51 protein-coding genes (2 of these 51 only partly in view) are annotated in these 57,671 nt (G+C 71.9%); 38 read left to right on the forward strand and 13 right to left on the reverse strand.

The genetic code is table 11. The features are described 5' to 3' along the window. The 5 genes from BUB75_RS01975 to BUB75_RS01995 form a co-directional block, all read left to right on the forward strand. A protein-coding gene (locus BUB75_RS01975; protein WP_073250804.1) for an RluA family pseudouridine synthase crosses the window boundary here: on the forward strand, positions 1-808 show its 3' portion. Its footprint begins 137 nt before the window's first position; the window shows 808 of its 945 coding nt (coding positions 138-945); its start codon lies off the left edge, out of view; its stop codon occupies positions 806-808. Beyond that, a complete protein-coding gene (locus BUB75_RS01980; protein ID WP_143174988.1) occupies positions 805-1,593 on the forward strand; it encodes a hypothetical protein in 789 nt (262 codons plus the stop codon). The genes BUB75_RS01975 and BUB75_RS01980 overlap by 4 nt, the downstream gene beginning before the upstream one ends. Positions 1,594-1,648: 55 nt before the next feature. After that, entirely contained in the window at positions 1,649-2,614 is a 966-nt protein-coding gene (locus BUB75_RS01985; RefSeq protein WP_084740129.1) for a GNAT family N-acetyltransferase, read from the forward strand. A 139-nt stretch (positions 2,615-2,753) separates the two neighbouring features. Further along, positions 2,754-3,857 carry a MinD/ParA family ATP-binding protein gene (locus tag BUB75_RS01990; protein WP_143174989.1) on the forward strand — a complete coding sequence of 368 codons (1,104 nt, stop codon included), beginning with the start codon at positions 2,754-2,756 and terminating at the stop codon, positions 3,855-3,857. A 16-nt stretch (positions 3,858-3,873) separates the two neighbouring features. Next, on the forward strand, positions 3,874-4,728 hold the full coding sequence (locus BUB75_RS01995) for a DUF2567 domain-containing protein (RefSeq protein WP_143174990.1): 855 nt from the start codon (positions 3,874-3,876) through the stop codon (positions 4,726-4,728). Between the two features lie 34 nt (positions 4,729-4,762). On the opposite strand, the gene BUB75_RS02000 is transcribed toward BUB75_RS01995, so the two are convergent. Further along, positions 4,763-5,491: an LON peptidase substrate-binding domain-containing protein gene (locus tag BUB75_RS02000; protein WP_073250812.1), complete on the reverse strand. Its 729-nt coding sequence runs from the start codon at positions 5,489-5,491 to the stop codon at positions 4,763-4,765. Positions 5,492-5,651: 160 nt separating this feature from the next. Here BUB75_RS02000 and hisD point away from each other — a divergent pair, with 160 nt between their 5' ends. From hisD to hisF, 7 genes are read left to right on the forward strand one after another with little or no spacing between them, the layout of a single operon-like run. Next, positions 5,652-6,977, forward strand: a complete 1,326-nt coding sequence (hisD, locus tag BUB75_RS02005) for a histidinol dehydrogenase (RefSeq protein WP_073250814.1) — start codon at positions 5,652-5,654, stop codon at positions 6,975-6,977. Next, complete coding sequence (locus BUB75_RS02010) at positions 6,974-8,137, forward strand: histidinol-phosphate transaminase (protein ID WP_073250816.1); 1,164 nt, start codon at positions 6,974-6,976, stop codon at positions 8,135-8,137. The genes hisD and BUB75_RS02010 overlap by 4 nt, the downstream gene beginning before the upstream one ends. Then, on the forward strand, positions 8,134-8,736 hold the full coding sequence (gene hisB / locus BUB75_RS02015; protein ID WP_073250819.1) for an imidazoleglycerol-phosphate dehydratase HisB: 603 nt from the start codon (positions 8,134-8,136) through the stop codon (positions 8,734-8,736). The genes BUB75_RS02010 and hisB overlap by 4 nt, the downstream gene beginning before the upstream one ends. Next, positions 8,733-9,344, forward strand: a complete 612-nt coding sequence (hisH, locus tag BUB75_RS02020) for an imidazole glycerol phosphate synthase subunit HisH (protein ID WP_073250821.1) — start codon at positions 8,733-8,735, stop codon at positions 9,342-9,344. Before hisB ends, hisH begins: the two co-directional genes overlap by 4 nt. 16 nt (positions 9,345-9,360) lie before the next feature. Next, positions 9,361-9,750: a hypothetical protein gene (locus tag BUB75_RS02025; RefSeq protein WP_073250823.1), complete on the forward strand. Its 390-nt coding sequence runs from the start codon at positions 9,361-9,363 to the stop codon at positions 9,748-9,750. Then, on the forward strand, positions 9,747-10,472 hold the full coding sequence (priA, locus tag BUB75_RS02030; RefSeq protein WP_073250825.1) for a bifunctional 1-(5-phosphoribosyl)-5-((5-phosphoribosylamino)methylideneamino)imidazole-4-carboxamide isomerase/phosphoribosylanthranilate isomerase PriA: 726 nt from the start codon (positions 9,747-9,749) through the stop codon (positions 10,470-10,472). Before BUB75_RS02025 ends, priA begins: the two co-directional genes overlap by 4 nt. Continuing rightward, positions 10,469-11,239: an imidazole glycerol phosphate synthase subunit HisF gene (hisF, locus tag BUB75_RS02035; protein WP_073250827.1), complete on the forward strand. Its 771-nt coding sequence runs from the start codon at positions 10,469-10,471 to the stop codon at positions 11,237-11,239. The genes priA and hisF overlap by 4 nt, the downstream gene beginning before the upstream one ends. 184 nt (positions 11,240-11,423) lie before the next feature. On the opposite strand, the gene BUB75_RS02040 is transcribed toward hisF, so the two are convergent. The 5 genes from BUB75_RS02040 to BUB75_RS02060 form a co-directional block, all read right to left on the reverse strand. Continuing rightward, complete coding sequence (locus BUB75_RS02040) at positions 11,424-12,053, reverse strand: hypothetical protein (RefSeq protein WP_073250829.1); 630 nt, start codon at positions 12,051-12,053, stop codon at positions 11,424-11,426. A gap of 530 nt (positions 12,054-12,583) precedes the next feature. Then, positions 12,584-13,216, reverse strand: coding sequence for a TIGR03085 family metal-binding protein (locus tag BUB75_RS02045; RefSeq protein WP_073252611.1), 633 nt, complete (start codon positions 13,214-13,216; stop codon positions 12,584-12,586). 20 nt (positions 13,217-13,236) lie between these two features. Continuing rightward, positions 13,237-13,839 carry a TetR/AcrR family transcriptional regulator gene (locus tag BUB75_RS02050; RefSeq protein ID WP_073250831.1) on the reverse strand — a complete coding sequence of 201 codons (603 nt, stop codon included), beginning with the start codon at positions 13,837-13,839 and terminating at the stop codon, positions 13,237-13,239. A 1-nt stretch (position 13,840) separates the two neighbouring features. Then, positions 13,841-14,617, reverse strand: coding sequence for an ABC transporter permease (locus BUB75_RS02055; protein WP_073250833.1), 777 nt, complete (start codon positions 14,615-14,617; stop codon positions 13,841-13,843). Then, positions 14,617-15,351 (reverse strand): ABC transporter ATP-binding protein, encoded by a 735-nt coding sequence (locus BUB75_RS02060; RefSeq protein ID WP_073250835.1) that lies wholly within the window; start codon positions 15,349-15,351, stop codon positions 14,617-14,619. Before BUB75_RS02060 ends, BUB75_RS02055 begins: the two co-directional genes overlap by 1 nt. An 85-nt stretch (positions 15,352-15,436) precedes the next feature. Between BUB75_RS02060 and hisI the strand changes: the two genes are divergently transcribed. Further along, entirely contained in the window at positions 15,437-15,811 is a 375-nt protein-coding gene (hisI, locus tag BUB75_RS02065) for a phosphoribosyl-AMP cyclohydrolase (RefSeq protein WP_073250837.1), read from the forward strand. Here hisI and BUB75_RS02070 read toward each other — a convergent pair. After that, entirely contained in the window at positions 15,788-16,978 is a 1,191-nt protein-coding gene (locus BUB75_RS02070; protein WP_218617235.1) for a PP2C family protein-serine/threonine phosphatase, read from the reverse strand. The genes hisI and BUB75_RS02070 overlap by 24 nt on opposite strands. A 74-nt stretch (positions 16,979-17,052) precedes the next feature. On the opposite strand from BUB75_RS02070, the gene BUB75_RS02075 reads away from it, so the two are divergent. Both BUB75_RS02075 and BUB75_RS02080 read left to right on the forward strand, forming a co-directional pair. Next, a complete protein-coding gene (locus BUB75_RS02075; protein ID WP_073250839.1) occupies positions 17,053-18,567 on the forward strand; it encodes an anthranilate synthase component I in 1,515 nt (504 codons plus the stop codon). Continuing rightward, a complete protein-coding gene (locus BUB75_RS02080) occupies positions 18,564-19,124 on the forward strand; it encodes a Trp biosynthesis-associated membrane protein (protein WP_073250841.1) in 561 nt (186 codons plus the stop codon). Before BUB75_RS02075 ends, BUB75_RS02080 begins: the two co-directional genes overlap by 4 nt. Before the next feature lie 98 nt (positions 19,125-19,222). On the opposite strand, the gene BUB75_RS02085 is transcribed toward BUB75_RS02080, so the two are convergent. After that, positions 19,223-19,957 carry an NYN domain-containing protein gene (locus BUB75_RS02085; protein ID WP_073250842.1) on the reverse strand — a complete coding sequence of 245 codons (735 nt, stop codon included), beginning with the start codon at positions 19,955-19,957 and terminating at the stop codon, positions 19,223-19,225. A 185-nt stretch (positions 19,958-20,142) separates the two neighbouring features. Between BUB75_RS02085 and BUB75_RS02090 the strand changes: the two genes are divergently transcribed. From BUB75_RS02090 to trpA, 5 genes are all read left to right on the forward strand, one after another. Further along, positions 20,143-20,331 carry a hypothetical protein gene (locus tag BUB75_RS02090; RefSeq protein ID WP_073250844.1) on the forward strand — a complete coding sequence of 63 codons (189 nt, stop codon included), beginning with the start codon at positions 20,143-20,145 and terminating at the stop codon, positions 20,329-20,331. A 120-nt stretch (positions 20,332-20,451) separates the two neighbouring features. Further along, positions 20,452-20,649 carry a hypothetical protein gene (locus BUB75_RS02095; RefSeq protein ID WP_143174991.1) on the forward strand — a complete coding sequence of 66 codons (198 nt, stop codon included), beginning with the start codon at positions 20,452-20,454 and terminating at the stop codon, positions 20,647-20,649. 263 nt (positions 20,650-20,912) lie between these two features. Beyond that, positions 20,913-21,725, forward strand: coding sequence for an indole-3-glycerol phosphate synthase TrpC (gene trpC, locus BUB75_RS02100; RefSeq protein WP_073250848.1), 813 nt, complete (start codon positions 20,913-20,915; stop codon positions 21,723-21,725). A gap of 105 nt (positions 21,726-21,830) precedes the next feature. After that, entirely contained in the window at positions 21,831-23,051 is a 1,221-nt protein-coding gene (gene trpB / locus BUB75_RS02105) for a tryptophan synthase subunit beta (RefSeq protein WP_073250850.1), read from the forward strand. 1 nt (position 23,052) lies between these two features. Next, the gene (gene trpA / locus BUB75_RS02110) at positions 23,053-23,847 is read left to right on the forward strand and encodes a tryptophan synthase subunit alpha (protein WP_073250852.1); all 795 of its coding nucleotides are present in this window, start codon (positions 23,053-23,055) and stop codon (positions 23,845-23,847) included. A 71-nt stretch (positions 23,848-23,918) separates the two neighbouring features. Here the strand turns inward: trpA and BUB75_RS02115 are convergent, their stop codons facing one another. Then, positions 23,919-24,353, reverse strand: a complete 435-nt coding sequence (locus BUB75_RS02115; RefSeq protein ID WP_073250855.1) for a hypothetical protein — start codon at positions 24,351-24,353, stop codon at positions 23,919-23,921. 140 nt (positions 24,354-24,493) lie between these two features. Here BUB75_RS02115 and BUB75_RS02120 point away from each other — a divergent pair, with 140 nt between their 5' ends. From BUB75_RS02120 to BUB75_RS02130, 3 genes are read left to right on the forward strand one after another with little or no spacing between them, the layout of a single operon-like run. Continuing rightward, positions 24,494-26,743 carry a hypothetical protein gene (locus BUB75_RS02120; protein WP_073250856.1) on the forward strand — a complete coding sequence of 750 codons (2,250 nt, stop codon included), beginning with the start codon at positions 24,494-24,496 and terminating at the stop codon, positions 26,741-26,743. Beyond that, complete coding sequence (locus tag BUB75_RS02125; RefSeq protein WP_073250858.1) at positions 26,740-27,897, forward strand: GTPase; 1,158 nt, start codon at positions 26,740-26,742, stop codon at positions 27,895-27,897. Before BUB75_RS02120 ends, BUB75_RS02125 begins: the two co-directional genes overlap by 4 nt. Positions 27,898-27,914: 17 nt before the next feature. Continuing rightward, positions 27,915-28,748 carry a hypothetical protein gene (locus tag BUB75_RS02130; protein ID WP_073250860.1) on the forward strand — a complete coding sequence of 278 codons (834 nt, stop codon included), beginning with the start codon at positions 27,915-27,917 and terminating at the stop codon, positions 28,746-28,748. A gap of 96 nt (positions 28,749-28,844) precedes the next feature. Here BUB75_RS02130 and BUB75_RS02135 read toward each other — a convergent pair whose 3' ends face one another. Further along, the gene (locus tag BUB75_RS02135; protein ID WP_073250862.1) at positions 28,845-29,117 is read right to left on the reverse strand and encodes a response regulator transcription factor; all 273 of its coding nucleotides are present in this window, start codon (positions 29,115-29,117) and stop codon (positions 28,845-28,847) included. Between the two features lie 162 nt (positions 29,118-29,279). Here BUB75_RS02135 and BUB75_RS02140 point away from each other — a divergent pair, with 162 nt between their 5' ends. From BUB75_RS02140 to BUB75_RS02180, 9 genes are all read left to right on the forward strand, one after another. Then, entirely contained in the window at positions 29,280-31,670 is a 2,391-nt protein-coding gene (locus BUB75_RS02140; protein ID WP_281248268.1) for a caspase family protein, read from the forward strand. A gap of 110 nt (positions 31,671-31,780) precedes the next feature. After that, a complete protein-coding gene (locus BUB75_RS02145; protein WP_178379740.1) occupies positions 31,781-34,831 on the forward strand; it encodes a helix-turn-helix transcriptional regulator in 3,051 nt (1,016 codons plus the stop codon). A 92-nt stretch (positions 34,832-34,923) separates the two neighbouring features. Beyond that, entirely contained in the window at positions 34,924-35,241 is a 318-nt protein-coding gene (locus tag BUB75_RS02150; protein ID WP_073250868.1) for a hypothetical protein, read from the forward strand. A gap of 24 nt (positions 35,242-35,265) precedes the next feature. Beyond that, complete coding sequence (locus BUB75_RS02155; protein WP_073250870.1) at positions 35,266-38,685, forward strand: CHAT domain-containing protein; 3,420 nt, start codon at positions 35,266-35,268, stop codon at positions 38,683-38,685. A 43-nt stretch (positions 38,686-38,728) separates the two neighbouring features. Next, positions 38,729-39,295, forward strand: coding sequence for a VanZ family protein (locus tag BUB75_RS02160; RefSeq protein ID WP_084740132.1), 567 nt, complete (start codon positions 38,729-38,731; stop codon positions 39,293-39,295). A gap of 53 nt (positions 39,296-39,348) precedes the next feature. Beyond that, the gene (gene lgt, locus BUB75_RS02165) at positions 39,349-40,368 is read left to right on the forward strand and encodes a prolipoprotein diacylglyceryl transferase (RefSeq protein ID WP_073250872.1); all 1,020 of its coding nucleotides are present in this window, start codon (positions 39,349-39,351) and stop codon (positions 40,366-40,368) included. Between the two features lie 460 nt (positions 40,369-40,828). Continuing rightward, positions 40,829-45,394 carry a glutamate synthase large subunit gene (gene gltB, locus BUB75_RS02170; protein ID WP_073250874.1) on the forward strand — a complete coding sequence of 1,522 codons (4,566 nt, stop codon included), beginning with the start codon at positions 40,829-40,831 and terminating at the stop codon, positions 45,392-45,394. Next, positions 45,387-46,841, forward strand: coding sequence for a glutamate synthase subunit beta (locus tag BUB75_RS02175; RefSeq protein WP_073250877.1), 1,455 nt, complete (start codon positions 45,387-45,389; stop codon positions 46,839-46,841). The genes gltB and BUB75_RS02175 overlap by 8 nt, the downstream gene beginning before the upstream one ends. Before the next feature lie 90 nt (positions 46,842-46,931). After that, positions 46,932-48,401, forward strand: a complete 1,470-nt coding sequence (locus BUB75_RS02180; protein ID WP_073250879.1) for a sensor histidine kinase — start codon at positions 46,932-46,934, stop codon at positions 48,399-48,401. A 51-nt stretch (positions 48,402-48,452) separates the two neighbouring features. Here BUB75_RS02180 and BUB75_RS02185 read toward each other — a convergent pair whose 3' ends face one another. Beyond that, entirely contained in the window at positions 48,453-48,866 is a 414-nt protein-coding gene (locus BUB75_RS02185; protein WP_084740133.1) for a hypothetical protein, read from the reverse strand. A 246-nt stretch (positions 48,867-49,112) separates the two neighbouring features. Here BUB75_RS02185 and BUB75_RS02190 point away from each other — a divergent pair, with 246 nt between their 5' ends. The 3 genes from BUB75_RS02190 to BUB75_RS02200 all read left to right on the forward strand — a co-directional run bounded on the left by BUB75_RS02190 (position 49,113) and on the right by BUB75_RS02200 (position 52,399). Continuing rightward, a complete protein-coding gene (locus tag BUB75_RS02190; protein ID WP_073250881.1) occupies positions 49,113-49,769 on the forward strand; it encodes a response regulator in 657 nt (218 codons plus the stop codon). A gap of 129 nt (positions 49,770-49,898) precedes the next feature. Further along, on the forward strand, positions 49,899-51,221 hold the full coding sequence (locus BUB75_RS02195; protein WP_073250883.1) for an alpha/beta hydrolase: 1,323 nt from the start codon (positions 49,899-49,901) through the stop codon (positions 51,219-51,221). Further along, the gene (locus BUB75_RS02200; RefSeq protein WP_073250885.1) at positions 51,218-52,399 is read left to right on the forward strand and encodes an acyltransferase family protein; all 1,182 of its coding nucleotides are present in this window, start codon (positions 51,218-51,220) and stop codon (positions 52,397-52,399) included. The genes BUB75_RS02195 and BUB75_RS02200 overlap by 4 nt, the downstream gene beginning before the upstream one ends. A 186-nt stretch (positions 52,400-52,585) precedes the next feature. Here BUB75_RS02200 and BUB75_RS02205 read toward each other — a convergent pair whose 3' ends face one another. Next, a complete protein-coding gene (locus BUB75_RS02205; RefSeq protein WP_073250887.1) occupies positions 52,586-53,026 on the reverse strand; it encodes a winged helix-turn-helix transcriptional regulator in 441 nt (146 codons plus the stop codon). Positions 53,027-53,104: 78 nt separating this feature from the next. Between BUB75_RS02205 and BUB75_RS02210 the strand changes: the two genes are divergently transcribed. Together BUB75_RS02210 and BUB75_RS02215 are read left to right on the forward strand one after the other, a co-directional pair. After that, a complete protein-coding gene (locus BUB75_RS02210; protein ID WP_073250890.1) occupies positions 53,105-53,596 on the forward strand; it encodes a PaaI family thioesterase in 492 nt (163 codons plus the stop codon). A gap of 179 nt (positions 53,597-53,775) precedes the next feature. Further along, on the forward strand, positions 53,776-55,965 hold the full coding sequence (locus tag BUB75_RS02215) for a glycosyltransferase family 39 protein (RefSeq protein ID WP_218617237.1): 2,190 nt from the start codon (positions 53,776-53,778) through the stop codon (positions 55,963-55,965). Between the two features lie 63 nt (positions 55,966-56,028). On the opposite strand, the gene BUB75_RS02220 is transcribed toward BUB75_RS02215, so the two are convergent. After that, a complete protein-coding gene (locus tag BUB75_RS02220) occupies positions 56,029-56,247 on the reverse strand; it encodes an FmdB family zinc ribbon protein (RefSeq protein ID WP_073250892.1) in 219 nt (72 codons plus the stop codon). Positions 56,248-56,445: 198 nt separating this feature from the next. Here BUB75_RS02220 and pyk point away from each other — a divergent pair, with 198 nt between their 5' ends. Continuing rightward, on the forward strand, positions 56,446-57,671 hold the 5' portion of the coding sequence (pyk, locus tag BUB75_RS02225) for a pyruvate kinase (protein WP_073250895.1). It continues 193 nt past the right edge of the window; only the first 1,226 of its 1,419 coding nucleotides appear in the window; the start codon lies at positions 56,446-56,448; its stop codon lies off the right edge, out of view.

Here is a 57,671-nt window from a genome sequence, read left to right on the forward strand (position 1 = left end):
CGCGTACCTCGACGGTGCCCCGGCGGGTAAGTCGGACAGGGTGTCCGGCGGCGCGTGGCTCGAGGTGACGCTGCCCGCGCCTGCCGCGCCACCGTCGGCCGCGCCCGAGCCGGTTCCCGGCCTGCGGGTCGTGTACGCCGACGACCACATCGTCGTCGTCGACAAGCCGGTCGGCGTCGCCGCGCACCCGAGCCCGGGCTGGACCGGCCCGACCGTGGTCGGCGGCGTCGCGGCGATGGGCTACCGGATCTCGACGTCCGGCGCCGCGGAGCGGCAGGGCGTCGTGCACCGGCTCGACGCCGGAACCACCGGCCTGATGGTGCTCGCCACCAGCGAGCGGGCCTACACGCTGCTGAAACGCGCCTTCAAGGAGCGCGAGGTCAGCAAGGTCTACCACACGCTGATCCAGGGCCACCCCGATCCGAGCCGCGGGACGATCGACGCGCCGATCGACCGGCACCCGTCCTCGGACTGGCGGTTCGCGGTCGTGGCAGGCGGCAAGCCGAGCATCACCCACTACGACACGCTGGAGGCGTTCCGGGCGGCGTCGCTGCTGGAGGTGACGCTGGAGACCGGCCGCACGCACCAGATCCGGGTCCACTTCTCCGCGCTGCGCCATCCCTGCGTCGGTGACCTGACCTACGGTGCCGACCCCACGCTCGCCGCCCGCCTCGGGCTGACCAGGCAGTGGCTGCACGCGATGCGACTCGGTTTCGCCCACCCCGACACCGGCGAGTGGGTCGAGTTCACCAGCGAGTACCCGACGGACCTGCAGACCGCGCTGGACCGGGTCCGCGCCGAGTCGTGAGGTTCTTCCGCGACCGCGTGCTGGCCCGGCTGGGGCGGGGCGCACGGCGTCTGACCCGGTCGTGGACCGCGCTGGTCACGCTGGTGCTCGTCGTCGGCCTGATCGTCGTCGCCTACCGGGCCGGTACCCGGACGGCGCCCGTCGACGACACGGTCGGCAACGTGCCGCGGGTCGGCCCGGTCGACGGCCAACGTATCGACGCCTACCGCGCGGACGCCTCGCGCGAGCTCGCCGGGCTGCCCGCCGGAACCGCGGTCTGGGCGCTCGTCGGGCTGACCGAGTACCAGCGCCCGGGCTCCCTTCCGGCGCTCTTCGCCGGCTACCCGGTGAACCGGGTGGTGATGCGGGTCCCGCTGCCGGACGCCCAGACCCAGCTGGTGACGCTGGTCGTCGACCGTCTGGACGTGGACGTGGCGGCAGGCATGCACCGGACCGCGGCGGCGAAGGACCGGGCGGCGTCGGAGGCGGCGAGCGCGGCAGCGACCGCGGACGCCGAGCTGGCGCGGGTCTACACGGCGGACGCAGCGATGGAGCGGCAGGAGGCGGCGGCCTACCGGGCGCTGTGCGCGTGCGTGTACGCCGCGGTCGTCCGGGCGACGCCGGAGCAGCTCCGGACGCTCGCCCAGCGTCCGGGGATCCGGGTGATCGACCCGGCGCCCGAGGTGAACCGGCTGGACCGAGCCACGTTCGTACCGTTGCTGCCGGAGCAATCCGGAACTGTCGGTCCGCCGTCGGATACTGCTGTCGGCCCGAGCGCGACGCCGTCTCCATCGGCTGCCGGCTGAGGCCCTGTCCCAAACGGCTGAATTCCGTCCGAACGAAAGGCTGTACGTAATGCACATGAAGACGCGTGCGGGCTCACTCTGGGTGACCGAAGTGAGCCACGCCGAGCTATCGGCCGTGTTCGCGTTGCGTCACGACGTCTTCGTGGTCGGCCAGGGCGTTCCTGCCGAGCTGGAGCGAGACGCGGACGACGAGACCGCGGTGCACGTCGGGGCCTGGGAGCACGACCTGAACACCCCGGCCTGTGCGCCGCTGCGGCTGGTCGGCACCGGTCGGCTGGTGGGCCGGCCACCGGCACCCGGCCGGATCGGCCGGATGGCGGTCCGGTCCGACGTCCGGGGCGGCGGCGTCGGCACCGTGGTGCTGCGCGGGCTGGAGCGGGCAGCGCTCCGGCGGGGCCATCCGGAGCTGGTGCTGCACGCCCAGCTCCACGCTCGAGGCTTCTACGAGCGGGCCGGGTACACCGCGGTCGGGCCGCAGTTCGAGGAGGCGGGGATCGAGCACGTCGAGATGCGCAAGGCGCTTCCGGTCATCCGGCCGGTCACCGACGCCGACTCCGCCGGACTGATCGCGCTGATCGGCACGGTCTGGGGCGAGTACCCGGGCTGCGTTCTCGACGTGGACGCCGAGGAGCCCTGGCTGCGAGCGCCCGGCTCGTACTACGCGGCCAACGGTGGCCGCATGTGGGTGGCCGAGCTGGACGGGGTCCTCGTGGGCTCGGTCGGGATCCGCCCGAACGCCGGGGCCGACACCGCCGAGCTGAAGAGCCTGTACGTCGGTGCCGCCGCGCGCAAGCACGGCTTGGGCGAGGTGCTGACGTCGCTGGTCGAGGACGAGGCCGTGCGCCTCGGCCTCCGGCAGCTGGAGCTGTGGACCGATACGCGGTTCGCCGACGCCCACCGCTTCTACGCCCGGCTCGGCTACACCCAGTTGCCGGGTTCGCGCGAGCTGCACGACCTGTCGAACACCGTCGAGTACCCGTTCGTGAAAGCGTTCCCGTACACGGCCGATCTGGCCGGGTAGCGGATCCGGATTCCGACCGCCGAGCACAACGGGGCAGAAGATACGTAGGCTGGCGATGACCTGGCCGACGGCGCGGGCGATCATGGACGCGCGCCGGGTGACCTGACCGCAGGGGCGTCCAGACGGGTGGGAGGTGCCGGTGGGGCCGAGCGAGCCCGCCGACCGGGGCGAAGCGGTCAGACGCTGGCGCGCGTTACTCGGTCGGCAGCGGAGCCGTCCGCGTCCGATGGGCGTCGCGCAGCCGTTGGCGCCGCCGCTGACCCCGCCACCGGCTCAACCGGCGGTGGCCCCGCCGACGACCCAGCCGATGACCCAGCACCCCCTGGCGCCACCGCCGGTGGTCGCACCACCGCAGCGGGCCGGTGACAACTTCGACTTCCGACCGGCCCCGCCCGACCCCGGCCCCCCTCCGCCGCTGGTCGGCACCGTGCCGATCCCGCAAGCCGTCGAGATCATCCGCGCCGACGTGGGTGTGCCGAAGGCGGTTGCGTTCATCAACCCGAAGGGCGGCGTCCACAAGACGACGGCCACCGTGCTCGCCGCCGCGACGCTCGGCAGCGTGCGGGGCGGCGGCGTGCTGGCGTGGGACGACAACGAGCTCCGTGGCACGCTCGGGCTTCGCGCGGGCACCGCACGGCACGCCCGGACCGTCAAGCACCTGATCGGCGACCTCACCGGCGTCGAAACCGCGATCAACGCGGGTCAGAACCTCCACGAGGTGCTGGAAAACTACCTCCGGCACGCGTCCGACGGTTCGTTCGACGTGCTGGCCGGCGACGAGGACCCGCGCATCGCCCGGCACCTCGACCCGGACACGGTCCGGCGGCTGATGAGGCTGCTGACCGCCGCGTACGACATCGTCTGTGTGGACACCGGCAACAACGTCGAGAGCCCGAACTGGAAGACCGTGATCGAGCAGAGCGACCGGCTGGTGGTGACGACGCTGCCGCGGGAAGACGCGGCGTTCACCGCCGACTGGATGCTCGACCTGCTGGAGGAGGACGGGCACGCCGACCTGGTCGCGGACGCCGTCACGATCCTGAGCTGCCCCAGCCCGATCCGCTCACCGCTCCTGGAAGAGCTGGTCGAACACTTCTCGCACCGCACCCGTGCGGTCGCCGTGATCCCGTACGACCCGGCGCTGGAATCCGGGTCGACGATCGTGTTCTCACAGATCGCCGATGCCACCCGCCGGGCGTGGCTGGATGCGTGTGCTGCCCTCGTCCAGGGGTGGGGGCGGTGAGCACTATGGTTGAGCGGTGCGCCAGGATTCGCCGAGCTCGTCGGACGGCGTGACGACACCGCCGCCCGCGAGTGGGCCGCCCGAGACGCCTGGTACGTCGCCCGGTACCGCGGCGCAGCCCTCGCCGCTTCCGTCCGCGCCGCCGGTGGCGCCGCTTCCGTCCGCGCCGCCGGTGGCGCCGCTTCCCCCGGTACCGGAGACGCTCGGCTCCGCGCCGGGCACCGACCTGGTGCCGGTTCCGCGTCGGCGGCACGCGGGCGACGAGCCGGAGGACCCGGTCGCGCTCACGCCCGCCGCGCTCTGGACCGGGCTGCGCGCGTCGGTGAGTCTGCGGGATCTGGTCGCGGCCGTCGTGCTGGCGCTGCTCGTCGCCGCGCTGGGCGCAGTGACCGGGGTGCTCTGGGCCTGGATCGGGCCGCACGTCCCGGTGTTGATGACCGCGAACGGGCCGATCCTCGCTGAGTACTACGGCGAGTCGGCGTTCGGGCAGCAGGCCACGTTCGGCGGGCTCGCCCTGGCGACGGGGCTGCTACTCGGGCCGATCGCCTACCTCGCCCGCCGCTGGCGAGGGCCGATCCTCCTGCTGGGGCTGGCCGTCGGCTGCCTGGCCGGAGCGTGGGTCAGCTGGAAGGTCGGCATCTGGGTGGGGCGTGATGAGTACGAGTCGCTGCTCCAGCACGCCGCGCCCGGCCGGACGTTCTCGATGCCGGTGAAGCTCAACGCGTTCGGCCTGTTGTTCCTGGAGCCGCTGGTGGCGGTGCTCGGGTACGTCGTCGTCGCAGCGTGGTCGCGTTACCCGGACCTGAAGGTCGACCCCGCGCTGAACCGCGCGCCCGGACGCCACTGGGGAGAACGCCCGCCGGACCAGTGAACCCGGGGGCGGGGCGACCGAGTCACCGAGCCGATCAGTTCGGCGACTGACCGACCCGCAGCTCGGCGAGCGGCACCGGCACCGCGTGCAGCCGGGAGAGCATCGTGGCCTCGCGCTTCAGCAGCCGCAGCTGCCGGCGCAGGCGTCCGACCGGGTCGTCGATCGCCAGCAGGCTCTGCTGATCGTCGAGCGTGAGCGGCGCCGCCGACCCCACCAGATAGGAGAGCATCGCCGGGTCGCTGGGCAGCGGTAGCGCCGGGAGGATCGGCTGCCCCGTCTCGTCGTCCCCGGTCTGTTCGCCGGCCCGGAGCGTGGCGTGGAGCAGCGTCCGGCAGCGCGCGAACACCTCGCGGACGCCCGCGGCCAGCACCTCGGCCTCTTCGCCCGCTCTGGCGTCCGCGTCCGCCTCCGGGAGCCGTTCGATCCGGCCGCGCAGATACGGCACGTCCCCGTCGGCCGGGACGACGTCCAGCAGCCGGAACCGGTCGCGGCCGGCCGTCACCACGTCGAACCGGCCGTCCCGATAGGGATGCACCTGCCGGAGTTCGGCGGTGCACCCGATCTCGTAGAGCGCGGTCACGGCGCCCTCGCCGACCTCCCAGCCCTGCCGGATCGCGCACACGCCGAACTGGCGGGCAGCCGGCCCGGCCGTCATCAGGTCGCGCACCAGTGCCCGGTACCGCGGCTCGAAGATGTGCAGCGGGAGCACCACTCCCGGAAACAGGACGGTGCCGAGCGGAAACAGCGGGATGGTCTCGGCCACGGGTCCAGCGTAGGAGTGGAGCCGCCGCCCTGCTCGGTGAACTCGTACGCTGCGTCGGTTACCACACTGTGGCGTCGCAAGGCAGCAGAAAGTGGCGATTGGGCGAGAGCTGCGCAACCATCGCGGGAATCCGGTCGGCGCGCTCCGTAGACTCGTAGCCGTGCTGACCCGAATCGACCTCCGCGGGACGGCTGCCACGCGCAGCGCCGCCGACTTGCGGGGCGTACTGCCCCGCGCCGCCCTCGACGTGGACTCCGCGGTTGCGCAGGTCCGTCCGGTGGTGGAGGCCGTGCATAGCCAGGGTCTACCTGCGGTGTTGGACGCTTCCCGGCGCTTCGACGGCGTCGAGGCGACCGGCGTCCGGGTGCCGGCCGAGGCCCTCGCGGCCGCCGAGACCGGGCTCGACGACGCGGTCCGGGCCGCGCTGCTGGAGTCGATCCGCCGCGCCCGTCTCGTCCACGCCGACCAGCGCCGCACCGACGTCACGACCCGGGTCGTGCCCGGTGGCACCGTCACCGAGCGGTTCGTCCCGGTCGGCCGGGTCGGGCTCTACGTCCCCGGTGGGCTCGCGGTTTATCCGTCCAGCGTGATCATGAACGTCGTCCCGGCGCAGGAGGCGGGCGTGCCGGCGCTGGCCGTCGCGTCCCCGCCGCAGAAGGAGTTCGGCGGCCTGCCGCACCCGACGATCCTCGCGGCCTGTGCGCTGCTCGGCGTCGAGGAGGTGTACGCGGTCGGCGGCGCCCAGGCGATCGCGGTGTTCGCGTACGGGCTGGCCGACGCCGGGAACGACGCCGGGCCGGTGGAGCCGGTCGACATCGTCACCGGCCCCGGCAACATCTGGGTCACCGCCGCGAAGCGACTGCTGCGTGGCGTCATCGGCATCGACTCCGAGGCGGGCACCACCGAGATCGCGGTGCTGGCGGACGACACCGCTGACCCGGTGCACGTCGCCGCCGACCTGATCAGCCAGGCCGAACACGACCCGGCCGCCGCGTCGGTGCTGGTCACCGCGTCCACGGCGCTGGCGGACGCGGTCGACGCCGAGGTGGTCCGCCAGGTCGCGGCCACCAAGCACGTCGAGCGCGTCCAGGCGGCGCTGTCCGGTCCGCAGTCCGGCATCGTGCTGGTCGACGACCTGGAGCAGGGGCTGCGGGTGGTGGACGCGTACGCGGCCGAGCACCTGGAGATCCAGACCGCGGACGCCCGTGCGGTGGCCGCGCGGGTCCGCAACGCCGGCGCGATCTTCGTCGGTGCCTGGTCGCCGGTCTCGCTCGGCGACTACTGCGCGGGCTCGAACCACGTGCTGCCCACCGGTGGGTGCGCGCGCCACTCGTCGGGCCTGTCGGTACAGACGTTCCTGCGCGGCATCCACGTTGTGGAGTACACCGAGGAGGCGCTCCGCGAGGTGGCCGATCACGTCACGACGCTGGCCGACGCCGAGGACCTCCCCGCGCACGGCGCCGCCGTTCGAGCGCGGTTCCGATGAGCGCGCCGACGCTGCCCGCGCCCGGGCCGGACGGGCGTTGGGCCGACCGCACCGTGACCCTCGCTGATCTCCCGATCCGGGACGAGCTGCGGGGCTCCGAACCGTACGGCGCACCGCAGCTCGACGTCCCCGTGGCGTTGAACACGAACGAGAACTCGTACCCGGTGCCCGCGGACGTCGTCGAGGCGATCGTGGACGCGGTCCGCACCGAGGCGGCCGGGCTCAACCGGTACCCCGACCGCGAAGCGGTCGCGCTCCGCGAGGACCTGGCCCGCTACATCGCGCACGGGCTCACCGTGCACAACCTCTGGGCCGCGAACGGCTCCAACGAGGTACTGCAGCAGCTGCTGCAGGTGTTCGGCGGCCCCGGACGCACCGCGCTCGGCTTCACCCCCGCGTACTCGATGCACCCGATCCTGAGCACCGGCACCGGCACCGCCTGGATCGACGGCAGGCGCAACGCCGACTTCTCGGTCGACGCCGAGAACGCCGCCGCCGACGTGCGGAAACACGACCCCGACATCGTGTTCCTCTGCTCACCGAACAACCCGACCGGCACCGCGCTCGGCCTCGACGTCGTCGAGGCGGTGCTCGCCGAGTCGCGCGGCATGGTCGTGGTGGACGAGGCCTACGCCGAGTTCGCCCGGCCGGGCACGCCGAGCGCGCTGACGCTGCTCGGCGCGAGCCCGCGGCTGGTCGTCACCCGGACGATGAGCAAGGCGTTCGCGCTTGCCGGTGCCCGTCTCGGTTACCTGGCCGCCGATCCGGCGGTGATCGACGCGGTGCGGCTCGTGCGTCTGCCGTACCACCTCTCCGCGCTCACCCAGGCCGCCGCCAGGGCCGCGCTCGCACACGCGGACGCGCTGCTGGCGACGGTCGAGGCGATCAAGCAGCAGCGCGACCGGATCGTCGACGAGCTGGCCGCCCGCGGTCTGGACGTCGTCCCCAGCGACGCGAACTTCGTGCTGTTCGGCGGCCCCACCGAGAACGGCGGACTAGGTGACCAGAAGGCGGTCTGGCGGCGGGTGCTCGACCGCGGCGTCCTGATCCGGGACGTCGGGCTGCCGGGCTACCTCCGCGTCACCGCAGGCACCCCGGCCGAGACCGACGCGTTCCTCGTGGCGCTGGACGCAGCGCTGGATCAGAAAGGGCAAGCATGAGCCGCACCGGGCGGATCGAACGGGTCACCGGCGAGTCCAAGGTGCTCGTCGAGATCGACCTCGATGGGTCGGGTAAGTGCGACATCTCGACCGGCGTCGGGTTCTACGACCACATGCTGAACCAGCTCGGCAAGCACGGCGGGTTCGACCTGACCGTGCAGACCGTCGGCGACCTGCACATCGACGCGCACCACACGGTCGAGGACACCGCGATCGCACTGGGCCAGGCGTTCAACCAGGCGCTCGGCGACAAGGCGGGCATCCGCCGGTTCGGCGACGCGCTGGTGCCGCTGGACGAGGCGCTGGTCCAGGTCGCGGTCGACCTGGCCGGGCGTCCGTACCTGGTGCACGAGGAGCCGGCGGTGATGGAGGTGGCCCAGATCGGCACCGCGTTTCCGGCGACGCTGGTGCGGCACATCTGGGAGGCGTTCACCCACAACGCGTCGATCGCGCTGCACGTCCTCGTCCGCTCCGGACGCGACCCGCACCACATCGCGGAGTCGCAGTTCAAGGCCGTCGCCCGTGCGCTGCGGGATGCGACCGCGTTCGATCCGCGGGTGACCGGGATCCCGTCGACGAAGGGACGGCTGTCCGGATGAGCCCGCGGGTCGTCGTGCTCGACTACGGGTCGGGCAACCTCCGGTCCGCCGAGCGGGCGCTGGCCCGCGCGGGCGCCGACGTGACCGTGACGCCGGATCTGGACGTGGCCGCGGAGGCCGACGGCCTGGTGGTGCCCGGCGTCGGCGCGTACGCCGCCTGCATGGCTGGGATCGAGAAGCTCGGTGCGCAGGACGTGATCCACGCCCGGGTGGCGGACGGCCGGCCGGTGCTCGGCATCTGCGTCGGCATGCAGGTGCTGTTCGAGTTCGGCGTCGAGCACGGCGTCCGCACCCATGGCCTCGGCGTCTTCCCTGGTGGCGTCACCCGGCTGACCGCCGAGCGCATCCCGCACATGGGGTGGAACACGGTCGAGGTCGGTTCCGGGTCGAACCTGTTCCGCGGTGTCGAGGACGAGCGGTTCTACTTCGTCCACTCGTACGCCGCGCCGCCGACCGGCATCGAGGGCGTGCTCACCACCGCGTCCCACGACGAGCCGTTCCTGGCCGCGATCGAACGCGGTCCGGTCGCCGCGACGCAGTTCCACCCGGAGAAGTCCGGCGACGCGGGTGCTGCGGTGCTCGCGAACTGGGTACGGGAACTGACATGACGACTTCGGAGCTCCGATGACCAGCAAGGCGCGTGCGCTCGCCCGAGCCGCGCGCGAAGCCGAGGCGGAGCGGCTGCGGATCGAGGCGGAGCGGCGTGCCCGTCGACGCGCGATCCTCACGGCGCCGTGGCGCGCGGCCCGGGCGATAGTGCCCCGACGCCGCCCGGAGCCGCACCGCCGAGGCCTGTTCGGCCGTGGCCGTACCGGAAAGATCCGGGCGGCCCGCCGCGACCGGGCCCAGCTGGCGGCGATCGCGACCGGCCTGATCGTCCTGCTGCTCGTCGTATGGGTCACGATCGACTCGTGGGCGATGCGGATCGGCGCGACCGTGCTCGCGTTACTGCTGACCCCTGTCCTGCTCGCCCTGACCAGATCTGATTACTCCCGGAGTGTGCACCGATCATGACTAGGCTCGAGCTGCTTCCCGCGGTCGACGTCGCCGATGGCCAGGCAGTCCGATTGGTGCAGGGGGAGGCGGGCAGCGAGACCTCTTACGGGGACCCGCTGGAGGCCGCGCTCACCTGGCAGCGCGACGGCGCGGAGTGGATCCACCTGGTGGACCTCGATGCGGCGTTCGGACGCGGATCCAACGCGGCGCAGCTGGCTTCCGTCGTCGCGGCGGTGGACGTGAAGGTCGAGCTGTCCGGCGGCATCCGGGACGACGCGTCGCTGCGGGCCGCACTGGCTACCGGCTGCACGCGGGTGAACATCGGCACTGCCGCGCTGGAGGACCCGGAGTGGTGCGCGAAAGCCATCGCCGAGCACGGTGACCGGATCGCGGTCGGCCTGGACGTCCGCGGCACGACGCTGGCGGCGCGCGGCTGGACCCGCGACGGTGGTGAGCTTTTCGAGGTGCTGGCTCGCCTGGACTCCGAGGGCTGCTCGCGGTACGTGGTCACCGACGTCCGCCGGGACGGCACGCTGACCGGCCCGAACGTCGAGCTGCTCAAGCAGGTGTGCGCCGCCACCGACCGGCCGGTGGTCGCGTCCGGTGGGGTGTCCACGCTGGACGACCTGCGTGAGCTGGCGACGCTGGTGCCGCTCGGCGTCGAGGGCGCGATCGTCGGCAAGGCGCTCTACGCCGGGGCGTTCACGCTGCCCGAGGCGCTCGCGGCGGTGGCCGAGTGACCGTAGCCGTGCGGGTGATCCCGTGTCTCGACGTCGACAAGGGCCGGGTCGTGAAGGGTGTCAACTTCACCCGGCTGCGGGACGCGGGTGACCCGGTCGAGCTGGCGCGGGCGTACGACGCGGCCGGCGCCGACGAGCTGACGTTCCTCGACATCACCGCGTCGTCCTCGGGGCGGGAGACCACCTACGACGTGGTGCGCCGCACCGCGGAGACCGTGTTCATCCCGCTCACGGTCGGGGGTGGGGTCCGCACCACGGCGGACGTGGACGCGCTGCTCCGGGCCGGTGCGGACAAGGTCGGGATCAACACCGCGGCGATCGCGCGGCCGGAGCTGCTGCGGGAGGCCGCCGAGCGGTTCGGTTCGCAGTGCGTCGTGCTCTCGGTGGACGCCCGGCGGGTGGTCGACGGCCCGCCGACGCCGAGCGGCTTCGAAGTGACGACGCACGGCGGACGCCGGGGGACCGGCATCGACGCGGTGGAGTGGGCAGCGCGCGGCCAGGAGTACGGGGTCGGCGAGATCCTGCTCAACTCGATGGACGGCGACGGGACCAAGGACGGATACGACCTGCCGCTGATCACCGCGGTGCGGGCGGTCGTGGACGTCCCGGTGATCGCCAGCGGCGGCGCCGGCGCGCTGGAGCACTTCCCGCCCGCGATCGAGGCCGGCGCCGACGCGGTACTCGCCGCCAGCGTCTTCCACTTCGGCGAATTGACGATCGGCGAGGTCAAAGCCACCCTGCGCACCTCCGGCGCCCCCGTCCGCTAACGCCGAAGGCCCCGGCGCAGCCGGGGCCTTCGGGGTTCGAGCGCCGTCAGGCGCGAGCGTTCTGACGTGGAGCCCGCCCAGGACGAGCCTGGCAGTCGAGCGCGAGGACGCCGCGACCTTGGCCTTGGCGTCTCAAGTCCTCGCGCTCGCCTGTCAGGCTCGCCCCCTGGGCGGGCCGCCCAAATTAGAGCTGGAGGAGGCGGCCTATTACCTCGCGGTGGCGGAGCAGGGCTACGCGGAGGTCCTCGGTGCCGTCGGCGGCCTCGGCGGCGTCGGTGACCGAGCGGCGGAGCTTCTCCAGGCCACGCCCGATCGCCGCGATCGAGTCCTCCAGCACGACGCTGGCTTCCCGCACCGCGCTCTCCGGGTCGTCGACGAACGCCGACTGCACCCCGAACCACCGCTCGCGCACGGTCGCCGCGTACTCGGCGTCCAGCAGCGGCTGGACGTCCGGCCGCGCCGCGGGCGTCGCACCGTCACGGCCACCGTTCAGCCCGGACCGCCCGCCGCTCGCCGGCCGCCCCGCCGGGACCAGGCCCGCGGTGCTGCTGTCGGTGCTGCTGGTGCTGCTGGCGGTGGTGCCGCTTCCGAACGTCGGGTTCGTGCTGCCGGCGCCGGTCGTCGTCGCACCGGTGCTCGACCCGGTCGGAGGGGTCGTCGAGCTCGGCGTGCTCGTCGTGCTGGACGACGAGCCGGAGCCGGTCGGCGTGGTGCTGCTCGCGGGCGTACCGGACGTACGCGGGGCGGGCGTCGCCGGGGGCGTGGTGCGGGCGCTGTCGCCGCTCCGGTCGCTCGTGTCGACGTCTGACTGCACTCGGGACTCCTGTCCTTTGCTCCGTTGAAGGGCCGCCCAGAGGTTGTCGACGACCTCTTCGGCCGACTGACCCGCCGGGTCCGACCCGGTGGACGCGGCCGGCGTTTGCCGCCACGGAGGCGTGTTGTCTGCGCCGGATCGGTCGCCGGCGGCGCCAGGGTACGCGGAGTCGGATCCGCTCCCTGGGGTCGAGGGGGGTGGCACGGTGCCCGCCGTGGACGTCGTGCCTGCCGGTCCGGGCGCTGCCACGGACGGGGCGGCGGACGCGGTCGGCCGGGAACGGTCACCGGGGTGCATCTGAAGGTCCTCTCCTCATGACGGGACCGCGAGGCTCCGGGCATCGGCGTGACAGCGCCCGCGCAGGCCTCGGGTAACCGCGGGGCGACGGTAGCGTCCGTGAGCACGGGGCCCTGCGGCGGCTCCGGCGAACCCCCCGGATCGCCGGTACCAGAAGCGCACGTTACCAGCAGGCACTTGAGTGAATTCTGTTTTCCCAGCTACCGCACGATGTCACAGCCGTGCGGCGCCGGTCAGACGCCGAGATCCGCGGCGCGCAGCTGGTCGGCGGCTGCGGCGTCACCCTCGATCGTCACCCGGCTGTGCTGCTGCCTGCCGTAGCAGAACAGGATCAGCTCGGCCGGCTCGCCGGTCACCACGACCATCGGCTCGCCGGCCTTGGCGACCCGCTCGCCGATCCCCGGCGCGGCCAGCGTGACGCCGGACGACGCGGACCGGAGCAAGATCCGGGCCATGCCGAGCGTCCGCCACAGTGCTTTCTGGACGCCGGCCGACAACGCACGCGGTTCCCAACCGTCCTGGGCCCGCCGTACGTCCTCGTGATGTACGAACATCTCCACCGAGTTGGCGAGCCCGTCGACGCCGGGCAGCCCGAACGGGCTCCACCGGGGCGGGCCGGACCGCAGGTCGCGGATCAGCCCCGCGTACCCGCGTTCGTGCAGGGCGCCCAGCCGGACGCGCTCGGTCCAGCCGGCGAACGCGCCGAGTCGGATGCCGGGGGTGCTGTCCGGACGACGCTCGCGCACGACCAGGTGTGCGGCCAGGTCAGCGGTGGTCCAGCCGGAACAGAGCGTCGGGGCGTCCGGACCGATGGCCTCGAACAAGTCGGCGAGTTCGGCACGCTCGGACTGCGCGATCGTCGGCATGGTCCGAGCGTAGGACGTGTTCACCGCGGCGGCAGGCCGAGTGGTTCGGTCAAGTATCGCTGAATCGTGGGACCGATACCGGCGACGATCTCGTCCGGAGTGGCCTCGACCATCGCGGGCAGCTTGAGCAGGTACCGGGTCATCACCAACCCGGCCACCTGGGAGGCGACCATGCCGGTTCGCAGCTCCGGCCGGTCGGCGTCGATGGCCTTCATGACCGTGCCGAAGATCGCGGTGGACGCGAACTCGCGGAACATCACCGCGGCCCGCTCATGGGTCATCGCGCTGCGCAGCAACGCGGCGAACGGGTTCTGATCGCCCATGTTGTCCCAGATCGAGAGCAACATCCGGACCAGCCGTTCGCCCAATCCGTCGAGACCGGGCGCGATCAGGCCCGGGAGCACCTCGGTCGGATCGAACGGCAGCTCCATCGTCGCGACGAAGAGGTGCTCCTTCGTCCCAAAGTAGTGGTGCACGAGGGCGGGGTCGACGCCCGCCTTCCCGGCGATCGCGCGGATCGTGGCGCCGTCGTACCCGGATTCGGTGAACGCGGCCCGGGCGGCGTCGAGGATCGCCTGCTGCGTCCCCGAGCCGCCGCCCGGCCGTCGTCCGGTTCGTGCCACGTCAGGCGGTCCGCCGCCGCAAAGTGGCCGCCGCCAGCGCCAGCGCCAGCACCGTCGCGCCGACGACGATCGCGAGGTCGCCGATCAGCGCGCTGGTCACCTCGCTGTTGTTCTGCACCTCGTTGAGGGCGTCGACGGCGTAGCTCATCGGCAACACGTTACTGATCGCCTCCAGCCAGTCGGCCATCGCATCCCGGGGTGTCAGCAGGCCGCACAGCAGAACCTGCGGCAGGACGAACGCCGGCATGAACTGCACCGCCTGGAACTCGGTGCGGGCGAACGCGCTGACCCACAGGCCGAGCGCCATGCCGAGGATCGCGTCGGCCACCGCGACCAGGACCAGCAGCCCGACCGATCCCTGTGTCGTCAGGTCGAGCAGCCAGTACGCGGTCGCACACGCGACCGTCGCCTGCGCCGCGGCGGCGACCGCGAACGCGATGCCGTAGCCGAGCAGCAGGTCCGCTTTTGCCATCGGCGTGGTCAGCAGGCGTTCGAGCGTGCCCGACGTGCGTTCCCGCAGCATGGCCACGCTGGTCAGCAGGAACATCACGATGAACGGGAACACTCCGAGCAGCGCGGGGGCGATCCGGTTGAACAGCACCTGGTCGTCGAAGACGTAGCGCAGCAGCACCATGAGGAGGCTCGGTACGACCAGGAGCATCGCTACCGTGCGCCGGTCGCGGACGAGCTGGGTGAGCACCCTCTTGGCGGTGGCGCCGGTGCTACGGACGGATAGCACCCGTACGGCCGGGCGGGCGGACAGCGTCGCGGTGGCCATCACGCCACCTCCGTCGCGGTCTTCTCGGAGTTCGCCCGGATGATCCGGAGGAACGCCTCCTCGAGGTCGTCGGTACCGGTATCGGCGCGGAGTGCGGCGGGCTCCGCGTCGGCGACGAACCGGCCGTCGCGCATGAGCAGCAGGCGGTCGCACTTGCCTGCTTCGTCCATCACATGGCTGGAGACGACGAGCAGCGTGCCGTCGGCGGCGAGCTGGTGGAACTGCTGCCACAGGTCCTGCCTGAGCACCGGATCCTGGCCGACGGTCGGTTCGTCGAGGACCAGGACCTCAGGGCGCCCGAGCAGCGCGCACGCCAGCGAGGCCCGGGCGTGCTGGCCGCCGGAGAGCGCGCCGACCAGCTGATCCGCGTGCGTCGCGAGCCCGACGTCGGCGATCGCCTGATCGGCTGCCGCGTGCCCCACGCCGAGGACGGCGGCGAAGTAGCGCGTGTTCTCCCGGACCGTGAGGTCCCCGTAGACCGAGGGTTGCTGGGTGAGGTAGCCGACGCGACGCCGCAGGGGCGCGCTGCCCGCGGGCTCGCCCAGCACGGTGACGGTGCCGGACCGGATCTTCTGCACACCCACCAGGCACCGCATCAGCGTCGTCTTGCCGCAGCCGCTCGGGCCGAGCAGCCCGATGACCGTTCCGGACGGCGCCGAGAAGTTCACACCATGCAATACCCGACGTTTTCCGCGCTCGACGACGAGGTCGCTGACCGCTACCGCCGCCTCCATGGCTCCTCCTGAAAGTCATCGGCTGTTGAATTCAACGGTAGTGGAAATATGCGCCGCGCGGAAGAGCTGGACCTAAGATGGTGGGGTGACCGCACCCGTTCGCCCCTCGCAGCTCGACCCTTCGATCGCCGCACAGCTCAAGCGCGACGCGCACGGCCTGGTGACGGCGGTGGTCCAGCAGCACGACACCCGCGAGGTGCTGATGGTCGGCTGGATGGACGACGAGGCGCTGCACCGCACGCTCACCACCGGCCGGGCCACGTACTGGTCGCGGAGCCGCAGCGAGTACTGGGTGAAGGGCGAGACGTCCGGGCACCGGCAGTGGGTGCGGTCGGTCGCGCTCGACTGCGACGGCGACACGCTGCTCGTCACCGTCGATCAGGAGGGCGCGGCCTGCCACACCGGCGACCACACCTGCTTCGACGCCCGGGTGCTGCTACGGGCGCCACTCGACGAGTAGGACCGTCGCGTCGTCCTGTAGGTGTCCGTGCTGGTGGTCGAGGATCGTCCGGATCAACCGGCGTAGCGTCTCGGGCGGCGGTAGCTGATCGGCCTCCCGCCGGATCACGAAGTCGACCAGCCGGTCGAGGCCGAACTCCGCGCCCTCGGCGTCCCGCGCCTCGGTGACGCCGTCGGTGTAGAAGAGCAGCCGGTCGCCGGGCTCGAGCTGCACGGTCCCGAGCTCGGTCGGCCGGTGGACGCCGATCCCCATCGGCAGGCCCGGCTTGATCTCGAGCGTCTTCACCCACTTGCCGTCCCGGAGCAGCACGGGCGGCGGATGCCCACGCAGCACCCACTGCAGCCCGCCGGTGCCCGCGTCGAAGTGGGCGAGCACCCCGGTTACCAGCTCCGGCGGTCCGAACCGTGCGGCCACCGTCCGGTCGATCGTGTCGCCCAGCTCCACCAGGTCCAGGCCGGCCCGGCGTCCCCGCCGGTAGGCCGCTGCGGCCAGGCCGACCACGACGGCCGAGTTCAGGTCGTGCCCTGCCGCATCGAACAACGCCAGGTGGACGCCGTCATCAACGATGCCGTAGTCGAACGTGTCACCGGCCACCTGGTACGCGGGCTCCAGTGCGCCGGTGACCACGATGCGCTCGGTAGAGAACGTCAGCGGCGGGAGCAGTCCCCACTGCATCTCGGCGGACAGGCTCATGTCGTCCCGCCGGGTCAGCTCGACCAGCGTGTCGCTGTAGGCCCGCTTGCTCACGACCAGCAACGCCACGAGCGACGCCAGGCGGCGAGCACGGCGGCCGAGCACCGGGTCGAGCCGGTGGCGGGCGTCGGCGTCCACGGTCAGCCGTAACACGCCGAGCCGTTCGGTGCCGTCCAGCAGCGGCAGCCAGATCTGGCACCGTCCGTCCGGGATCGGCACCGTCCGCACCTGGTTCCGCCGGAACACCCGGCCGACCGCCGTCGTGTCGACCGGCAGCCGCTCGTCCGGTTCGATCGGCGGGCGGATCCGGCCACGCGGCACCCGGACCAGGTTCACCTGCTGCAGATCGGCGAGGTAGAGCACCGGATCGTGCAACCCGACCGGCGCCGCGTGGGTCGCGATCAGGTCGATCAGATCCTCCGGATGGCACCGGTGGGATCCCTGTAGTAAGCCGTCGAACATCTCCTCGCTCACGGCGCTCCTTCCCGGTGCCTCCGTCGGGGGATTACCCGGCTGCTCAGAAATCGCACGTCGGCCACAATGGGGTCGTGACTACTGGCACCGACGGCACGTTCAGCCCCGACCGCGACGAGTTCGCCCGCCTGGTCCGCGACCGGCGGGTAGTTCCGGTGACCCGACGACTACTCGCCGACGGCGAGACCCCGGTCGGGCTCTACCGCAAGCTGGCCGGAGGACCGGGCACCTTCCTGCTCGAGTCCGCCGAGCACGGCGGCGTCTGGTCGCGCTACTCGTTCGTCGGCGTGCGCAGCGTAGCGACGTTGACCAGCCGCAACGGATCCGCCTTCTGGCTGGGCGACCCGCCGCCCGGCGTGCCGGTCGACGGTGATCCGCTCGCCGTGCTGGGCGAGGTGGTGCAGGCGCTGGCGTCGCCGGTGCGGCCCGGCCTCCCGACGCTGACCGGCGGCATGGTGGGCTACCTGGCGTACGACATCGTCCGGCGGATCGAGAAGCTGCCGAGCAACGGCATCGACGACCTGGAACTGCCCGAGCTGGGCATGATGCTCGCGACCGACCTCGCCGCGCTCGACCACACCGACGGTTCGCTGCTGCTGATCGCCAACGCGATCGTCCCCGCCGACGCGTCGCCGGACGAGGTGAACGAGGCCTACTTCCGCGCCGTCGGCCGGCTGGAGTCGATGACGACCGCGCTGTCCCGGCCGACGCCGCACGGCGTCTCGACGATGAACCGGGTGCGGGTCGCCGAGTTCCGCAGCCGGATGCCCGAGGGCGACTACCCGAAGGCCGTGGAGATCGCGAAGGAGGCGATCCGGGCCGGCGAGTGCTTCCAGATCGTCCCGAGCCAGCGGTTCGAGGTGGCGACCGAGGCCGACCCGCTCGACGTCTATCGGGTGCTGCGCGCCACGAACCCCAGCCCGTACATGTACCTGCTGCGGTTCGACGGCTTCGACATCGTCGGCTCGTCGCCCGAGGCGCACGTCAAGGTCACCGACGGGCGAGCGCTGCTCCACCCGATCGCGGGCACCCGCTGGAGGGGCGCGACGCCGGAGGAGGACGCCCGGCTGGCCGCCGAGCTGATCGCCGACCCGAAGGAGCGGTCCGAGCACGTCATGCTCGTCGACCTCGGACGCAACGACCTCGGGCGGGTCTGCCGGCCCGGCACGGTCGACGTCGTGGACTTCATGGAGATCGAGCGCTACAGCCACGTCATGCACATCGTGTCGACGGTGGTGGGGGAGATCTCGGCCGGGCGTTCGGCGTTCGACGTGCTGACCGCGACGTTCCCGGCGGGGACGTTGACCGGCGCGCCCAAGGTGCGGGCGATGGAGATCATCGATTCGCTGGAGCCGACGCGGCGCGGACTGTACGGCGGCACGGTGGGATATCTCGACTTCGCGGGCAACCTCGACATGGCGATCGCGATCCGCACCGCGCTGATGCGCGACGGGACCGCATACGTGCAGGCCGGTGGCGGGGTGGTTGCCGACTCCGATCCGCTCGCCGAGGAGCGCGAGTCGCAGAACAAGGCGGCTGCGGTGCTCTCGGCGATCGCGACCGCCGAGACGCTACGGGCGGCCCGGTGACCCCGTCCGCGCCGCCGGGCCAGTCCGAGCCGCCTGGCTCGCGCCGGGCGCTGACCGTGTCGGTGCTGGCGGCCGTCGTCGGCGGTGCCGCGGCCTACTTCACCACCGGCCGGGTCTGGGCCTCCGAGACCGTCGAGCGGGTCGCGCCGCTGCCGCCGGACACCGTCCACACCACCGGGCGTGACCTGGTCCCATGGGCGGCCGCGGCGGCCCTCGTCGGTGCCGCGGGTGGCCTGGCGTTGCTGGCGACCCGAGGGCGCGGCCGACTCGCGGTAGCGGCGCTGCTCACGGTCGCCGGCCTCGCGGTGGCCGCCGGTGGCGTGCGTGGCCTGGCCGGGGACACTACGTTCGTCTGGCCGCTGCTCTGCGTCGCCGGTGGGGTGCTCGTGCTGGCCGCCGGCGTGGTCGCGTTGGCGCGCGGGCGCGGCTGGGCGGCGATGGGAGCCCGCTACGACGCCCCGGCGCCGCGCGCGAAGGCACCTGCCGCAGTAGGGCCGGATGCGCCACCGGCCGCGATGTGGGATGCCCTCGACCGCGGCGACGACCCCACGCGGTGAGACGTCGATCCTCTGGGTCCGGGCAAAAGTAAACCCGGCCCCAGAGGGACCGGGCTGTGCGATGCCCAAATGATAGCTGTCAGTGACGGCAGCTGCAATCACCAGCCCGTCGGCTTCGTGATCGGTCCGATCCGATCCGGTAACTGGGCGGCGGTCAGGTCCGCGGGTCGCAGGCGATACCACCAGTGGCCGCCGACACCGGCGACCGGTGAGCCGCTCAGTGCGCCTGCCGTGTAGCTCCGCGTCGGATTGACCACGCCGACGGGAAGCCGCTCCCGGCTGCTCGTGATCGGGAACGCGAGATCGCTGTCGTTGCTGATCACGACGGCAGCATCGACACGCTGTTCGAATTGATCGAGGAGGAGGTGAGACGCCACGTTGACGTCGGAGCCTTTCTCCTCGCGCTTGGCGACGGACACCAGGAACCGGGCGTCCGCGACCTCCACGCCGTTGCTATCTCGAAGCTTGACGGGCCAATCCGGTGTCGTGAGTACCGGCTGACCTCGGGAACCGCGAGTAGCCAGCGGACAGTACGCGACCCGGTTGACGTAGGTGCCGTACTCGATCATGTCGACGGCGTGCGCTGCGGTGAGAGCCCGTAGGTACACGTCCTGGTTCCGCTGGCGTTCGGCGTTCGAGTCACCGGCCTCGCGGGCCGTGCAATAGACGACGCGTTCGATCCGCGCCGAAGGCCATCCGGAACGGTGCTGCACTAGAGCAGCGGATAGCTGCCGTAAATCCAGCCATCTCCAGCCCGGCTTTCCGCGCCCACCCATCAGGCCGCGGCCGCCGTAGTACAGGTTGTAGCCGTCGATGTAGACGCCCACCCGCATCAGATCCTCCCTCATGTTGGCACGAGGGTACCGGTAAAGGGTGGCGCGTGAGGGTCGATCACTCATTGGTACGATGGGTTGTATGGGCGAACTTCAGGTAGCGCCTCGCCACCCTCCCGACGAGTCCGGGAAACTCCTGGTCGAGCGCCTCCACAAGGACGACCTGGCCCTCTTGCGGGAGCACGGTGTCGACATCGCCGCTCCTGCGCGAACACGTCCACGGCCGTGCGGAACAGCTCCGCGCCGAGGGCCGCCGCACCCGCCGGGAGCGGTTCATCGACGAGGTGGCCGCATCGGACCGCTTCGGGAGCGCCACGACGAAGGAAATCGTGGCGGGGATCCACGCGGATCGACGTGCGGCAGGCTGGGAGTGAGCACTCAGTCGATGGCGCCGATCGTGGTCGACTCCTCGGTTGTCGTGCGCTGGTTATTGGGAGACGGCGGCAGCGTGGACGAGCGGCAGCGTGCCGCTGAGTTGTTGAAGCGGTCGCTTGGTGGCGCCAGCGGTGTTCTTCACCGAGGTCCTCGGCCGGATCTGCGGGCGCACCAAGGCGCCGGGTGCTGACCGTCTCGGCCCGGCGGAGGCGTTGAACGCCGCGAACGCCGTCCTGCAGCTAGAAGTCTCGCTCTTCGCGCCGGATCCACGTCAAGACAGCGCCCGGTTGCTGAAGCTGGGAAGAATCTGTCCATAGCGGATGCGGTGTACGTTTTGTTGGCTGAGCGGCTGGAAGTTGCCTATACACGTTCGATCAGCGGCTGATCGATGGGACCGGGAAGCTCGGTTTGGGGGAACTGACCGCCGAGCCCTGAACCCAGTGAGCGGGCCGCGATCGGCACCAGATTTGGGGGCTTTGTACTGCGGTGAGCCGTGTAGAGGGCACCCGGAGTCACCCCGGATCCATCCGGTCTGGCACTCTCGTTACGATTCCGCCATGGCACCACGGGATGGAGCCGCATGACGAGCGCGCTGGACGAGATTCTGGTCGGGGTCCGAGCCGACCTCGCCGACCGCGAGAGCCGCGTCCCGTTCGAACGGGTCAAAGAGCTCGCTGCCGCGGCACGGCCGGCACGGGACGCCTGGGCGGCGTTGCGTGCGCCCGGCGTCGGTGTGATCGCCGAAGTGAAGCGGGCATCGCCCTCACGCGGGGCGATCGCTGACATTCCTGACCCCGCCGCACTGGCCACGGACTACGAGGCCGGCGGCGCCCGCTGCATCAGCGTCCTCACCGAGCAGCGCCGCTTCGGTGGTTCGCTCGAGGACCTGGACGCGGTGCGAGCGGCGGTCGACGTTCCGGTGCTGCGCAAGGACTTCATCGTCTCGACGTACCAGGTGCACGAGGCCAGGGCGCACGGCGCCGACCTGGTGCTGCTGATCGTCGCGGCGCTGGAGCAGAACGTCCTCACCGGCCTGCTGGAACGCGTCGAGTCGCTCGGTATGACCGCGCTCGTCGAGGTCCACACCGAGGAGGAGGCGAGCCGCGCACTGGAGGCCGGCGCCCGCGTGATCGGCGTCAACGCCCGTGACCTGCGGACGCTGGAGGTCGACCGGTCGGTGTTCGAGCGGATCGCGCCGGGTCTCCCGTCGCAGGTCGTGAAGATCGCCGAGTCCGGCGTTCGCGGGCCGCACGACCTGATCTCCTACGCGGCAGCCGGTGCCGATGCGGTGCTGGTCGGCGAGGGTCTGGTCACCGACCGCAGCCCGCGCCAGGCCGTGGCCGACCTGGTGACGGCCGGCTCCCACCCTGCCACCCCGCGGAGCCCGCGCTAGTGGCAACGACGTACCGCACCGGGGACGACAGGGCTCGTCCCGACGGGAGACGATGGCGCAGCGGCTGAGCCGTTAGCCCATGCCGTCGTTCCCGAAGGATCTTTGATGACGATCACGCCTGACAAAACTGGACACTTTGGCCGCTTCGGCGGTCGATTCGTCCCGGAAGCCCTAATTGCCGCCCTGGACGAGCTCGACGCCGAGTACACAAAAGCCCAGTCCGACCCGGAGTTCCGGGCCGAGCTGAGCCGCCTGCTCGACGACTACGCGGGCCGCCCCAGCCGCCTCTACGACGCGACGCGTTTCTCCGAGAAAGCCGGCGCCCGCATCCTGCTCAAGCGGGAAGACCTCAACCACACCGGCGCCCACAAGGTGAACAACGTTCTCGGCCAGGCGCTGCTCACCCGCCGGATGGGCAAGAAGCGCATCATCGCCGAGACCGGTGCCGGCCAGCACGGTGTCGCCTCGGCCACTGCGGCCGCGCTGTTCGGCCTCGAGTGCACCGTCTACATGGGTGAGGTCGACACCGAGCGCCAGGCGCTCAACGTCGCCCGGATGGAGCTGCTCGGCTCGACGGTCGTGCCGGTCAAGTCCGGCAGCCGCACGCTCAAGGACGCGATGAACGAGGCGTTCCGCGACTGGGTCACGAACGTCGACACCACGCACTACCTGATCGGCTCGGTCGGCGGTCCGCACCCGTTCCCGGTGATCGTCCGCGACTTCCAGAAGATCATCGGCGAGGAGGCGCGGGCCCAGACCCTGGCCCTCACGGGCCAACTGCCCACCGCCGTCGCGGCGTGCGTCGGCGGCGGGTCCAACGCCATCGGCATCTTCAATGCATTTTTGGACGACGCCGACGTGCAGCTGTTCGGCTTCGAAGCGGGTGGGGACGGCGTCGAGACCGGACGCCACGCCGCGACGCTCACCGGCGGCGCGCCGGGCGTCCTGCACGGTGCCCGCTCGTACGTGCTGCAGGACGAGGACGGTCAGACCATCGAGTCGCACTCGATCTCGGCCGGCCTCGACTACCCGGGGGTCGGGCCGGAACACGCGTACCTGCACGACATCGGCCGGGTGAACTACCAGCCGGTCACCGACGCCGAGGCGATGGACGCGTTCCGGTTGCTCTGCCGCACCGAGGGCATCATCCCGGCGATCGAGAGCTCGCACGCGCTGGCCGGTGCGCTGCGCATCGCCAAGGAGCTCGGTCCGGACGCCACGATCCTGATCAACCTGTCCGGTCGCGGTGACAAGGACGTGGCCACCGCCGGCCGGTGGTTCGGGTACCTCGACGAGCAGGACGTCGAGAGCAGCGAGGGCCGCTGAGATGAGCGTCTCCGAGGTTTTTGCGAAGGCCAAGGCCGACGGCCGCGGCGTGCTGGTCGGCTACCTGCCGGTCGGGTTCCCCGACGTCCCCGGGTCGCTGGACGCGATGAAAGCGATGGTCGACGCCGGGGTGGACGTCGTCGAGGTCGGCGTCCCGTACTCGGACCCGGTGATGGACGGGCCGACGATCCAGGCGGCGGCCGAGCAGGCGCTGCGCGGGGGCGTCCGCACCCGGGACGTGTTCCGCGCCGTCGAGGCGGTGGCGTCCGCGGGGGCTCCGGCGCTGGTGATGACGTACTGGAACCCGGTCGAGCGGTACGGGGTCGACCGGTTCGCCGCCGATCTGGCGTCCGCCGGGGGAGCCGGGCTGATCACGCCGGACCTGATTCCGGACGAGGCCGAGCCGTGGATGACGGCGTCCGAGGAGCACGGGCTCGACCGGGTGTTCCTGGTCGCGCCGTCGTCGACCACGGCGCGGATCGCCTCCACGGTCGCGGCATGCCGGGGGTTTGTGTACGCGACCGCGGTGATGGGTGTGACCGGGGCGCGTGAGTCGACGAGCGCGGCGGCGCCCGCGCTGGTCGAGCGGGTCCGGAAGGCCTCCGATATCCCGGTCGGCATCGGGCTCGGCGTCTCGAACGGGGCCCAGGCCGCGGAGGTGGCCGGCTACGCCGACGGCGTGATCGTGGGCTCGGCGCTGGTGCGGTGCCTGCTGGACGCCGACGACCGCGCCGCCGGTCTCCGCGCGATCCGCGACCTCTCCGCAGACCTCGCTCGAGGAGTCCGGACCCGATAACAAGCCTGACCCGCTGAGAGCGAACCGCGCTCCCGGCCACCCCCTCCGGCGGCCGGGAGCGTCTCAGCGCGTCACACCAGGATGAAGGCCTCGGACTGCGCGAGGTCCACCACCTGGAACCCGGCGTTGACGAACTCCACGTTGTAGTGGAATCGCCCGGTCAGCCCGGCCGGAATCGTCACCGGCAGGCGGAGGACGCCGACCGGCTCGCCGGTTCCGGTCCGGACGAAATCCGTGCCCTGCGGCTGCCACCCGGGAGCGGTGAACTCCTCCTTCAGGTCGGCCGGCGTGAGGCCGGCCTCGGGCTGCGCCTTGTTCTCATCGATCGCGGTGAAATGCACCGTGTAGTTGGCCATGCTCTGACCGATCACGTTTCCGGCTTCCAGCTGGACGATCAGGTCGTAGCTGTTCGCCCGCGGCGGGCCCGCGTTGGGCGAGGTGTCGGGCACGTTGGAGCCCTTCTGGGCGACGTAGACCCGGCCGATTCGTGCGTCGTTCGCGTTCATCGATCCTCCTCACAGTGCGGAGGTCTCGTTCCCCCGCGGTGGTCAGCCTGCGAGAGCTGATCGACGACGCGCTATTCGGAAAAGTGCGTACGCATTTCTCCGCATCGTGCGCGCCATTGGTGAGAGCCACCCTGATGCCCATGGCCGAAATCGCAGAGAAGATCAACGCCGTATTGACGGCCCGGCGCGCCCGACTGCCGCGAATCCGATCAGAGATCGATCGCTGGCGCCGCGCGGACGAGAACGTCGTCGCGCTCGACCGGGCGCTGAATGACCTGTGTTCCTATCCAGCGACCCCGCCGGAGGTCGTTGAGAGCCTCCTCCACCTGCGCGTGGCCGAGGTGCGTCCGGCGATCACCGGTGTCATCGAGCGCCTCCAGCAGGTCGAGGCCCGGATCAGCCGCGACACCGTGAACATCGGCGTCGGAGGGCAGGCCCGCGTCGGAAAGAGCACGCTGCTGCAGTCGATGTCCGGTCTGTGCGACGAGCATCTGCCGACCGGTTCGGGCATCCCGGTGACCGCGGTCCGCAGCCGCATCTTTCACTCGCCGGGGCAGCGCCGCGCGATCCTCGACCTGCATACGTTCCACTCGTTCCGCACTGCGGTCCTCGCGCCGTATCACGGCCAGGCCGGTCTGGCCGGCGCTCCCGCCGACCTGGAACAGTTCCGCACCTGGCGGTATCCGGCGGCCGGGGAGACCGAGGACGCCCAGCACCAGGCGCTGATCGTCGAGCTCCGCGAAATGCAGGAGGGGCTCTGGTCCTACGCTGACCTGCTCGAGCGGGGCCGTCCGATCGAACTCACCGGGGACGAGTTCGACGGGCTCCGCGACTACGTTGCGTTCCCGACGATCGAGCAGATGCGCCACGGCCCGGTGGCACGCCGGTACCTCGCGGTACGGGACATCAGGATCGAGTGCGCGTTCCCGTACGACGAGGTGACGACGCTCGGCTTGCTCGACATGCCCGGACTGGGCGAGATCGCGGAGGAGCGTTCGCGTCACCACGTGGTCGGTCTCCGGGACGACGTCGACGTCGTGCTGCTGGTCAAGCGTGCTCAGGAAGGCATGGCGTACTGGGGCGACGCCGATGTCCGGGCGATGACGCTACTCGACGAGGCGCGGGGGTTCGTCGACCGCAAGGACTTCGTCTTCCTGGTCCTCAACAGCGGTGACCCGTCCTCGCTGCTCGCCGAGAGCGTGCGCGCGCACGTCCGGAAGCTGATGAACGAGGGGCAGGACGGCCGGAACCTGGACATGCTCGAGGTGGACGCCCGCGACCCACAGGCGGTCGCGGACCAGATGCTCCGGCCCGTGCTGGAGCACCTCGCCGACCGGCTTCCCGCGATGGACGCGGCGGTCCTCGCCGGAACTCGTGCGACGTCCGCGCCGGTGCGCAGCGGTCTGGCGTCCGCAGCGGAGGACGTGACCGAAGCACTACGCGCGCTGCGGTCGGCGACGGGCGGGACCGTCGAGGACGTCCTCCGGCGCGCTCGCGCGCTGCACCAGGACGTCGCGGTCGCGCTCCAGGAGCTGCTCGAGGACCTGCGCGCGAACTACCAGAACGAGGCCTACGCGGCCGCGGTCGAGGACGCGTACCGGGCTTCCCGCGACTGGGTGAACGACGGTCTGGGGCGCGGCACCGACGTCTGGGTTGCGGACGCGCTCCGCAGCATGCGGCAGTACGGCGGCCCGGGTCCGTTCGCGACCGTCGAGTTCAACCGGGTCCGGGTCGAGCTGAGCCGCCGCTACACCGGCCTCGACCTGTTCTTCGGCGAGCAGGTCGAGGAGGTGCTGGAGCGGGTCACGACCGCTCTCGGCACCTCGCTCGGCGGCCTGGTGGCCGACGAGCCGGGACGCTCCGGACTCGAACTCCTGCGCGCGCTGGCCCGAGGCGCGGCGGAGCCCTGCGAGAACCTGTCCACCGCGATCGACGAGTTGCTCGACGTCCGCCTGGACTACCGGACCCATCTGCACCCACAGGTGCGTCCGGCTCTCGATCCGTTGAGCTTCGCCGTCCGTGACCCGCAGACGGGCGCCTACGTTACCCAGGTCGCGGTCGCGCCGAACGAGGACGGGGCCCAGGAGCTGCACCAGATCGTGGCCGAGCTCGGCGAGCAGGCCGCCTGGCGGATCCGATCGGAGCTGCTGTCACAGCACGCGATGCCGGCGCTCGTGTTGTTCACCGCCGTCGAGCAGTTCGCGGACGCGGTACTCCGCTCCGGTGCGGCCGAGCAGGAATTCGGGCGGCTGGCCCGCTCGTACCGGGACGAGCTGTGGCCCGGCGTCTACGAGGGCTTGGACGGAGCGAACGCGCGGGTCGCCCGGGTGCGCAAGCGCGCGGAACAACTGGCCGCCGTGGTCACCGAATTGGACGGAGACGGAGAATGACCGAGCCCGATACCCAGGACCGCACCGCGATGCGGGTCGGGATCATCGGCCCGACCCGGGTCGGGAAGACGACGCTGATCAACTCGCTGCTGCGCAGCGGCGAAGGCCTGCTGGCCCGTACCGCGGTGCGGATGCGCTGGGCCGACGGCGCAACCGAGAAGATGATCCAGGCGCAGCGCAAAGAGCTGGAGGGCTGGCGGGTCAGCCGTCAGTTCTCGCCGGGTGCCCTCCGTGGAACGGCCGAGCCGTTCACGTTCCGTCTCAAACTGGAAGCCGGCGTACCCGGTTTGGAGCTGCTCTTCGAGCTGCTCGACTACCCCGGTGCGTGGCTGGACCCGAGCCTGCGCACCAACCGTGAGGCCGACTGGGAGCAGTGCCGGACGTTCATCGAGGACTCGTCGGTCCTGCTGATGCCGGTCGACGCCGTCGTGCTGATGGAGACCGTCGGCCAGTCCGAGCGCAAGTACGTCCCCAGCATCCTCACGACGCCCGAGGTCGAGGACGTGGTCCGGGACTGGGCCCGTGCCCGCCACGCCAACCCTGACGAACCGGCGCTGGTGATCGTCGTCCCGGTGCGCACCGAGTCCTACTTCGCCGACAACGGCGGCGTCCGCGACCGGGCGCTGGACCTCTACGCCCAGGTCAAGGAGGTCTACGGCGCGGTATTCGACGCGATCCGCGAGGAGGCTCCCGGTGCGGTCATCCGTTACGCCCCGGTCGACACGGTCGGCTGCGTCGAGTTCATGTCAGCGCAGTGGGCACCGCAGCTCAACGGGGATGCGCCGGTGTTCATGGCGCAGTACCGCGTCCGGCGCCGCCCCGACGGCGGCGCGCCGGAGATCCGGATGGCCGGCATCAACGACGTCTTCGTCCTGCTGGTGCAGCACCTGCTCTCGCTGAGCCAGCGCGCGCGGGCGCAGGAGGCAGGCGCCGCGCGGGCGCGCGCCGACGCCGCGGCGGAGCTCGCCGTCCGCAACGAGGGCTTCTGGGGCAACACGCTGCTCTGGCTCACCGGCGAGAAGGCGGCGCGACGCAGCCGGGCCCAGATCACCCGGCAGATGGCCGACCTCGCGGATTCCTCCGCCAACGCCCTCGCCGAGCAGCTGCACCGGCTGGCCGGGCTCGGGCTCGGCGCGCGGGCCCGAGACCTCTGACGAGAAGGAGTACCACCATGCGCATCCATCTGATGACCCGCGGACTGACCGACGACTACCGGTTCCTCGGCGACGCACCGGCTGAACAGCGCTGGACCGCGTTCGGCCGGCTCACCTCGTTCGACCATCGCTCGCTGCTCCTGCGCGGCGGCCCCGACGGCTGGTGGCTCTACCTGAGCGCGATCCCGTCGGTGCGGCGGGATCGGACCGACACCGTCATCCGGTACACGACGGTCCTCACCGGCGCGGCCAGCGAGGACACCTCCCGGGTCGCCGGGCTGGTCCGGGAGTGGTTGAGCCAGGGTGAAACGCCGGCCGAGCCGGGGGTTCTGTCCGGGCTGCTCGACGAGCAGTTCCCGGCCGACGTCGTCGAGCGCCTGCTCCGCCCGGGTGACGCGGCCGCCGAGACCGCGGCGGAAGTCGCGCGGCGGTTCGCTGCGGTCCTGGACAAGCTCGATACGGACGACGCTGAGCCCGGCGATTCTGCGGACCGGAACGTGTCCTGGCTGGGCGAGGCGCGCAGCGACCGTGCCGTGGACCGGCTGGTGCGCCGGGCCGCTGCGCTGCTCGGAGGCGCCGAGGGCTGGGCACTCGTGCTCAACCTGGCCAACGAGGAGGACGCCCGTGCGTGGCTGGCCGATCAGCCCGGCGGCGAGCATGCGGTGCTGGTGACCGACCGGCTTCGGAGCGAGGTGGTGGAGATCGACCCAAAAGGACTGGCGGACGTCGCGCCGCGGCGCCGGGGGCATCGGAGCCCTCTGTGGTGGGCCGCGGTACTCGGCGGAGCGACGGTGGCGCTCGCCGGCCTGGTGCTGCTGATCATCTGGGTGGTGACGAGGGGTACGCGCTGACCGTCCGGGTGTCGCTGAACGGGGGCGACGTCGGGGTGGCCGCAGTGATTCGCTGGGACCACCGCGACGTCAGGCAGTGGGAGATCCAGCTGCCGCTCAGCATCGGCCGAGGTCCGGCCCCGGGCCCGGAACCGGGAGAACCTCGTACCGAACGGGAATGAGACCCAGCCGCTGCGCCAGCAGGACGGTGGTGAGCCGGTCGGACGTGCCGAGCCGGCGGTAGAGCTGCTCCTGATGCTTGGTGACGGTGCGGGGCGAGATCCCGAGCCGCCGGGCGATCGCCCGGGCGGTCAGCCCGGCGCCGAGCAGCTCGAGTACCTGCTCTTGGCGCGGCGTCAGCGGCACGAACAATTGGCCGTTGGCCGTCATCGGTGCTCCTCGGTCGAAGGGTTGACGAATTCCCGCAATGAGCGTCCCGACCGAAAGTGATCACCCATTAGGGAGATGTACGTAAGAACGGACTCAGATTCAGTGGCTGCGTTACCTAGGCTGACGTCAGGTACCGTGCACCGGCGAACGGGTGGGGGACAAATGGCGCGTCGAGCATTATTGATCGCATCCCAGATCGGGATGCTGTCCGGTTGTCACAAGGACCTCGACATCATGAGTGAGCTGCTCGGCAAACGAGGCTTCTCGATAACCCGGATTCAGGAAGGAGAGGCCACCCGGGCAGGAATTATCGCGGCCTACGAGGACCTCATCGCGACTACCGTGGCAGACGATACGGTTGTCATTCATTACAGCGGACACGGCGAACAATCACCGATTTCCGGGCACCAGTACATTCTGCCGACTGATTTCGCGGAGTCAACGAACACCGACTTCCGGGGCATCACGGCGGTCGAGCTCTCAATTCTCCTCGCGCGCCTCACGCAGAAGACGACGAATGCGACCGTCATCCTCGACTGTTGCCGGGCGGCACACATGTCCCGTGACCCCGACGTGGTCCCACGGGCCCGGGCGACCCCGTCCACGCTGGACGTCGCCGGGCACATCGACCGCTTGCCGCCCGACGTCTGGCCGAAGGACCTGCCTGACCCGGTGAGCAACGGCAACGCGGTGCGCCTGGTCGCCTGCGCGCCGCACGAGTCGGCGTACGAGACCCAGACCCAGGACGGGGACTGGGCCGGTGCGCTCACCGAGGCGCTGGAGTTCACCCTGCGCAGCCAAGGCAACACGCCGGTGAGCTGGCTGACGCTGGTGGCCCGGATACGTCGGCGCGTCTCGTATCGCCCGGCGTCGCAGCGCCCGGAGGCGGAGGGGCCGAGTCGGCGCCTGCTGTTCGACATCGCTGAGGAGACCGTTCGCGGCCTGCTGGTCACCACCGTCGGCCGCGACCGGGGATCCGTGCGTCTGGAGGGCGGACGGATCCTGGGTGTGGCGGCCGGCGATCGGTTCGCGATCCTGCCCGCGTCTGCGGTCGGCCCCGGCGACACCCCGCCGCTGGACACCGCGACGGTGACTGCGGTCGGGGCGACCGACGCGCTCGCCGCGCTGGAGAACGAAGCAGCGCTGCCCGCAGGCGCCCGCGCCCACCTGATCGCGACGGCCCGGCGTCCGCACGCGGTCGCGGTACGGGCCGGCAGCGGTCCGGGGGACGCCGGGTGGGCGGAGAAGGTCCGCACGCGGATCGGGGCGACGAGCCTGCTTCAGCTGGTCGAGCCGGACGACGACGAGACCCTCGCGACGGTGGAGGCCGTCGATGGGACGATCGGGTTGCGCGACGCGATCGGCCCGTTGGTCGCGCCCCGGGCCGCCGCCGACTCCGCGGCCGGCTGGGTGGTCGACAATCTCGTCCAGCTCGAGCAGGTGGCCACGGTGCGGGAGCTGGAGTCCGGCGGCGGCGCGGAAGCGCTTCCGGACGCGTACGTCGTCGAGTGGGGGCGGGTCACCGCGGCCGGCGTCGCCGTGCCGCTGGCCGCGGACGGTGCGGTGATCGCTCCCGGCGACCGCACGTACGTCCGCCTGCACAACCACTCCGCGCGCGACCTGTACTACAGCGTGTTCAGCTTGGACGCCGCCGGGGCGATCACGCTGCTCAGCACCGCGAGTCCCGCGGGGGAGCGGGTGGTTCCCGGCGGAACCCACACGCTGGGCGTCGGGCCGGCCGGAACGCTGCAGGGCATGGAGATGGTGTGGCCGCCGGTCGCCCCACCGGACGCGCCCCGCCCGGAGTCGTTCCTGGTCGTCGTCACCCCGCAGCCGCTGTCGCTAGCGTTCCTCGAACAGCAGGGCGTCAGGCGCGGCAGGGGCGAGGAGGTACCACCCGAGCTCAGCCCGTTGCAGCAGGTGTTCTCGCAGGCCGTGAGCGGTGGGGTACGCGGTGCGGTGCCGCTGCCCGGTCCCACCCCGTACGCCGTGCACCATCTCGGGTACCTGTTGCACCCGCAACCGGTGCCGCCGACGCCGGCGCGGGCCCGGTCGCCGCTGGTCGACGAACGTCCGGAGTGGTCGGTGCGGATGACCGACGCGCGCCCGGGCGCGGTGCCCCGGCTGGTCGTCCGGGTGGACGCGGTCACGACGTCTCGGACGTGGGTCGAGGCGCTCGCGGTGGCCGGCGGCCCGGGCGGCGAGCCGGTCGGGCAGGTCCGGAGTCTGGCCGCGGCCGACCTGGCCGGCACGGCGCTCTACGACGGTCCGGTGGACGGTTTCGTCGACCTCGGGGTCTGGCTGTCCGATGACCGGACCGCTCCCGACCTCCTCGCGCTGCGGCCGGACCCGGATCCGGACCTGTCCGGCCGCCCGGCCGCCGCCGTAGCCGCCGACGCCTGGATCGCTGCCGCGGATGCCGCGTTCGACGAGGCGGAGGGGGCCTACCGTACGACGCTCGTCGCCGTCGACGGGTTCGGGCTCGGGACACACCGGGTGGAGGGCGTGGGTTTCGCGCTCACCTACACCGTGTCCGAGGAGCCGGTCGCATGACCGCGACCGTGCTCAGACCGGCATCCCGTCGGGGCTCGTTGCGCCCACCGGGGCGTCCTGCTGGCCGAATCGCGGGTGACAGGGTCCTCCGGCTTCGGCACCATGAGCACATGGTTGGGGGCCGGTCACCCGTCGTGACCCCGGGGCCCTGCCCGTTCCTCGTCAACCGGTTGTCCGAGGTCGATGCGCTCACCGCCGCGCTCGCCGCGGTGACCGCCGGCGGTGCCGCGGCGTTCGTGATCGGCGGCGAGGCGGGCGTCGGCAAGAGCCGCCTGCTCCGCGAGATCGAGCAGCGCGCCCGCGCCGACGGGGCCCGGGTACTGGTCGGGTCCTGCGTCGACCTCGGCGGCGGCGCGCTTCCGTTCACGCCGTTGGTCGAGGCGTTCCGCGGATTCGTCCGGGAGACCGGGCGGCCCGCGATCCGCGAGATCGTCGGCGCCGAGCACGACCAGCTCGCCGCGCGCATCCCGTTTTTCGGCGGCGTCGGCCTGCCCGACACGCCCGGCGGGATGGCGCCACAACTGCTGTTCGCCGCCGTGCTCCGGCTGCTGGAGTTGCTCTCCGCGAAGGCGCCGGTCGTGCTCGTCGTCGAGGACCTGCACTGGGCCGACCGGTCGACGCTCGACCTGCTCACGCTGCTCGTCCGGAACGACATCCCTGGGTTGCTGCTGCTCACCACCTACCGGTCGACCGACCTGCACCCAGGTCACCCGCTGCGTCCGTTGCTCGCCGAGCTCGACCGGTCGCGGCGGGTGACCCGGATGGACCTCGGCCGCCTCGACCGAAGCCAGCTCGACGAGTTGCTGACCGGGGTCCTCGGCGCACCGACCGGTGCGGCGATCGTCGATACCGCGTTCGAACTGTCCGACGGCAACCCGTTCTTCGCCGAGGAGCTCGCTGTCGGCGGTTCGCTGGAGCCGAAGGCATTCGGTGTCGCGCTCCCGCAGTCCCTCCGGGAGCTGGTGCTGAGCCGGGTCGAGCTGTTGAGCGACGACGCGCAGGAGGTGCTGCGCATCGCGGCCACCGCCGCCCGCGGCGTCAGCCACCGGCTGCTCGCCACCGTGTCCGAGTTACCGGAGCGGCGGCTACTGACCGCCGTGCGGGAGTGCGTCGGCCACCACGTGCTGGTGACGCACTCCTCGTCCGACCCGGCCGGGTACTACGCGTTCCGGCACGCGCTGACCCGGGAGGCGGTCCACAGCGACCTGCTGCCGGGGGAGCGGGTCTCGCTGCACCTCGCGCTGGCTGCCGCGCTGACCTCGGATCCGCAGCTCTCCTACGTCCAGGACTTCACGTACGACGCCGAACTCGCGCACCACTGGTACCAGGCCGGTGAGTACAGCCGGGCGCTGGTGACCACGGTGCGGGCGGCTCGTGCGGCGGCTCGGGTCCGGGCGTTCGCGGAGGCGGAGCGGCAGTACCGGCGGGCGCTGGATCTCTGGTCCCGGGTGGACGGGCCGGACCGGCTGGTGGGCATCGACCGGGCCACCGTGCTCGCGGACGCGGCCGACGCGGCCCGCTGGGCCGGCTACCCGGGGCGGGCGGTCGAGTGCGTGCGGGAGGCGCTCGCGTTCGTCGACGGGGGAGCCCGCCCGGACGTCGCGGCCGAACTCACCGAGCGGCTCGGCCGGTATCTCTGGGAGGCGGGCGACAGTGAGGCGTCCCGGCAGGCCTGCGAGGACGCGATCGCGCTGCTCGCTGACCGGCCGCCGTCCGCGCTGACCGCGCGGCTGCTGGCCCAGCGCGCGAACACTGATGTCATGGGTGGGCGGTACCACTCCGGGCTGGCGGCACTGGAGCACGCGGTCGCGCTGGCCCGGCAGGTCGGAGCCCGGGCGGAGGAGGGTCGCGCGCTCAACGTCCGGGGCGTCGCGCTGACGATGGTCGGTCGGCCGAACGAGGGCGTGTCCTCCCTGCGCGAAGCGCTGGCGATCGCTGACGACCTGGAGCACCTCGAGGACCTCTACCGCGGCTACGGCAACCTCACCTACGCGCTGGAGAACGCCGGGCGCCTCGACGAGGCGCTCGCCGAGTGCCGGGCCGGGTTGGAGCGCAGCCGCCGGCTGGGGCTCGACCGGTCGAGCGGTGCGGCGCTGCTCGCCAACAACGCCGCCGACGTGCTGTTCTTGCTCGGCCGGTGGCCGGAGGCCGTGGAGACCGCTCTGGACGCGGTGCGGCGGGGCGCCGCCGGAGTGGCGGTGTACCCGCATCTGGTGCTGGCCTGGGTTGCCACCGGATCGGGCCGGTTCGCGGAGGCGGAGCGAGAGCTGGACACGGCGGCGCGGCTCTGCGAGCGGCGCTGGGAGCCGCACCTGCTGGGCGCACTGCATGCCGGGCGGGCCGAGCTGGCGCTCTGGCAGGGCGACCCGGCAGCGGCCCGAGCCGCGGTGCGGGCCGGGCTCGACTCGGTCGGTGACAGCCGCGAACCGGCGCTGGTCCTGCGGCTCTGCGCGGTGGGCCTGCGGGCCGAGGCCGACGAGTCGTTCCGCGCCGTGACCCTCGCCCGGGCTCCGGCCGCGCGTCCGGACGTCACCGAGCAGACGCAGAGGCTGCTGGCGTGCGCCGACGCGATCGTCGCGTCGTTCGGTGACCGGCCGCTGCTGCCGGAGGGCTCAGCGCTGCGGCTGCTCGGCGCGGCGGAGGTCGCCCGGCAGCGGGCCGAACCCGGGGAGGACGAGCGGTGGCGTGAGGTCGCCGACGCGTTCACCCGGCTGCACCGGCCCTACCCGGCCGCCTATGCCCGCTGGCGCCAGGCCGAGGTGACGCCGGCCCCGGATCGCGCCGCGTCTCTCGTCGGCCTGGTGCGTGCCGCGGCCGACGAGCTCGGCGCGGCGCCGCTTCGGCGGGAGATCGACGCGTTCGCGCGCCGTGCGCGGCTGGATCCCGAGGCCCCCGACGGCCGGGCGCCGGTTCACCGTGCGGCCGACGGCGCACCGGCCGATCCCTTCCGGCTGACGCGGCGCGAACGCCAGGTACTGGCCGAACTCTGCCTGGGCCGGAGCAACAAGGACATCGGCGCGGCGCTCTTCATCTCGGTGAAGACCGTCAGCGTCCACATCTCGAACCTGCTCGCCAAGCTCGGCGTCGAGAACCGTACCGAAGCCGCCGCGGTGGCCCACCGGCTCGGGCTCGTCGACTCCGAGCCCCCGACCGGACGCTGACCGGTCTCCTCGTTCCACCCCCGGCCGCCTGCCAGGGGGACGTCACCCGTGCGGCCCGCCGGGCCGTGCACACCGCCGAAAGGAACACTCCGATGACCGATGAGAACCAGCCCGATCCCGACGCCGCGAACCCTCCGCCGACCCCGCCGGGGTTCCCCGAGCCGCTGTGGCCGCCACGCTTCCGCCGCCTGCTCATCGTGGACGGGGAGTATTACGAGCTCCCGTACACCACCGATGTTCCCGGCCTGCTGGAGGAGCTCGACACCAAGCTGGGCGGCGACACCAGCATCCGAGTCCTCGTCCTGGACAAGCAGCGCCGTCCGGTCTGGCTCGTGATCAATTGCCGGACCGTGAAGACCGTCCTTCTCGACGACGGCTACGGGCCCGCGCGCGGCGAGATGTCGCACTGAGTCGACAGAGCGGAGAAGCGTCCGATGTCGCTGAACGACGTCTTGCTGATCGAACAGCGGAGGTTCGACCCGGCTTCGGTGGGGTCGGACGCTTCGCCGCTGCTGGTGGCCGCCGCCGCACTCGCGGCCGGTGAACCGAAGCGGGCCCGCCGCGCGCTGGCGGCGGCCCCGCCCGGCACCGACCGCACCGCGCTGGAGTACGCGGCGGCGGTGTTCGACCTCAACTGGTTCCCGGGCGGAGGCGGAGCGATGTTCGCCCCCGGGGACGCCGAGGCACTGACCAGCCTGGCCCACGCGCTACCGCCCGGGATAGCCGACACCCCGGTCGGCGCCCTGGCCACGCGTCTGCTGCCGGACGCGCTGACGCTGCGCTCGGTCGCCGAGACCGACATCGGCCAGGGTGGGATCCGGCCGCTCTGGCTCGCGTTCGCCGACCAGGCCGGGCGGTACGCGGCGGTCTCTCCGGCCGCTGGGGCCTACGCAGCGCTCCTCACCGCCGACGGCGCCCATCGGAGCCGGCTCATCGAGGCCGAGCCCTGGGCGCAACAGGCCGCCACGCTGCTCGGTGACGACCTGGTGCTCTACGCCCACTACTTCCAAGTTCGGGGCGACTGGGCTTCGGCGCCGTCCGGGCACCCGGAGACGCTCGGCTACTCACTCGCCCCGACACCGCCCGGTGATCCGCGGCCGGGCGACCTGGAAACCCTTCTGACGATCGCCGACAACGCGTACGAGCAGGCGGCGCAGTGGTGGGCAGGTGCGGGCAGCAAGTCCGGCGGCGCCTGCGTCGCGCTGCGCCGGGCGCACGTCGCCCGCCGCCGGGGCGACCCGGCGACCCGGGATGAACAGGTCACCCAGGCGCTCACGCTGGCGTCGGCCGCCGGTGACGGCGCTACCGTCGCGCTGGCCACCGTCCACCGGGTCATCGACCGGCTCGGGGCCGGCATCGACGTGCCACCGGCCGAGACCGATCCGGTCGCGAGCTGGGCTCTGGGCGACGGGAGTACGTCGTACGGCCGGGGCCTGGTCCGGCTGCTTGCGCTGGCCGCGCGGGACTTCCGCGAGCGCGGTGACCACGTCCCGGCCCGGCGGACCCTGCGGCTCGCAGAGCGTCTGGGTACCGCGCTCGGCGCGACCGACGAAGAGCTGTTGGTCCGCTCGGACGTGTCCGACCTGTACGGCGGTGGCGTCTACCGGCGGGCGGTGGTGGTCCTCACCGACCTCGAGGTGGCGCAGGGCATCGACGAAATCGCGGCCACGGGTCCGGCGATCGGTGTTCTCCCGTGGAGCCGACTCGCGACCCGGGCTGCGGCGCTGAGCAGCGGAGCCGCGATCAGTGGTGAACCCGACCTGGTCACCCGGGCCGCCGACCGCCAGGGCGCCGTGCTCAGACTGGCCGACCGGGTGACCGGCGACGACGGCGACCTCCAGTTCGTCACGGAGGTGACGAACTGGATCGCCGGAGACGTGGCGATGGCCCCGCTGATCTCCGAAATCTACCGAGGCCGGCGTCTGCTGCGGGCCGGGCGCACCGAGGAGGGCCTTCCGGTGCTCGAGGCCGCGCTGGAGACCCTGAAGGTCAGTGGTCCCGGCTACCTCTACGCCTTACTGCTCGACGTGGTCGGACGCCGGGCGGAGTCGCTGGAGTGGTTCCGCGTCGCGTTCGAGGCCGGATCGCTGGATCCGGAGATGGCGGCGGACCGCTTCGTCCGGATGGGCGCCGTCGACCTCGCCGATCGCGCGATGGCCGCGCTGGACGCCGCCGGCGGAGTCGCGCCGAGCCGCCGTCCGTGGGGCGACCTCGCGCGCCGGGCCGACCTGGCCGGCCTGCACGGCGACCGGGCCGGGCAGATCACGCTGGCCGAAGAGGCGGTCGCCGCGTTCGAGGACCGGCAGCGACGGCTTGGCCGGGACACGCTCCGGTCGACGTCCAGCGACGACCCGGAGGTCGCCGGGTCGTACCACTCGCTCGTGCTCGGCCACCTCGGACTCAGCCCGGACCCGACCGCCGGTGCCGTGCTCGGCACTCGGGACGCCGATCACCTGGCCGCCGCGCTCGCCGCGGCCGACCGGGGCCGTGGCATCTCGTCGGCGTTGCTCGCCGACCTGGCCGGCCTGGAGGGCCCGAGTCGGGCGGCAGTGCGGCGATGGCTGCGCGCCGGCTCCGAGTGGGCGGCGGTGTTCGAGGACCTGGCCGCGCACCCCGGCGACGGCGACGCGACGACGTCCCGGGCCACGCTGGTCGCCGCGGAAGCGACGCTGGACGATACCGAAGCAGACGTCGGGCGGCTGGTCCCGGCACTCGTCACCGGACGGATCGCGCCGCCGCCAGAGATCGGGAGCAGCGTCGAGAGGCTACCCGAAGACGCCGTTCTGTTCAGCTACCAGCTGTTCGACGACCGGCTGATCGGCTGGGCGGTCACGCGGGACCGGATCCGGGCGGTGCCAGTGGGGGTGCGGACGCTCGACGTGATTGGTGCCGCCGCCCGCTGGCACCGCGCGATCGCGCTCGGCACCGACGACGCACTAGCCGCAGGCCAGCTCGCCGACTGGTTGCTGGCCCCGTTCACCCCGGAGCTCGGCGACCACCGCCGGCTCGTCGTGGTGCCGCACGCGGACCTCGCGATGGTGCCCTTCCACGCGCTGCCCTGGGCCGGTGACGTCCTCGTAGCCACCCACGACCTGTCGTACCTGCCGGCGATCTCGCTGCTGGATCGGCCGGCCACCGGACGGCCGGTTCGGCTCACCGGTCCGACGCTGCTGGTGGGCGATCCGGCCTACGCGCCGGAACGAAAGCTCCCGCGGTTGCCGGGTACGGCGACCGAGGTGCGGGAGATCGGCGACCTCCTGCCCGGCGCGACGATCCTCACCGACGCGGACGCGACCGCGGCTGCCCTGGTACAGGGCATCCCGGACAGCCGGATCGTCCACCTGGCCACCCACGGCATGATCGAGCCGGGCGCGCCGAACCGGTCCTGGGTCGCGCTGGCCGGGTCGGACGCACTCGCGGTGAGCGATCTGATGGGGCTGGACCTCACCGCTGACCTGCTCGTGCTCAGCGCCTGCCACACCGGCGAGGGCACCGCGACCAGGGCAGGCGACCTGATCGGGCTGGTGCGTGCGGCGCTGGTCGCCGGCGCGTCCAACGTCATCGCCTCGCTCTGGCCGGTGCCCGACGACGCCGGTGCGCTGACGATGGTGGAGTTCTACCGCCTTCTGCGGGATCCCGGACGCACGGTCGCGGCCGCGCTGAGTGAGGCACAGCGGAGCGTCCGGGCGCTCGGACCCGCCGGGGTGCGAGACGCCTACGCGGCGCTCGCCGACGCGCACGCGACCGGTCCGGCGCGAGCCGGCGGCCGCGGCGCCCTGCCTCCGGTCGGCGCCCCGGCCAGCGGGTCACCGCACCCATGGGCACCATTCGTCCATGTTGGTCTGGACGGCTGAAGCTCCAGGTGTGAGACCGGCATGCGCAGGGGACTGATCGGGGGTGACCGCGAACGTTGAGACCACAGCGCCTAAGGCCATCGACCGTCTCCGCACCCGAATTCTCCCGGCTCGTCGAGTACGCCCCGCGAGGGCCGCCAAGGAGCGTCGGCGGCCGTTCCTGCGCATCGGGCCGTTCCTGCTGCTGCTGGTCTACCTCGCGATCATGGCCGCGGTCACGCTCGGACCCGGTGACCCCGAGGCCGCGGCAGGCGCCGCCGCCAGCGACAACTTCACGCCGTTCGCGGAGATCAACCGCTCGCTGGACGACGGCTCGCTCCGCGCACTGGCCCAGGTGCTCGGCAACGCGCTGCTGTTCGTCCCGTTCGGGGTGCTCGTCCCGCTCTCGTTCCCGCGGCTCCGCGTCCTCACCGCCGTGCTGGCCGCGGCCGCGGCGTCGGCGTGCGTCGAGTTGGTGCAGCTCACGCACCTCGCAGGGCGGATGTTCGACATCGACGACGTGATCCTCAACGTCACCGGCGCGTTCCTCGGTGGCCTGCTGGTCGCGGTCTGGCGCGGCATCACTGCGTTGGCCCGTCTGGTCCGTCGGAGCGAACCCGTTCGCACCTGAAACTTCGCTGAGCCGCCGATGGACACCTACCCACGCTGCACTAGCGTGGTTGCGTGACCCTCGCCTCGCTACCGAGCCCGACCACCAGCGTCTGGCACGTCGGTCCGCTACCGCTTCGCGCGTACGCGCTGTGCATCCTCGCCGGTGTCCTGGTCGCGGTCTGGGTCTCCGATCGGCGGCTGCGGGCCCGCGGCGGCCCGCCCGGGCTGATCGTCGACGTCGCGGTGTGGGCGGTGCCGTTCGGCATCGTCGGCGCGCGGATCTACCACGTCATCACCTCCCCCGACCGTTACTTCGGCGCCGACGGCGACCTGACGAACGCGTTCAAGATCTGGGAGGGCGGCCTCGGCGTCTGGGGCTCGATCGCCGGTGGTGCGGTCGGTGCCTGGATCGCCTGCCGTCGCGCCGGGCTGCCGCTGCGCATCCTCGCCGACGTCGTGGCGCCGGGCATCGTCCTGGCCCAGGCGGTCGGACGGTTGGGCAACTGGTTCAACAACGAGCTGTACGGCCGCGAGACCGACCTGCCGTGGGGGCTCCGTGTCCACGCGATGGGCTCGGACGGCCGTTCGCTCGGCGAGTTGCCGGGCACCTACCACCCGACGTTCCTCTACGAGGCGCTCTGGTGCATCGGTGTCGCGGTCGTGCTGATCGTCGCCGAGCGGAAGTGGCGGCTGGGTCGCGGCCGGGTCTTCGCGCTCTACGTCATGGGGTACACGCTCGGCCGGGCCTGGATCGAGCACCTGCGCATCGACGAAGCGCAGATCATCTTCGGCCTCCGGCTCAACGAGTGGACCGCGCTGGTCTGCTTCATCGGCGCGCTGATCTGGTTCGTCACCCACCGCGGAGCGCCCGAGCTGCTCGCGGTGGAGGAGGACGGCCGGCTGCGCGTTCTCGACCCCGATGCCCCGGAGCCCGACCCGGCCGGCGGCGACGAGGACGGGGCCGCTCCCATGGCGTCCGCCGAAGAGACCGAAACCGATCGGAAACCGCAAGGAGACGAACCCGCGGACGAGGCCGAAGCCTCGGCTGAGCGCGCGGAGGGTGCGGATTCCGCATCCGGGAAGCGAGACTGACCCCCGATCGGGGGTCGCGACCTGCACTGTCACAGCCTCGGATCGGTGTCAACCCGCCCGGCGTCAGGCATAGTAGAAGGAATCGCGCCGCCGGGTAGGCCCGGCAGGGCTGTATCCCGGGCGACCTGGGCGGCTCTGAAACGTCCGGGGAGCGCGAGCAGAACCGGGATCGGGAGGAGAACGCTGACACGAGGTCCGCACTCAGGGCGGATAGGCACGGTCGTCTCGACCAGCCGTGACCTCGCCTGACGCCCCGGACCGAGTCTTGCCCTGAAGTGAGCATTACCGGACGGTGTCGGACACCGCGCCGGTGAGCTTGTTCACTTCAGGACTTGTTACCGGCGGGTCGCCACATGTGTAACCTCTAGGAAACCTGGGCCGACGTCGTCCCGCTTCGACCTTTGCCCGCCGATCGAGCAACCAGCCGATCTGCGCGGCCGACGACGGAAGGAGCCCGCGCGTGAATTTCTCTGCGCTCCCCCCGGCTCAGGGGCTCTACGATCCCGAAAACGAACACGACGCCTGTGGTGTCGCGTTCGTCGTGGACGCGCAGGGTCGCCGCTCGCATCGCATCGTCGAGCAGGGGATCACCGCGCTGGCCAACCTCGACCACCGTGGCGCTGCCGGTGCCGAGGCCAACTCCGGTGACGGTGCCGGTCTGATGTTGCAGGTCCCGGACGCTTTCCTGCGCGAGGTCGTGGACTTCCCGCTGCCGGAGGCCGGCGCGTACGTCGTCGGTAACACGTTTCTTCCGGACGACGCCGAGGACCGCGCCCGTGCGATCGAGCTGATCGAGCGGCTGGCCGTCGAGGAGGGCGTGACGCCGCTCGGCTGGCGCACGGTCCCGACCGACAACGACGGCGCCGACATCGGCCCCACCGCCCGCGCCGTCGAGCCCCACGTCGCGCAGTTCTTCTTCGCCGACAACGTCGTCGGTGACGCCACGCCCCGCACCGGTCTCGAGCTGGACCGCGTCGCGTTCGTGATCCGCAAGCGCGTCGAGCACGAGTCGCGGGCCGCGAACCTCGCCGTGTACTTCCCGTCGCTGTCCTCGCGGACGCTGGTGTACAAGGGCATGCTGACCACGAGCCAGCTGCCGCTGTTCTTCCCCGACCTGCTCGACCCGCGGGTGGAGAGCGCGATCGCGCTGGTCCACTCCCGGTTCTCCACGAACACGTTCCCGTCCTGGCCGCTCGCCCACCCGTATCGGTTCATCGCCCACAACGGCGAGATCAACACCGTACGGGGCAACCGCAACTGGATGCGGGCCCGGGAGGCGCTGCTGCGCTCGCCGCACACGACCGAGCTGTTCGGCGGCGACATCGAGCGCATCTTCCCGATCTGCACCCCCGGCGCCAGCGACTCCGCGACGTTCGACGAGGTGCTCGAGCTGCTCCACCTCGGTGGCCGCTCGCTGCCGCACGCGGTGCTGATGATGATCCCGGAGGCCTGGGAGAACAACACCGCGATGGACCCCAAGCGGCGGGCGTTCTATCAGTTCCACTCCACGATGATGGAGGCCTGGGACGGTCCGGCCGCGGTCTGCTTCACCGACGGGACGCTGATCGGCGCCGTGCTCGACCGGAACGGCCTGCGTCCGGCGCGCTGGTGGAAGACGAAGGACGACCTGGTCGTGCTGGCCAGCGAGGCCGGCGTCCTGGACATCGACCCGGCCGACGTGGTGGCGAAGGGTCGGCTTCAGCCGGGCCGGATGTTCCTCGTCGACACCGCCGCCGGTCGCATCGTCGCGGACGACGAGATCAAGGCCGAGCTGGCCGGTTCCGAGCCGTACACCGAGTGGCTGCACGCCGGTCTGATGGACCTCACCGACCTGCCCGACCGTGAGCACGTCACGTACGGGCACGAGTCGGTGCAGCGTCGCCAGCAGACGTTCGGTTACACCGAGGAGGACCTGCGGGTCCTGATCAGCCCGCTGGCCCGCACCGGCGGCGAGGCGCTCGGCTCGATGGGCACCGACACGCCGATCGCGGTGCTGAGCAACCGCTCGCGGCTGCTGTTCGACTACTTCAGCCAGCTGTTCGCTCAGGTCACGAACCCGCCGCTGGACGCGATCCGGGAAGAGATCGTCACCGCGGTCAGCAACATGATCGGCCCGGAGCAGAACCTGCTGGAGCCCGGCCCGGCGTCGTGCCGGCTGATCACGCTGCCGTTCCCGGTGATCGACAACGACGAGCTCGCGAAGATCGTCCACATCAACGACGACGGCGACAAGGCCGGCTTCCAGTCCGTCACCGTCTCGGGCCTGTACCGGGTCAAGGACGGCGCCGCGGGCATGAAGGCCCGGCTGGAGCAGATCTTCCAGCACGTCTCCGAGGCGATCGAGGACGGCGCGCGGATCATCGTGCTCTCCGACCGGGACTCGACGCGGGATCTCGCGCCGATCCCGTCGCTGCTGCTCACCGCCGCCGTGCACCACCACCTGGTGCGCGAGCGGACCCGCACCCAGGTCGGCCTGATCGCCGAGTCCGGTGACGCCCGCGAGGTGCACCACATCGCGCTGCTGCTCGGCTTCGGCGCGTCCGCGGTCAACCCGTACCTGGCGTTCGAGTCGATCGAGGACATGACCTCGACCGGCGAGCTGGCCGGGCTCGACCCGCAGAAGGCGATCCGCAACTACGTCAAGGGCCTCGGCAAGGGCGTCCTCAAGGTGATGTCGAAGATGGGCATCTCCACGGTCGCGTCCTACACCGGCGCCCAGGTGTTCGAGGCGATCGGCCTCTCCCAGGAGCTGGTCGACCAGTACTTCACCGGCACCACGTCCACGCTGGGCGGTGTCGGCCTCGACACGATCGCCGCCGAGGTGGCTTCGCGGCACGCGCGGGCCTGGCCGGCGAACGCGACCGAGCTGGCCTACCGGCGTCTCGAGGTCGGCGGCGAGTACCAGTGGCGGCGTGAGGGCGAGGTGCACCTCTTCAACCCGGAGACCGTGTTCCTGCTCCAGCACGCCACCCGCAGCCGCCAGTACGAGGTCTTCAAGAAGTACACGGAGACCGTCGACGACCTGGCCGCGAAGTCCGGCACGCTGCGCGGGCTGTTCAAGCTGAAGACCGGCGCGCGGCCCCCGGTGCCGATCGACGAGGTCGAGCCGGTCTCCGAGATCGTGAAGCGGTTCAGCACCGGTGCGATGAGCTACGGCTCGATCTCGATGGAGGCGCACCAGACCCTCGCGATCGCGATGAACCAGCTCGGCGGCAAGTCGAACACCGGTGAGGGTGGCGAGGACCCGGAGCGGCTCTACGACCCGACCCGGCGCAGCGCGATCAAGCAGGTCGCCAGCGGTCGCTTCGGCGTCACCAGCGAGTACCTGGTGAACTCCGACGACATCCAGATCAAGATGGCGCAGGGCGCGAAGCCCGGTGAGGGCGGCCAGCTGCCCGGCCACAAGGTCTACCCGTGGATCGCCAAGACCCGGCACTCGACGCCGGGCGTCGGCCTGATCTCGCCGCCGCCGCATCACGACATCTACTCGATCGAGGATCTGGCCCAGCTGATCCACGACCTGAAGAACGCGAACGACGCGGCTCGGGTTCACGTCAAGCTCGTCGCCGAGATCGGCGTCGGCACGGTGGCGGCGGGCGTGTCGAAGGCGCACGCGGACGTCGTCCTCATCTCGGGGCACGACGGCGGGACGGGTGCCGCACCGCTGACGTCGCTCAAGCACGCGGGCGCGCCGTGGGAGCTCGGCCTGGCCGAGACCCAGCAGACGCTGCTGCTCAACAACCTGCGCGACCGGATCGTCGTGCAGGTAGACGGCCAGCTCAAGACCGGCCGCGACGTGGTCATCGGCGCCCTGCTCGGCGCCGAGGAGTTCGGGTTCGCGACCGCTCCGCTGGTGGTCAGCGGCTGCATCATGATGCGGGTTTGCCACCTCGACACCTGCCCGGTGGGTGTGGCGACGCAGAACCCGGTGCTGCGGGAGAAGTTCAACGGCAAGCCGGAGTTCGTCGTCACGTTCTTCGAGTACATCGCCGAGGAGGTTCGGCAGTACCTCGCCGAGCTGGGCTTCCGCTCGATCGACGAAGCGGTCGGCCACGCCGAGCTGCTCGACGTCTCCGGCGCGATCGAGCACTGGAAGGCCGACGGGCTCGACCTGTCGCCGATCTTCGCGGTGCCCGAGCTGCCCGAAGGCGCGTCTCGCAAGCAGATCGTCGAGCAGGACCACGGCCTCGACCGGGCGCTGGACAACACGCTGATCCAGCTCTGCGAGGGCGCGCTGCTCGACGGGTCGCCGGTCAAGTTCGAGATCCCGGTGCGGAACGTCAACCGGACCGTCGGCACGATGCTCGGCTCGATGGTGACGCGCCGCTACGGCGGCGAGGGCCTGCCCGACGGGACGATCGACCTGACGTTCACCGGCTCGGCCGGCCAGTCGTTCGGGGCGTTCGTGCCGCGCGGGGTCACGCTCCGGCTGTTCGGCGACGCCAACGACTACGTCGGCAAGGGTCTGTCCGGCGGGCGGATCGTGGTGCGGCCGGCTCCGGAGGCGCCGTTCGTGCCGCAGGAGAACGTCATCGCCGGCAACACGATCCTCTACGGCGCCACGTCCGGGGAGGTCTTCCTCCGCGGCCGGGTCGGCGAGCGGTTCTGCGTCCGGAACTCGGGCGCGACCGCGATCGTCGAGGGCGTCGGTGACCACGGGTGCGAATACATGACCGGTGGTCAGGTCGTCGTGCTCGGCCCGACCGGCAGGAACTTCGCGGCCGGCATGTCCGGCGGCATCGCGTACGTGCTCGACCTGGACCCGGTGCTGGTCAACACCGAGATGGTCGACCTTGAGACGCTCTCGACCGACGACGCCGCGACGCTGCGCGCGCTGATCGGACGGCACCTGGACGAGACCGGGTCGACGGTGGCCGAGGGGCTGCTGTCCGACTGGAGTCGGCACGTCCGGTCGTTCACGAAGATCATGCCCCGCGACTACAAGCGGGTCCTGGAAGCGACTCGTCTCGCCGAGGCCTCGGGCCGTCCGGTCGACGAGGCGATCATGGAGGCGGCACGTGGTTGACCCCAGCGGGTTCCTGAAGCACGGACGGGAGCTGCCCCCCCGTCGTCCGGTCGACGTCCGGATCATGGACTGGAAAGAGGTCTACCAGGACTTCCCGGAGAAGAACCTGCGCACGCAGGCTTCCCGGTGCATGGACTGCGGCATCCCGTTCTGTCACAACGGCTGCCCGCTGGGGAACCTCATCCCGGAGTGGAACGACCTGGCCCGCACCGGGCAGTGGTCGCTCGCGATCGACCGCCTGCACGCGACGAACAACTTCCCGGAGTTCACCGGGAAGCTCTGCCCGGCGCCGTGCGAGGCGGCCTGCGTCCTCGGCATCGCCGACGACCCGGTGACGATCAAGCAGATCGAGGTCGAGACGATCCTGAAGGCGTTCGATCTCGGGATCGTCGCTCCGCAGCTGCCGGAGAACCTGTCCGGCAAAAAGGTCGCGGTGATCGGCTCCGGCCCGGCCGGTCTGGCCGCCGCGCAGCAGCTGACCCGCGCCGGACACGAGGTGACCGTCTACGAGCGCGCCGACAAGATCGGTGGGCTGCTCCGGTACGGGATCCCCGAGTTCAAGATGGAGAAGTGGCACATCGACCGCCGGCTGGCGCAGATGGAGGCCGAGGGCACTCGCTTCGTGACCGGGGTTTCGGTCGGAACGGACCTTCCCGTCTCGGAGCTCGACGCCGACGCGATCGTGCTGGCCACCGGCTCGACCGTGCCGCGCGACCTACCGGCGCCGGGCCGGGAGCTGAACGGCATCTACGCCGCGATGGAGTACCTGGTGCCGGCCAACAAAGTGGCGCTGGGAGCAACTGACGTCGAAGGACACATCGACGTCCGCGGCAAGCACGTCGTCATCATCGGCGGCGGCGACACCGGCGCGGACTGCCTGGGCACCGCCCACCGGCAGGGCGCGAAGAGCGTCACGCAGCTGGAGATCATGCCGCAGCCGCCGGCGGCGCGGGCCGGTCACATGCCGTGGCCGACCTACCCGATGCTGTACCGGGTCACGTCCGCGCACGAAGAGGGCGGCGAGCGCGTCTACGCGGTCAACACCGAGAAGTTCGTCGGCGACGAGCACGGGAACGTGAAGGCGCTGGTACTGCACGAGGTCGTGTCCGAGGGCGGGCGCTTCGTGCCGGTCGAGGGCTCGACGCGGGAGATCCCGGCCGAGGCGATCTTCCTCGCGATGGGCTTCGTCGGCGTCGAGAAGGGCCCGCTCTACGACGAGCTCGGCGTCGAGATCGACGAGCGGGGCCGCGTCGTGCGGGACGCCGACTGGAAGACGACCGCGGACAACGTCTGGGTCACCGGGGACGCCGGTCGTGGTCAGTCGCTGATCGTCTGGGCGATCGCCGAGGGGCGCGCAGCCGCCGCCGCGGTCGACAAGCACCTGGCAGGCGAGACGTTCCTCCCCGCCCCCATCGCCCCGACCACGATGGCGCTCACCGCCCGCTGAGCCTCGGAGCGGTGTCAATTCCTGGTCGTGATAGCGACCGGGAATTGACACCGCTCAGGTGAGCTTCGCGTGCGGACGTAGGCTTCAGACGTGACCGGGGTGTGGTCGTACGTCCGAGGGTTGTGGGACGCGGCCGTCCGCGCGCCGATCAAACCGGTCCAGGCTCGCCCCTGGATCCCTCGGCGGGGCTGGCCCCGCTGGGCGCTCGGGGCTGTGTGGATCGTCGCCGCGGTCGGCTGGACCGGCGGGACGATCGCTGAATTGGTGCTGGCGCTGCGGGTACCGGCCGTGGTGGCGCCGTTCGTCGGCATGCTGCTCGCGCTGCCGTCCGTCGTCGCGCCGCTCCGGCCGCTGCTGGCCTGGCGTCTCATGGTGGTCGGTGTCCTGATCACGCCGCTGGCGGTCGCGCTCGGGCCGCGCGACGACGCGGTCTGGCCGTGGCCGGTGACCGCGTGCGTCGCGATGTTGCTGACGCTCGTCATGGTCGGTGCGTCGTCGCCGCGACCGGTCTCGGTGGGCGCCGGGCTGCTCACCACCGCTGCGGTGTTCGCGTTCGGTGCGGTGGCCGGCATGCCGTTCTGGATGGGCTACATCCTCGCCGGCGGCATCTTCGCCGGGCTGCTGTTCGGCGATGCGACCGGTGGGCGCCGCAGCGTCCAGGCCCGGCTCGACGAACAACGGGCGCTGCGTCGTCAGGACCTCGCTCGCCAAGCCGTCCTGGAGGAACGCGGCCGCATCGCCCGTGAGCTGCACGACGTCGTCGCGCACCACATGACGATGATCGCCATCCAGGCGGAGGCCGCGCCACTGAAGGTGCCCGACGTGCCGCCCGCCGCTGCGGAGATCTTCGCGGCGATCAACCGCGCCGCCCGCGAGGCGCTGAGCGAGACCCGCACCGTCGTCGGTCTGCTGCGCTCCGAGGACGATGCCGCCGAGCGAGCCCCCGCCCCCGGCCTGGAGCTGCTCGACGACCTGGTGGAGCGTGCCCGCGCGACCGGGCTCACGGTGAAGTCCGTGGTGGTCGGTGTTCCGCGGCCGCTGTCGGCGGCGGTCGACGTCTCGGCCTACCGGATCGTGCAGGAGGCGCTCAGCAACGCCTCGCGCTACGCGCCCGGCAGCTCCGTGCGGGTCGAGGTCCGTTACGGGCCGCAGGCCCTGCACCTTTCCGTCACCAACACCGCGGTGGACGCCGGGCAGCAGCCGAATTCGGCGGCCACACAGTCGGACCGGGCCTCGCTCGGCGGGGGGCACGGGCTGGTGGGCATCCGGGAGCGCGCGACGATGCTCGGCGGCGAGATGAGCGCCGGACCGCTGCCCGGCGGTGGCTTCGCGGTGACCGCGGTGCTGCCGACCGGCGCGTCACCGGGGCCCGGAGCGCCTCCGGGGGCCGCGGCGTCTCCGGGGGCCGCACCGGAGGCCGGGGCATCACCGAAAGCCGGGGCGCCTCCGGGGGCCGCGGCCTCGGCGTCGGCGTCGGCGGAGGGTGGGGCGTCATCGGAGGGCGCGTCGGCGGGCCCCGGGGTGGTTTCGTCGGGCGCGACACCGCCGGCCGCCGGTTGAGGCGGGTTTCGGCGGCGTCGCGTCCGTCCGTGGACTGAACAACGGCGCGGGTCAGGACCTACGGGGGCGTCGGCGGGCGCGCCGCGCCGCGCGGTCGGCTTCGTACTCGGCGGCGGCCACTTCCAACGCGTCGCAGAACGAGTTCACCGACTCGCGGAGGAGCCGCGCCTTGCGGAGCGCGTTCCGCCGGTCGGCGGCGGTGGCGTTCTCGTACATGTCGAAGTCGATCGTGACCGACCGCGAACAGTCGGCGAGCAGAAACTCCGCGCGGATCGCGACGCCGTCGGAGTTGCGGTCGAGGTGGACCTCGGACAGCAGGTGCCCGCGCCCGTGGAAGCCCGGCCGGTTGAGCCAGAGCCGCCGGTAATGGAGGCGGCCCTTGCGCGGCTTGGCGTCGGCGTCCGGGGCGGAGGTCAGGTGTCGGGGGGTGGATTCCTCGGGGTCAGCGGGGCATGGCTGTGCCATGGCAGGCTCCGGAATGGGTGAGGGATGGCCGTGGTCTGCGTCGACGCTGACGGCCGTCACCGTCCGCCGCGCACCCCGAGGACCGGCCGCCGCACCGGCGCCGTCCGCGGAGTCGTCTGGGTTCCGTTCAGCACCCGGCCAGTGTGGGCATCCGCGGTAGTCCCGGCAACCGATTTGCCCGTGGCCCGAGCCGTCCCGGGACGCACCGCCGCCGGGGGTCGGCGGGCGACTGGTTAGGGTTCGGCCATGACGATCCGGGTGGTGGTCGCCGACGACCAGGTGATGATCCGTGACGGCCTCGCGACTCTGCTCACCGCCGCCGGTGACGTCGAGGTCGTGGGCCAGGCCGGCAACGGGCGGGAAGCCGTCGACCTCGCACGCAGCCTCGCGCCCGACGTCATCGTGATGGACGTCCGGATGCCGGTGCTCGACGGCATCGCGGCGACCGCCGAGATCCTCGGCGAGGACCCGGGCGAGAACCCGCCGAAGGTGCTGGTCCTGACGACGTTCGACCTGGACGAGTACGTCTACGACGCGCTGTCGGCCGGCGCCAGCGGCTTCCTGCTCAAGGACGCTCCGGGCGCCGACCTGCTCGCGGCGGTTCGTATCGTCGCGCGTGGGGACGCGCTGCTCGCCCCGTCGATCACCCGGCGCCTGATCGGTGACTTCGCGCGCCGCCGGAAGCGTGACCTGCCGGGCGGTGACGTCACCGAGCTGACGCCGCGCGAGCGCGAGGTGCTCGGGCTGATCGCGCGGGGTCTGTCCAACGCGGAGATCGCGGCTGAGCTGTTCCTGGCCGAGCAGACGATCAAGACGCACGTCGGCCACATCCTGACCAAGCTCAACCTCCGCGACCGCACCCAGGCCGTGGTTTTCGCCTACCAGCGCGGCCTGGTCAGCTGAGTCCCTGTCGGGGTGATTCCCGAGGTCAGAGGTATCGCGGGTAGTGGAGCGACCGATACCTGAGAGCCACCCGTAGTCGACTCCGCAGCGTGACGATCCGAACGGCGGAAATTTCTACCGTTTGAGCCTATGAAGGCCAGCATCGTCATGCTCCTCAGTGGATTGATCATCGTCGGGTCGGTCGCGGCCACCGGATGGTGGGCGACCGACAACCCGGCCTCGCGGGTGCCCGAGCCGCTCGGCATTCAGGCATGGAAAAGCATCGTGACGACGATCGTGCCCGGTATCGACGCCGCGGCGGTGCCGAATCCGGCCACCGCGTCGCCGACCGAGGTGAGCGCGTTCATCCAGCTGTTGACGCCCGCGCAGCGCGCCGACCTGGTGCGGCTGGCGCCGACGACGATCGGAAACCTCGACGGGATTCCGCTCACGATGCGTTACGAAGCGAACGAGAGCGTGCTTGCCGAGGCGAGTACTCCGGCCGTCGACCGTGCGCTCGCCGTCGACGCCCCGACGCGCGCCGCCGCCGACCGCGCGGCCCGTGCCGACCAGGCCGCCAGCGCCGACTCCGCGGCCAGCGCCGACTCCGCGGCCAGCGCCGACTCCGCGGCCAGCGCCGACTCCGCGGCCAGCGCCGACGAGGTCGCCCTCGCCGATTGGACCGCGAGCGCCGATGGGGCTGCTCCCGCCGATGGGTCCGCGTCGAGCGTCCGGATAGAGACGACGGCGGGAGGGGGCGGCAGCACGCCGCAGGCCCGCCCAGGTCGCACCCTGGCCTACGACCCGCGCGGAGACGGCCGCGTCGTTCAGGTCCTCGGAGATCTGAACCGCGCCGAGCACATCGCGGTACTGGTCCCGGGCAGCAGTTGGCGGCTGGACAACGTGCTGCGCTGGCCGTCCGGCCGGCGGGTGTCGCCGCTCGCGAACGCGGTGCGGTTACAGCAGACGGTCGGGACCGACGTGGCGATCGTGGTCTGGCTGGGCTACGACGCGCCCGAGCGGGTCGACCTCTCGGCGGTGGGCTCGGCGCGGGCGATCGCCGGGGCGGTCGCCCTGCGGCGGTTCCTGCACAGCCTCCCGCAGGCCCACGTCAGCCTGCTCTGCCACAGCTACGGCACGGTGGTCTGCGGACGGGCGATCCCGGGCTCGCCGGTCGACGAGGTGGTGGCGCTGGCGTCGCCCGGAATGGACGTCCGGACCGCGGACGACCTGCGGACGACGGCCCGGGTGTGGGCGGCGCGGACCGCGGACGACCCGATCCGCATCACCCCGCCGGTACGCGTGATGGGGCTGGGCCACAGCACGTCGCCGGTCAACCCCGCGTTCGGCGCCCGTGTCTTCCGCACCGGCACCGCGACCGGCCACGATCAGTACTACACCGAGGGCACGGAGTCGCTGGCCAACATCGCCCGCATCGTCCTCGGTCGTGCGGCGGAGGTGACGCTGCGATGACGCTCGCCACGCGCATCGAGGCCGCAACGCCGGCCGACCGCGACCGCGCCCTCGACGGGCTTCGCGCGCTCGCCGTGATCGGCGTGGTCGTCGGTCACTTCCTGGTGATGGCGCTGGTGCCGGACGCCTCCGGTGCGCTCCGGGTCAAGAGCCCGCTCACCGCGCTGCCGGACTTCGCGCCGCTGAGCTGGGCGCTGCAACTGCTCGCACTGTTCTTCCTGGTCGGTGGGTACTCGGCCGCGCGGAGCCTGGGGGCGCGGGAGTACGGCCCGTGGCTCCGCCGCCGGCTGATCCGGCTGACCCGCCCGGTGGTGGCGGTGACCGCGCTGCTCGCGCTCTCGTTCCCGGTGCTGGCCGCTCTCGGTGTGCCGGCCGGGACACTCCGGACCACGACCGCGCTGGTCGTCCAGCCGCTCTGGTTCATCGCGGTCTACGGCGTCGTCACCGCGCTGACGCCGGTGGCGGTCGCGATCGTGCGTCGGCTCGGTGTGTGGGCGGTGGCGCCGCTGGTCGTGATCGTGGCGGTCGTCGACGCGCTGCGGTACGGGCCGTGGGCGGACGGCGTCCCGGGCTGGATCGGGCTGGTGAACGTGCTGCCGGGGTGGGCGTTCGCGTACGTGCTGGGCGTCGCGTGGGCGCAGGGGCGGTTGCCGCGCCGCGCGGCGGTCTGGCTGGCGGCGGTGGGGGCGGCGCTGCTGGTGACGCTCGTCCTGTGGTTCGGCTACCCGGCCAGCGTGGTGGGGGTGCCCGGGTCGGGGCGGGTGAACTCGCATCCGCCGTCGTTGCTGGTCGTGGCGCTGGCGATGGCCCAGTGCGGGTTGGCGGTGCTCGGCCGGGAGCGGTTCGCCGCGTTGCTGCGGGAACCACGCCGGTGGGCGGCGGTCGCGACGCTGAACCTGGTGGCGATGACCGTGTTCTGCTGGCACCAGGTCGCGTTGGTGCTGCTCACCGCGCTGACGTTGCCTGCGGACCTGCCCGGGTTGCACCAGCTGCCGGACGGGCTTGGCTGGGCGGGATGGCGGCTGGCCTGGCTGCCCGTGCACTGCGCGGTGCTGGCGGCGCTGGTGTGGGGGGCGCGGCGGTTCGAGGCGCCGTGGACCGGGATGGTGAAGCGGCTCGGACCGGCGGCGGTCGTCGCCGCGGTGGCCTTCGGCGGTTACGCGGTGGCCGTGCTCTGACGCCGCGTGCCGGGGCCGCGGCCCCGGCACGCGGGGCCCGCGGGCGCGGCGGGCGCGGCGGGCGCGGCGGGCGCGGCGGGCGCGGCGGGCACGGCGCCCGCGGTCGGGCGGGGGTTGCAGCCACGGCAGGCGGGCCCGCGGCCGCGGCAGGGCGGTCAGGCCGGGTGGCAGCTCCGGCGGGCGCGGTCAGGCGGGGGTGGCGCGGACGTCGCGGGCGGTGACCGGGCTGCCGCAGGTCCCGCAGGCGAGCGTCGGCTCGAGCGGGCCGTCGCAGTCGAGGTGGGTCAGCCGGAGCGGCGGTCCGTTGCCGTCGTCCATCCAGCGGTCGCCCCAGGTCATCAGCGACACGATCACCGGGTACAGCTCGAGCCCCTTGGCGGTGAGCCGGTACTCGAATCGGTCGGGCTTCTCGGCGTAGCAGTGCCGACGCAGGACGTCGTCGGCGGTGAGGCGGCGGAGACGGTCGGCCAGCACCGGACGCGACGCCCCGGTGTTCGCCTGGAAGTCCTCGAACCGCCGCACGCCGCGAAACGACTCGCGGAGCACGAGCATCGTCCAGCGCTCCCCGATCACGGACAGCGTCCGCGCGACCGAGCACCGCTCGCCGCCGATCTCCGACCACCGCATGACGGAATCTTACTCAGAGAACGGCGATGTGCTGCTAGGTTCTGAAACAGAACTCGCTACGCACAACCGGGAGTCGCCGTGACATCGACCGAGCAGCAGCCGACCCGTCTCGGACAGGGCGACCCGTCCGCGCTGCACGGCCTCGCCGGGCTCTCCGGGCTCGAGCTGATCCGCGCGATCAAGGACCGGCAGGCGCCGCCGCCGAACATCGCGACGCTGCTCGGCATGGACATCGTCGAGGTCGAGGAGGGCCGGGTGGTGTTCACGGTCGACGCGAAGCCCGAGTTCTCGAACCCGCTCGGCACCGTGCACGGCGGCATTCACGCCACGCTGCTCGACTCGGCGATGGGTTGCGCGGTGCACACCACGCTGCCCGCCGGTGTCGGTTACACCACGCTGGAGCTGAAGGTGAACTACGTGAAGGCGATCAGCCTGGACGCCGGGACGCTGAGCTGCGTCGGCCAGGTGATCCACGTCGGCGGGCGGGTGGCCACGGCGGAGGGCCGGGTGACGGACTCGGCCGGGCGGCTGCTCGCGCACGCCACCACCACCTGCATGATCTTTAGGTAGGCGGCCGCCCAGGACGGCGCTGGCAGGCGAGCGCGCCTCCTTATGACGGAAACCCTGAGGCCACGACGTCGGCGCCCTCGACTGCCAGCGCCGCCCTGGGCGGGCTCCACGTCAACTTGCACAGCGGGCTCTTCATGGCGTCTCAGCTCGGCGTCAGCTTCGGAGTAGATCGTCGGCGCGTGCTGGAGACTGCGACCGACCGAACCCCCTCCCCGCCGACACCGGCGGCGACCGAGCGTCCGACCGGGAAACCGTCGCGTGTGCGCCGCATCGTGCGAGGACGTGCCGACGACCCCGCCTGGGTCCGCCCGACGCTCGTCCTGATCCTCACGGTCTCCGCGGTCCTCTACTTGTGGGACCTCGGGGCCTCCGGATGGGCTAACGACTTCTACGCGGCCGCGGTGCAGTCCGGGACGAAGAGCTGGACCGCGTTCTTCTTCGGGTCGTCCGAGTGGGGCAACGTCATCACGGTCGACAAGCCACCGGCGGCGCTCTGGGTGATGGCGCTCTCCGGGCGGATCTTCGGCTTCTCCAGCTGGAGCATGCTGGCACCGCAAGCCCTGATGGGCGTGGCGTCGGTCTGGCTGCTGTACGCGGCGGTTCGCCGCTGGTCGGGCCCTGCGGCGGGACTCGTGGCGGCGGCGTTGCTCGCGATCACCCCGGTCGCCGTCCTGATGTTCCGGTTCAACAACCCGGACGCGCTGCTCGTGCTGCTGATGATCGCGGCCGCGTACTGCGTCGTCCGGGCGCTGGACGCCGCCGCCACCCGCGCCGGTGCCGGCTGGCTGGCGCTGGCCGGCGCCGCGCTCGGCTTCGCGTTCCTCACCAAGACGCTCCAGTCGTTCCTGGTGCTGCCCCCGCTCGCCCTGGTCTACCTGGTGTGCGCGCCGACCGGCCTGTGGCGACGGATCTGGCAGCTGCTCGTCGGCGGCCTGGCGCTGGTGGTTTCGGCCGGTTGGTACATCCTCGCGACGATCCTCTGGCCCGCCGACAGCCGTCCGTACATCGGCGGGTCCGGCGACAACACCGAGCTCGGCCTGGCATTCGGCTACAACGGCCTCGACCGGGTCGTGTCCGGCAGCGGTGGCGGCCCCGGTGGGGGGATGGGCGGTGGTGGGTTCGGTGGAGCGACCGGGATCACCCGGCTCTTCAACGACCAAATGGGGACGCAGATCGCATGGTTCCTCCCGGCAGCGCTGATCGCGTTGGTCGCCGGGTTGTGGATCACCCGGCGGGCGCCACGGACCGATCGCGTACGGGCCGCACTGATTCTCTGGGGCGGCTGGCTGCTCGTGACGGCAGGCATCTTCAGCTACATGGAAGGCATCTTCCACTCGTACTACAACGTCGCGCTGGCGCCGGGAGTCGCCGCGGTGCTGGCGGTCGGTGGCCGGGAGCTGTGGCGCGTCCGGGACCAGTTCGTCGCGCGGGTGGTCCTCGCCGGGCTGGTGGCCGTGACGGCCGCGGTGGCGTGGGACCTGCTCGGCCGGGCGGCCGACTGGAACGCGTGGCTGCGGTGGGTCGTGCTGGTGGCGGCGGTGCTGTCGGTGTTCGCGCTGCTGATCGGTGCGCGGGGAGTGCGGCAGGCCGCGGTTGTCGGTGCGGCGGTGGGTGCGGTGGCGGTGCTGGCCGGGCCTGCGGCGTACGCGGTGTCGACGGCCGGTACGCCGCACAACGGCTCGACGCCGACCGCGGGGCCGGCGGGGAGCAGCGGGTTCGGCGGCCCCGGCGGCGGATTCATGCGCCGCAACGGTGGCGAGGGCGCGTTCCCCGACGGCACCCAGCAGGCCCCGGGCGGCACCCAGGCCCAGCCGCCGGGCGGCACCCAGGCCCAGCCGCCGGGCGGAAGCCAGGCCCAGCCGCCGGGCGGAAGCCAGGCGCCGGGAGGCGCCCCGCAGGGGAGCGGCCCGACGTCCAGCAGGCAGGGCGGCGGCACGAACACCGAGCTCGTGGCGCTGCTGAAGGAGACCACGACGAAGTGGGCCGCGGCCGCGATCGGCTCGCAGAGCGCCGCCGGCCTCCAACTGGAGAGCGACAAGGCCGTCATCCCGATCGGCGGGTTCAGCGGAGGCGACCCGGCGCCGACGCTGGAGCAGTTCAAGAAGTGGGTCGCCGAGGGCAAGATCCACTACTTCATCGGCGGTGGCATGGGTGACCAGGGCGGCCAGGGCGGTCCGACCAACTCCACCACCACGCCGGGCGGCACCACCCAGCAGGGAACCGCACCTCAGGGCGGGTTCCAGCGCGGCGGTGGTCCCGGCGGCAACCGGGGCACCGGCAGCGAGATCAGCACCTGGGTCGCGGCGAACTTCACCGCCACCACGGTCGGCAACCAGACGGTCTACGACCTCACGAAGCCGACCGCGTAGCGAACCGGGCGCACAGCGACGGCCAACCGGCCTCGAAGCAGGGGCTTAGAGGCCGGTTTCGCGTCAACCGCAGCAGCCGCCGCCGCAGCACCCGCCACCACCGGCGGCGGGTGCCGCGGGGAGCGCGGAGGAACCGCCGGTCACCGCGACGGCGGAGAAGACACGGCTGGTGTCGAGATGCCCGCTGGGGCACGGCACGGAGGACGGAGCGCTCTCGTGCATCGAGCGCCGGACCTCGAAGATCGTCCGGCATTCACGACAGCGGTATTCGTAGGCGGCCACGGCGCCAGGATATCGGCCGCCCGGCCCGCGACGCCCTCGCGTCGATCGGTGAGAATTCGGGCATTACTCCAATGATGACCTGAAACCGATCCACGACCGGCGGCGAAAGAGCAGCGGTAAAGCCATAGCACCCTAGCTGCCACCCTTCGTCCACGGGAGGGATGTGAATCGGTTCACTACGAGGGCTAGGTTGACCTCATGACGCGTCGAGCCAAGATTGTGTGCACCATCGGACCGGCGACAGCGTCGGCAGAGCGCCTCCGCGCGCTGGTCGACGCCGGTATGAACGTCGCCAGGCTGAACTTCAGCCACGGCACCCACGCCGACCACGAAGAGGTCTATCAGCGGGTCCGCGAGGCCGCTGAAGCGACCGGCCACGCCGTCGGCGTCCTCGCCGACCTTCAGGGCCCCAAGATCCGGCTGGGGCGGTTCGCCGAGGGCTCCACCATCGAGTGGAAGACCGGCGAGGTCGTCTCGATCACCACCGACGAGATCGTCGGTGACCACGACCGGGTCTCCACCACGTACCGCAAGCTGGCCGCTGAGGTCTCGATCGGCGACCGGCTGCTGGTCGACGACGGCAAGCTGGCGCTCGAGGTCACCGGTGTCGAGGGCAACGACATCCGGTGCCTGGTCCTCGAGGGCGGCCCGGTCAGCAACAACAAGGGCCTCTCGCTGCCCAACGTCAAGATCAGCGTTCCGGCCCTCTCCGAGAAGGACGCGGAGGACCTGCGGTTCGCGCTCCGGCTCGGCGTCGACCTGGTAGCGCTGTCGTTCGTCCGCTCCCCGGACGACATCAAGCTCGTGCACGCGATCATGGACGAGGAGGGCCGGCGGGTGCCGGTCGTCGCCAAGATCGAGAAGCCCGAGGCCGTCGACCACCTCGAGCAGATCGTGCTGGCGTTCGACGGGCTGATGGTCGCTCGCGGCGACCTCGGCGTCGAACTGCCGCTGGAGCAGGTCCCGCTGGTGCAGAAGCGGGCGGTCCAGCTCGCGCGCGAGAACGCCAAGCCGGTGATCGTCGCCACTCAGATGCTCGACTCGATGATCGAGAACTCCCGCCCGACCCGCGCGGAGGCCTCCGACGTCGCGAACGCGGTGCTCGACGGTGCGGACGCCGTGATGCTCTCCGCCGAGACCAGCGTCGGCCGCTACCCGATCCTCACCGTCCGCACGATGGCCAAGATCATCGAGACGGTCGAGGAGTCGAAGACCCCGGTGCCTGCGCTGCAGCACGCGCCGAAGACGCAGGGCGGCGCGATCGCCGCGGCCGCGCGTCAGATCGGTGAGGTCATCGACGCGAAGGCGCTGGTCGCCTTCACGCTGACCGGTGACACCGTCCGGCGAGTGTCCCGGCTGCACACCGCGCTGCCGCTGCTTGCGTTCACCCCGATCGCGAGCGTGCGGAACCAGCTCGCGCTCTC

Origin of the sequence: Cryptosporangium aurantiacum, assembly GCF_900143005.1 — a bacterium.
In the GTDB taxonomy this organism is placed as follows: Bacteria; Actinomycetota; Actinomycetes; order Mycobacteriales; family Cryptosporangiaceae; genus Cryptosporangium; species Cryptosporangium aurantiacum.

What these genes read in the sequence shown, in the direction of transcription:
- BUB75_RS02120 (WP_073250856.1), top strand. Translation starts at nt 24,494, where the DNA reads ATGGCCGAAATCGCAGAGAAGATCAACGCCGTATTGACGGCCCGGCGC.
- hisH (WP_073250821.1), top strand. Translation starts at nt 8,733, where the DNA reads ATGAGCCCGCGGGTCGTCGTGCTCGACTACGGGTCGGGCAACCTCCGG.
- BUB75_RS02130 (WP_073250860.1), top strand. Translation starts at nt 27,915, where the DNA reads ATGCGCATCCATCTGATGACCCGCGGACTGACCGACGACTACCGGTTC.
- hisB (WP_073250819.1), top strand. Translation starts at nt 8,134, where the DNA reads ATGAGCCGCACCGGGCGGATCGAACGGGTCACCGGCGAGTCCAAGGTG.
- trpC (WP_073250848.1), top strand. Translation starts at nt 20,913, where the DNA reads ATGACGAGCGCGCTGGACGAGATTCTGGTCGGGGTCCGAGCCGACCTC.
- BUB75_RS02025 (WP_073250823.1), top strand. Translation starts at nt 9,361, where the DNA reads ATGACCAGCAAGGCGCGTGCGCTCGCCCGAGCCGCGCGCGAAGCCGAG.
- BUB75_RS02205 (WP_073250887.1), bottom strand. Translation starts at nt 53,026, where the DNA reads ATGCGGTGGTCGGAGATCGGCGGCGAGCGGTGCTCGGTCGCGCGGACG.
- trpB (WP_073250850.1), top strand. Translation starts at nt 21,831, where the DNA reads ATGACGATCACGCCTGACAAAACTGGACACTTTGGCCGCTTCGGCGGT.
- BUB75_RS02045 (WP_073252611.1), bottom strand. Translation starts at nt 13,216, where the DNA reads ATGCCGACGATCGCGCAGTCCGAGCGTGCCGAACTCGCCGACTTGTTC.
- priA (WP_073250825.1), top strand. Translation starts at nt 9,747, where the DNA reads ATGACTAGGCTCGAGCTGCTTCCCGCGGTCGACGTCGCCGATGGCCAG.
- BUB75_RS02010 (WP_073250816.1), top strand. Translation starts at nt 6,974, where the DNA reads ATGAGCGCGCCGACGCTGCCCGCGCCCGGGCCGGACGGGCGTTGGGCC.
- BUB75_RS02195 (WP_073250883.1), top strand. Translation starts at nt 49,899, where the DNA reads ATGAAGGCCAGCATCGTCATGCTCCTCAGTGGATTGATCATCGTCGGG.
- BUB75_RS02135 (WP_073250862.1), bottom strand. Translation starts at nt 29,117, where the DNA reads ATGACGGCCAACGGCCAATTGTTCGTGCCGCTGACGCCGCGCCAAGAG.
- BUB75_RS02145 (WP_178379740.1), top strand. Translation starts at nt 31,781, where the DNA reads ATGGTTGGGGGCCGGTCACCCGTCGTGACCCCGGGGCCCTGCCCGTTC.
- BUB75_RS02190 (WP_073250881.1), top strand. Translation starts at nt 49,113, where the DNA reads ATGACGATCCGGGTGGTGGTCGCCGACGACCAGGTGATGATCCGTGAC.
- BUB75_RS02060 (WP_073250835.1), bottom strand. Translation starts at nt 15,351, where the DNA reads ATGGAGGCGGCGGTAGCGGTCAGCGACCTCGTCGTCGAGCGCGGAAAA.
- BUB75_RS02085 (WP_073250842.1), bottom strand. Translation starts at nt 19,957, where the DNA reads ATGCGGGTGGGCGTCTACATCGACGGCTACAACCTGTACTACGGCGGC.
- BUB75_RS02200 (WP_073250885.1), top strand. Translation starts at nt 51,218, where the DNA reads ATGACGCTCGCCACGCGCATCGAGGCCGCAACGCCGGCCGACCGCGAC.
- BUB75_RS01985 (WP_084740129.1), top strand. Translation starts at nt 1,649, where the DNA reads ATGAAGACGCGTGCGGGCTCACTCTGGGTGACCGAAGTGAGCCACGCC.
- BUB75_RS02185 (WP_084740133.1), bottom strand. Translation starts at nt 48,866, where the DNA reads ATGGCACAGCCATGCCCCGCTGACCCCGAGGAATCCACCCCCCGACAC.
- BUB75_RS02125 (WP_073250858.1), top strand. Translation starts at nt 26,740, where the DNA reads ATGACCGAGCCCGATACCCAGGACCGCACCGCGATGCGGGTCGGGATC.
- BUB75_RS02055 (WP_073250833.1), bottom strand. Translation starts at nt 14,617, where the DNA reads ATGGCCACCGCGACGCTGTCCGCCCGCCCGGCCGTACGGGTGCTATCC.
- BUB75_RS02140 (WP_281248268.1), top strand. Translation starts at nt 29,280, where the DNA reads ATGGCGCGTCGAGCATTATTGATCGCATCCCAGATCGGGATGCTGTCC.
- BUB75_RS02150 (WP_073250868.1), top strand. Translation starts at nt 34,924, where the DNA reads ATGACCGATGAGAACCAGCCCGATCCCGACGCCGCGAACCCTCCGCCG.
- BUB75_RS02115 (WP_073250855.1), bottom strand. Translation starts at nt 24,353, where the DNA reads ATGAACGCGAACGACGCACGAATCGGCCGGGTCTACGTCGCCCAGAAG.
- BUB75_RS02155 (WP_073250870.1), top strand. Translation starts at nt 35,266, where the DNA reads ATGTCGCTGAACGACGTCTTGCTGATCGAACAGCGGAGGTTCGACCCG.
- trpA (WP_073250852.1), top strand. Translation starts at nt 23,053, where the DNA reads ATGAGCGTCTCCGAGGTTTTTGCGAAGGCCAAGGCCGACGGCCGCGGC.